This window comes from Paenibacillus dendrobii, assembly GCF_009807035.1.
GTDB lineage: Bacteria > Bacillota > Bacilli > Paenibacillales > Paenibacillaceae > Paenibacillus_AQ > Paenibacillus_AQ dendrobii.
Genome location: NZ_WUBI01000001.1, coordinates 2,132,574 through 2,190,244, shown reverse-complemented (window position 1 = coordinate 2,190,244; position 57,671 = coordinate 2,132,574). Strand labels below are relative to the sequence as shown.

The window sequence follows — 57,671 nt, the reverse complement described above, 5'->3', positions numbered from 1 at the left end:
TTTGTTTTTTATCACCTATCCAAAAATAGTGAACATTCCATCCTAAAAAAGTGAATGCGCGCGTCACTTTCATGTAAGCGTTTTAAAAATCTTGAATATAAAGCTGATAATTTTGTTCCTGTTGGATCGTTTTCTTCGCAGCTATACTTTTCCTATAAGCCTTTCACACAGAGGCAAGTCCTGAAAGGCTCTTGAATACAGCCGTAAGGAGGAATTCCACAGCATGATCATCGGATCTTTGAAGCATTGGGCAGCGCAGCGGGAGTGTGTACATCCGGTGCTGCGCAAGGCGGTAGATTTTCTGCAAGACACAGATTTTGGGCTTCTCGAAGAAGGGAAATATTCCATTTGGGGACAAGATATGTTTGCCATCATTTCGAGGATCCAAACCAAACCGGCTTCGATGCAGTCCGCAGAGAAACATGAATGCTTTCTCGATATTCACTACGTGATTGAGGGAGAGGAGCTGATCGGCTGGCAGCTGCAGAATGAACAGACGGCACCGTCTGAGAGCAATCCGGAAGAGGATTATTCCTTGTACACGGAGCTTGAACAGGAGTCCATGATCCGGCTTACGCAGGGAATGTACACGGTTCTGCTCCCTGAGGATATTCACCGGCCGGGCTTGACCGAGACGGAGCCATCCGAAGTGAGAAAGGTCGTCATCAAGATCAATCGGAACCTGTTTTAACATCTTTTACACACAACAAGATTTAAAGGGGGCATTATTCGATGTTTAAAAAACGTGTGTTTTCGGCTACTACCGCGCTTGTTCTCCTGATGTCGCTTCTGGCAGGATGCTCTGGCGGAAGTCAAAAGGATGCGGACGTAAGCAGCGGCGGGGATACAGCATCCGGCAAAAAAGATAAGGTGGAGCTGAACCTGTGGCTGACTCCGCAGTGGAAGGGCGTTATGGATGCTTCGGAGCAAAATGCGGATTATGACAGCTTTTTCAAATATGCCGCGGATAAATTTTCGAAGCAGTACGACAAGCATGACGTGAAAGTGAACGTGCAGGTGATCGCGGGCGATCAGCGCGACGAAATGCTGAACGTGAATCTGAATGGCGGCACGCCTCCGGATATTTTCTTTGAAAGCGTATTCGCCATGGGCGATTACGTGCATCGTGGAGCGCTGGAGCCGCTTGATGATATCGTCGACGACGCAGCGAAGAAAGATATTGACCAGAAGTACTGGGACAACGTAACCTTCGGCGACAAAGTGTATTTCTATCCGTTCGCCCATAACCCGGGCACGCTGGCTTACAATGCCGATATGTTCAAGGCTGCCGGCCTCGAAAGCTACGTAGGCGACGAGAATGCGATCAAGACGTGGACGATGGACGATTACGACAAGATCCTGAAGACTCTGAAAGAAAAGCTTCCGAAAGGCTCTTACCCAATGGGGCTGTACGCGCTGAATAATCAGGGCGATACCTGGAACCTGGCTTATCTTCGGATGTTCGGCAACAAATTCTTTGATGATCAAGGCAACATTACCGTGGACGACGCGAACGGCGTCAAAGCGGCTGAATGGCTGAAGAAAATCTACAGCGAAGGCTACACGAACCCGGGTGCCGAATCCGTATCTTCGAACGATGCCAACGCGATGTTCCAAAACCAGCAGCTCGCGATCAGCTTCACGAATCCGGTGCTGTTCAATAACTCGAAAGCAGACATGGAAGCAGGCAAAGCACCGAAATTCGATATCCGTTTGGCCAACATCCCATCCGCAAGCGGATCGCCGCTTTCCTTCACTTATGTGGTCGGCGCATCTGTATTCAAAACGGGCGATGCCGTGAAAACTCAGGTGGCAAAAGATTTCGTGAAATACTTCTCCACCGATCCGGAGCTTGTGAAAGCGTCCAAGAACAGCATTCCGGTAAGAAGTTCAGTAGCAGCCGAGTTCAAAGACAAATATCCTTTGTTCGCCGCTTACGACGCGAATGCATCGAACCTGTTCAACTTCACGGGCAACGTACCGGGCTACAGCGAGCTGAGACAAGTGCTGTATCCGGAGCTGCAAGCGATGTACATCGGCGAGAAGTCGCCTGCCCAAGCGATCAAGGATTACCAGACGAAGGGCAATGCGGTCATTCAGAAAGCCAAGGAAAGCTCGGTTATTTTCAAAAAGTAACATCGGCAGTGATCTAGAGGCAGCATAATCCAGACATATAAACAAGATTCGTTCCCTGCCGCTTACGGCCCGGCCCGCGGCGGCAGTGGAATCGGATTGGAAAGGTAACGGATAACCATGAAACTGAGAAACTATCACTGGAAAGAAAATGTGACCGGCTATCTGTTCATTTTGCCACAATTCTTGATGTTCCTGATTTTTATCGTCTATCCAATCATTGAAGGCATCAGGCTCAGTCTGTACAAGGTACAATTCAATCAGGAAACGTTCGTCGGTTTCGACAACTACGTGACGCTGTTCCATGATCCCGTTTTTTTCAAGTCGATTTACAACACGGTTATTTTTGTCGTATTCATAGTTCTTCTAACAGTCGCTTTCTCGATATTCGTCGCTTCCTCCGTATTTGATAAAAACGCGAAATACGTATCGTTTATCCGGGGGAGCTATTACATCCCTGTCATGGTTTCCATGGTCGTCATGAGTATGGTTTGGGGATTCCTGCTGAATCCGGCCAACGGTCTCATTTCGTATGCGGCAAGGGAAATGGATTTTTCGATCGTCAATTTGCTTGGCAATAAACACACGGTTCTGCCGGTGATCATATTTGTTACATTCGCAACCAACGTCGGTCAGGCGATCATTCTATACATTGCGGCGATGATCGGCGTGCCGAAGGATTTGTTCGAAGCGGCCGAGGTGGACGGGGCGAGCCGGGTTCGGATCATTTTCCAGATCCTGATTCCGCTGGTCAAGCCGACCACGATATACATCACGATCATCAACATCATTGCCGTATTGAAAATCTTCGTCGTCATCCAGCTGCTGACGGGCGGCGGTCCGAACAACGCTTCCGTCACCATGATGTATTATCTCTACAACAACGCGTTCAAGTATAACCAGCTGGGCGTTGCTTCGGCGGTGGGCGTCATCATGTTCCTGATTACGATGTTGCTCTCCATTCCGCAGCTCAGAGCAATGTTCAAGGAGAAGTGAGGGATAAATCATGCTTCAAACGAAAGAGAAGAAAAAGCGAGAGAAGTACGATATTGTCTCGAATATCATCATTATCGTCTTCGCCGTGTTGAATTTGTTTCCGCTCTACTGGCTGTTTACAAGCTCGCTCAAAAACAGCTCCGATGTCATCAAAATGCCGCCGGACTGGTGGCCGAGAACATTCACGTTCAGCAATTATACCGATGTTTTCAATAATCAGCCTGCCTTGCGCTGGACGTTCAACAGCTTGTATGTGGCCGGAGTCAGCACCATTCTGGTCGTTATTGCCAGCTCGATGGCTGCATATGCATTTTCCAAGCTGAATTTCTTCGGGAAAAACGTGCTGTTCGTCGTCTTTATCTCAAGCCTGATGGTCCCTAAAGAAGTCATGATCGTTCCTTTGTTCCGGATTACGCAGGACCTTGGCATGGTGAACTCGCTTTGGGGCATGATTTGGCCCAACGTCGCCACGGCCTTCGGCGTGTTCCTGCTCAAAGGCTTCTTCGACAGCGTGCCCGATGCGCTCCGGGAAGCGGCCCGTATCGACGGTGCCGGCGAAACGAGGACATTCCTGCAAATCCTGCTGCCGATCGTCAAACCGGGCATCGGCGCCCTGTTTATTTTGAACTTCGTTCAAGTATGGAACGATTATCTGTGGCAGCTCGTCATCGGGCAGGACAAAAACGTGAAAACGCTGATGGTCGGCATTGCCACGCTGATGCAGGATTTGAATCCGAACTTTGCATACAAAATGGCGGGTGCAACCGTAGCGGCTGTGCCGATGCTGTTGATCTTCCTTTTGTTCCAAAGATACTTTACAAGAGGGATTGCCGGCGGTGCCGTGAAGGAATAAGGACACAAGCGGGGTTAAAAGAATGGAGCATATCATAGGCATTGATGTGGGCGGTACGGAGATCAAGGCAGCCGTATTCGGCCCGGATGCGCAAATCGTTTTTCATCAGAAGGTTCCCACGCCTGCAGGGGAAGCCAACATTCGAATTCCAGAGGCCGTTTTCGGCATCATGAGAGCTCTAATTGAAGCTTATGGAAACAGCATTACAGGCGTTGGCATCAGTACGGCGGGGGTCGTGGATACGGAGAGCGGCGAGATTCTGTTTGCCGGCGGCACGATTCCTTCATATAAGGGTACGAACCTGAAAAAGATGATCGAAGAACGTTACGGGATTCCCGTTTCGATCGCGAATGACGTTAACGCCGCAGCCCGCGGAGAATGGTGGAAGGGAGCTGCCCAGGGCAGCGATCACTTCTTCTGCATGACGCTCGGCACGGGCATTGGCGGGTGCATGTTCAGCCGTGGCGAGACGGTGCTTGGTGCCCATTACCGGGCCGGGGAAATTGGCCACACCTTGTTCGACAAGGCTAGCGGCACGACGTATGAGCAGCGGGCTTCCATGTCGGCTTTAATGGCACGGGCCCCCAGGGAAATTGAAGGCTTTCACGGAGACGGCTTCGAGCTGTTCGGGCGTGCCCGTCAGGGCGAACCGGCATACTTGCGGCTGATTGACAGCTGGACAGAGGAGATCGCGAGAGGCATCGCGGAAATGATCCTGTATGCGGACCCGTCCATCATCGTCATCGGCGGGGGAGTCTCGGAGCAGAAGGGATTTTTGCTGGACAAGATCAACGCCCATGTGACGGACTACTTACCGGAGGGATTCTCCAAGACCGTACTTGTGACTGCGGAACTAGGCAATAAAGCCGCATTGTACGGTGCGGTGTATCCTTACTATAAATAAGACAGAGATGGAGATGCGTCAAACCATGAATTCAGACATCGTTTCTCAATATAAAGGCATTTATATCGCCATGTATTCGGCTTATGACGAAGCAGGCAACGTGGACCAGGACCGGGTGAAAAAACTGGCTAGATATTATGTAGGCAAAGGTGTCAAAGGACTATATGTCGGAGGCAGCTCCGGTGAAGGTATTTTGCAGAACGCAGAAGAGCGCAAGCAGGTGCTGGAAGCGGTCATGGAAGAAGTGAAAGGCGAGCTGACCATCATCGTGCATGTCGGAGCGAACTCGACACGGGAAGCCGTGGAGCTTTCGAAGCATGCCGAGAAGTGCGGCGCGGATATCATTTCGGCGGTTCCTTCGATCTATTACCGTCTGCCGGAAGCGGCGGTGGAAAACCACTGGCAGCATATGATCGACAGCACGGACCTGCCGTTCATCATCTACAATATTCCCCAGACGACGGGGTTTACGCTGAGCACAAGCCTTTTAGCCAAGCTGGCGAAACAAGACAAGGTCATCGGCGTGAAAATGTCCGGGGAAAGCACCTTTGAGCTGCAGCAGTACAAGGAAACCGGCGGCAATGAGTTCCTCGTGTTCAACGGACCAGATGAGCAGTTTCTTGCGGGCCGCATTATGGGTGCCGACGGCGGGATCGGCGGAACGTACGGCGTGATGCCGGAGCTTTTCGTCAAACTGAACCGTTTGTTCATAGAGAATAACATCGAAGAAGCCCAGGAACTTCAAACGCAAATCAACCGCATCATTAAGAAATTACTGAGCTACCCGTCCATGTATGGAGCTTGCAAATACATCCTGAGTCTCCGCGGTATTGAGACGGGCGCTCCGCGTCTTCCAATGCTTCCGGTCCTGCCGGAGCATCATGCTTCACTGGCTGAGCTGAACCGGGAGATTGAAGAAACGGTTACCCGGCATACGGGTGCGTAAAGGAGGCATGCAGCGATGATCGAACAGATTAAAGGCGGACTTGTGGTTTCTTGCCAGGCGCTTGATTATGAGCCTCTTCACAGCTCGTTTATCATGTCCAAGCTGGCTTTGGCGGCCATGGAAGGCGGCGCTGTTGGCATTCGGGCCAACAGCAAGGAAGATATTATCGCGATCAAGCAGGAGGTATCCTTGCCTGTGATTGGCATTGTGAAGCGCGATTACCAGGATAGCGAAGTGTTCATTACAGCCACGAAAAAGGAGATCGGTGAGCTGCTGGAAAGCGGCTGCGAAATGATCGCGATGGACTGCACGAAGCGCAGCCGTCCGAACGGGGAGACATTGGCTGAGCTGGTCGCCTACTGCCGGGAGCATAACCCGTCAGTGCAACTAATGGCGGATATTTCAACGCTAGACGAGGCCATCCTCGCGCAGGAGCTGGGATTTGACTGCGTGTCCACCACGCTTCACGGATACACGCCGTATACATCAACCACGAAGCTGTATGATAATGATTTTGAATTTTTGAAGTCCGTTTTGCGTGAGGTAGACCTTCCCGTCATTGCGGAGGGCAATGTTATGACGCCCGAAATGTATAACCGGTGCTTGGAACTGGGAGCCGTTTCTGCGGTGGTCGGCGGCGCCATTACAAGACCGAAGGAAATTACGGCCAGATTCGTACAGGCCGCGCAGAAATAAGGTTAACTTTCGAAGTCAGTCAAGTAATTGGAGCTTCCGAGGGGTCGAATCGGACTGGAATAATGATAAAGCCGTTGACACAGAGGATGTGTCGACGGCTTTTTTATCATGCATGCCATGTGGATAACTGTGATCTAAACCGACTGCAGTCTGAGCCTATACGTTCCGTTCCAAAGCCTCCACATATTCTTTCGCTTCCTTTAGGCCCAATGAACGGACTTCCCGAATCTCCTTGATCGCTTTGATCTTTTGTCCGGATTGAAGCAGGAAGAGGAGCCTTTCATCAAGAGCAGAGTCGGCTGTTTCCTGCCCTCCGGAAGGTGTAGGGGAGGTTGCTGCCGGGACGGGAACGGACTGTGAACCCGCCCGGTTCCGCATCCACTCCAAATCGGCTTTGATATTATTCATCTGGCTTTGCAGGCTGATGACTCTGATGAAAAGAAAAAGAGAAATGACAATGGCAATGACCGCTAGAATTTCGCTCGTTTCCAAAATGATCATACCCTCTCATATGTGGATCTTTAACTATATAAAACAAACTAAAGAATGGGAAAGCACTTCGCCAATAACCCCGATGACGAGTCACCTAATCATAGCATAGTCATGCTGGATCAGGTCTTTTTCAAGCAACCGTCTTCCTGGCAGGGCATGTAGATCGATGTTTTTCTTATGGAGGTTCTATGCTATTTCTCCGTCGTCCTGATCTGGATCAATTCCATAAAATGCTGCGCGGCTGCGGACAAATGATGGCCCTTGAGCGATATTAGCCCCATAGATCCCGATAAATGGTCATCCGTGATTGGAAAAGCGCGGATGCCTCTGCCCGGTAGTTGCGCGATGACCGTTTCAGGCACAATGGCCGAGCCGAAACCGGAGGATACCAATTGCAGCAGCAGAGGGATGTCGGAGCATTCGGCAATGATGTTCGGTTTGAGATGCTGCGCCGAAAAAGCCATCTGAATGGTATAGTATACCCCTAATCCCTCAGTGCTCGGAAGCATCAGCGGAATTTCTTGCAGATCGGATAAAGCCACAGCAGATCCCAATGCAGGCATCTGCTGCGAAGTAATGAAATAAAACGGCTCTGCCTGCAGATGGAGTACCGAAAAGTCGTCCAGCTCCAAAGGCAGGCGGATGATGGCAAGTTCCAGTACCCGATTTTTGACCAGTTCACACAGGCGGGAGGATTCGTTTTGCTGAATTTTATACGTGACGTGGGGGTATCGTGACCTAAACTGATGGAGCAGTCCCGGCAGCTCGACGGAGGACAAGGTGTTGATCCCGAGATTCAGACTTCCCTTCACGCCATCTCCGACCTCTTTGACCTCGGTAACTGCTTCTTCCATCAGCTGCGTTACTTGCAAAGCATAACGGTATAGTGCTTTTCCCGATTCGGTTAATTCCAGAAGCTTGCCCGTTCTCTCGAGCAACAGGGTCCCGAGCTCTTCTTCCATCGCTTTGAGCTGCTGGCTTAACGGGGGCTGGGACATATGTAGCCGCTGAGCGGCGGCGGAGATTTTCCGTTCTTCCGCTATGGCAATGAAATATCGCAGCTGGCGGATATCCATGGTCTCAATTTCCTCCTTATATATGATAAAACTTATTAAAAGAAACAATATTAATATTATTCATATAGTCATACCCATGTTAGCATATCCATACGGAGTCTCAAAGACTCAGCGTACCAGTATCCGAATTCGAGAGGAGACGAAGATAAGCCATGCAGGAAGCCCATTACTGGTTAACCGATGTCAGACTGGAAACCGGCTATAAATATGAAAACGGGGCCGTAACCGGAACGGAAACCGGCATCTTTCATGTCAGAATCGAAAATGGAAGGATTGCCGAACTCAAATCTGCCTCCGTCATGCTTGAGGATGCGCTGCCCAAATGGAATATGAACGGCGGGCTGCTGCTGCCCTCTTTCCGCGACATGCACATCCATTTGGATAAAACCTATTACGGAGGACCATGGAAGGCTCCGTCAATTCCCTCAAACGGCATTTTCACGAGGCTGGAAGAAGAACGGGAGCTGCTTCCTAGGCAGCTGCCTGTCGCAAGGGAAAGAGCGGGCAAGCTGATTGATTTATTGCTCCAGGCAGGTACGACGCGCATCCGCAGCCACGTCAATATTGACCCCGTCATCGGACTTCGGAATCTGGAGGAAACGCTGAAAGCGGTGGAAGACTATCAAGGGAAAGCTTCGATCGAGATTGTTGCCTTCCCGCAGCATGGATTGCTTCGCAGCCAGTCCGTTTCCCTGGTGAGGGATGCGTTGAGAAACGGCTCTTCATTGGTTGGGGGCGTCGATCCGGCTACGGTCGACGGCGATATCGAGAAATCGCTGCACACGATCATGGAGCTTGCGGTTGAAGCCGATGCGGATATTGATCTGCATATCCATGACGGAGGACAACTCGGCATGTTCACATTTGAACGGTTGGCGGATTTGACGGAAGCAGCCGGTTGGCAGGGCAGAGTCACCTTAAGCCATGCGCTGGCACTTGCCGACTGCACACCGGAAAAGGCAACCGCCATGGCTGAAAGGCTATCCAGCCTGAGCATTGCGATCGCTTCCTCCGTACCGCTGGGCCGGACTATTCCTATTCCGCTGCTGCAATCGCACGGGGTGCAGATATCCCTGGGAGATGACAGTATTATGGATCACTGGTCCCCCTTCGGAAAAGGAGACATGCTGGAAAAGGCGGGCATATTAGCGGAGCGCTTCGGGCTCGCGAATGAACGGGCGCTCGGACAAGCTCTTGGTTATATTACCGGAGGAATCACGCCGCTGAACCATGATGGTGAACAGATGTGGCCACGAATCGGAGACGAAGCAAGCGTGGTTGTGGTGGAAGCGAGCTGTTCCGCGGAAGCCGTTGCCAGAAGATCTAAACGTCAGGCAGTTTTATATAAAGGAAATCTCGTTTCAGGCAATCTGGGGCGTGAGCAATAATTAGAAAGGATGATGCATGATGGAACATCGGTTTTGGCTTGTAAACGCCCGTCTGGAAAGTAGTTACCAGGTTCAACAGAATGTGATCACCGGGACGGAAACGGAAATACGGCATCTGCTTATTGAAGATGGAAACATCACGAAAATCATTCCGGCAGATCAGCCGATTGCTGACCAGCTACCACAAATGGATGCGGGATTCCGTCTCGTGCTGCCTTCTTTTGTGGAGAAGCACTGTCATCTCGATAAAGCGCTGTTAGGCGGACGCTGGAGAGCAGTTACGCCGGCGAAATCTATTTTCGGCAGACTGGATGAGGAACGGGAATTTGATTCCAAGCGTTCCTTATCCATCAGGGAGAGTGCTGAGAATTACCTGGAAGCTTCCTTGAAATCAGGGGCTACACACATCCGCACCCATGTGGATATTTTTCCTGAGGTGGGGTTAACCCATTTGGAAGAGGTACAGGAAGCACTGCGCAAGTACGAAGATAAGCTGTCCTACGAAATCGTGGCTTTTCCGCAGCAGGGACTGCTTCGTTCCGGTTCGGAACAACTCGTGAGAGAAGCCATACGGAAGGGAGCCGGTCTGGTCGGCGGCGTCGATCCGGCAACCGTGGACGGCGATGTGGAGAAATCGCTGCAGACGATGGTGAAGATCGCCTCCGAAGAAAACGCAGGCATCGATCTGCATCTGCATGACCCGGACCGTCTGGGAATATTTACGATCAAGAGGCTCGCCGAATTGACCATAGAAGCGGGGCTTCAGGGCAGAGTGGCCGTCAGCCATGCATTTAGCCTGGGCGATATCCCAGCACAGCAAGCGGCGGAAATGGCAGAGTTGTTGGCTGCCGCTGATATGACTATTATCACGAGCGTTCCTATGGGACGGAAATTTCCGCCTGTACGACTGCTGCATGACCATGGCGTATCCGTTGCGGTGGGCTGTGACAATGTGTTTGATATTTGGTCGCCGTTCGGGAACGGGGATATCATGGAACGGGCAGGACGTCTTGCCGAAATTTCGCATTGGGTGGACGAATTGTCGCTGGGACAAACGCTGGGGTATATTACAGATGGAATTACGCCGCTGGATCAGACAGGTAAACAAGCTTGGCCCAAAGCTGGGGATGAAGCAAGCTTGGTCCTGGTTGAAGCATCCTGCTCCGCCGAAGCGGTTGCAAGAAGAGCGAAGAGAACCGCAACGCTGTATAAAGGAAACGTTGTCGCAGGTTCGCTGAATACGGTGGAAGTATAATTAATCTTGAGCAAATTCCAAAAGGCCGCAAAACACATACCGTGTTTGCGGCCTTTTGATGTTTGAGATCAGTCCTCCAGTTTGGAGAGACTGAGACCGATTTTGTCGAGGAGCTCGATTAGCTGATCTTCTTCCCCCGGACCTAAGTGTTGAACCAGCCTCCGGTTGTTCTCATCCAGAATCGATTGCAGTTTCGGCCTGAATGTCTTCGCTTTCTCGGTCGGATACAGAAGGAGTGAGCGGCGGTCTTCCGGATCCGTGATCCGCTCGACATAACCGGCCTGCTCCAGATGCTTTACGGCTCTTGCCGTGGTGGCTTTATCGAATTTAAGCTCCTGTGTCAGTCGATCCTGGGTGATTCCAGGGCTCCGCAGAACCAGCTTCAGGAAGCTGTGCTGCCCGCCGCTGCCTATGCCATAGGGAGCCAGACGCTTGAAAAGTATTTTTTGGTTGGAACGGTGAATGTATGAAATCAGTTTGCCGATCGGTTCCTTTTTCACGAGGGGCACCTCTTTTGGATAAGTAATAACGGAAACAGGGAGATTAACGATAGATGCATCCATTGTAGTCTAGATCCCTCTATTTCGCTATTTTTGCAGCGTTCTTCAATAAAATATTTTATCCCAATGTTGTTGCGCATGCAACTAATATGAGTTACACTGGTTACGATCAATTAGTTGCGCTTGCAACTAAATAAGGATAATCAGGAGGTTATGATGAGTTCAGCCTTTCAATCATACCAGGAAGACGCCGCCATTCAGAAGAAGCGCTGGCTGATTCTTGTCGTTCTTAATCTATTCACATTCATGTCCACGCTGGATGGAAGTATCGTGAATATTGCCTTGCCCATGTTGTCCAAAACGCTGGGATTGCCGATTGCTCAGATCGAATGGGTGACCACGGCATACCTGATGGCGATTTGCACGGTAATTCTGTTTTTCGGAAAGCTTGGGGATATGGTCGGCAAAATCCGTATTTATAAGCTTGGAACTTATATTTTTATTCTTGGCTCGCTATTATGCGGTTTTAGCGGATCTTTGCCGTTCCTGATCGTTTCGCGTGTCGTTCAGGCTTTGGGAGCATCGATGCTGATGGCCAACAGCCAAGGGATCGTTACCGATATTTTTCCGGCCAAAGAACGGGGGAAAGCGCTGGGGCTGATTGGTACCTTCGTTTCTCTCGGCAGTATAGCCGGACCAAGTCTGGGAGGAGTGATCATTTCCTCTCTGGGCTGGGAATATATTTTCTGGGTGAACGTTCCGATCGGCCTCATCGCCATCTTCATTGGATGGAAGGTGCTGCCTGCGGATCTGGTCAGAGTCAAGTCTAAGATCGATGTCCCGGGCAGTTTATTGTTTGCCGTATTTATTCTCGCTTTATTCGTGGGTCTTCTGCTTGGACAACAGGCCGGATACGGCAACATCTGGATTGTTCTCTCGCTGATTCTGGCAGCGGCGGTGCTGATCGTATTTTTGCGGGTGGAGCTTGTTCGCCGGGAGCCTCTGCTGGAGCTGTCGCTGTTCAAGAATCCGCTGTTTTCGGTCAGTATCCTGTGCGGATTTCTCGTCTTTTCAGCGAATTTTTGCTTCAATATCATCGCGCCGTTTTACGCCCAAAACATGCTGAATCTGTCTCCGTTTTCGGCAGGTTTCCTGCTGATGCTCTTCCCGATCTGCATGGTCGTTGTTGCTCCGCTCAGCGGTGCTCTTTCCGATAAAATAGGATCGGAACCTCTAACCTTTGCCGGACTGATCGTCATGGTCATCGCGCAGTTTGGTCTGGCTTCGCTTCATGATGGCAGCTTTTTGGCTATCGTAGGTACCTGGATCGCGATGCTGGGCATCGGCAGCGGACTGTTCCAATCACCGAATAATTCTCTGGTAATGTCGCAGGTTCCGCGAACCCAGCTGGGTTCGGCGGGGAGCGTCAATTCTCTGGTCCGCAATGTGGGGATGGTTGTGGGGATCACGATCGCGACAACGACGTTATTCCACGTCATGAGCAGCAAAGCGGGACACCGGGTCACCGGACTTATTCCGGATCGTCCGGACATTTTCCTTAGCGGCATGCATACCGTCTTCAGAGTATCCTCCTCCATTTGCCTGGTTGCAGCACTGCTGACAGGATGGAGAATGTACCATGCGTATACCACGAAACATAAACAAGCTGCTTCGAAGGGCTAAGATGCGCTGCCTTGGACAATTCCGACCGATAAGGTATACAATAAAAGGAATGAAAGCAGCAGAGGGGAGAATGCCGCATGAATTCCATCCAATCGGATCCGTTTGTAAGAAATGAGCGTGAAAGGAACATCGCTTCGAGGTCTGACCGGCTTGCCGCGATGATCGCCAAACGTGCTCCCGTGCATGACCGCGATGGATCGTTTCCTTTTGAGAGCTTTGACGATCTGCGGGAAGCCGGTTACCTGAAGCTGACCGTCCCGGCAGCCTTCGGAGGCGAGGAAGCCTCGCTCTATGAAATGCTGCTTGGGCAGGAACGACTGGCAAAAGGTGACGGCTCGACGGCGCTCGCTGTAGGCTGGCATGTCAGCCAGATGCTGCAGATGCGCATCAAACAGTCGTGGCCGCGGAAGCTGTACGAAGACTTTTGCAGGAGAGTCGCCGAGGAAGGCGCGATGATCAATCAGTTCGCAAGCGAGCCTTCTACAGGTAGCCCAAGCCGCGGCGGCCGGCCTCTGACGGCGGCGGTTAGGGCCGATGGCGGCTATCGGCTGACCGGGCGTAAAACGTTTAGCTCACTGATTCCCGTGCTGGATCAGTTTACGGTCACCGCCTTCGTAGAGGACGAGGACCGGATCGGTACATTCTTCGTGCGCAAAGGTCCCGGCGTAAGCATCGACGAGACCTGGGATACCTTAGGCATGCGGGGAACCGGCAGCCATGATCTGCTGCTGGACGATGTGTTCGTGCCGCATGATGAAAGGATCGATAGCTGCGAAGGTGGGGGAGGTACGGCAGTACCCGGCATGTCCGATCATGGCGGAGCTTTGCTGCACATTCCGGCGTGCTACCTCGGCATTGCCTGGGCGGCGCGCGACTTCGCGGTGAAGTTCGCTGCCGAATACCGGCCAAGCAGCTTACCGGGGCCGATCGCGGAACTGCCGCATATCCAGCAGAAAATCGGTGAGATGGAATCGGAGCTTATAACTGCGCGCACGCTGTTATACAGTGTTGCCGACCGGTGGGATCGGCTTCCCTCGGAGCGCCCATCCATGAAGCCGGAGCTTGGGCTTGCCAAAACGGTGGCGACGAACGCCGCGCTGCGGATCGTCGATCTGGCGATGCGGATCGTCGGTGGATCGAGCCTCTCGCGGAGCCTGCCTCTGGAGCGGATGTACCGCGACGTCCGCGCGGGACTGCATAACCCGCCGATGGAAGACACGGTGACTGCGATGTTGGCCCAGCGCGCGATTCGCGATGCGGGCTCGGGAGATGGATTGGATTCATAAGTTTTTGCATACAAGGAGAGCCGTCGGCATGGAGCCGGCGGCTTTTTCTTGAGGTCAACACTTAGAATGGTAAAAGGGATTTTTTGAGGGTTGTAAACAAGGAAACGGGTAGTACTTGTGTGGTCTTTTCTTTTTTAGATGTGCTGAAAGTGTTTGATAAATCCAAATCGAGATATTCTTGAGTAAGGAAGCAGATGCATTAAGCACAGCAATACGATATCAGATGAGCAAATCCCATTCATAAAGTATATCGCGAGCAATCAGCTGTCTACGATTCATTGAGCCATTCCGTTCGGACAGGCAGAAGTGGATATTATGCTGGAACGGGCTGCGAACGTGCTGGAATGGTATGATTCTTTTCGTACAGATGTGCCAAGTTGGTATGTTTCCAAGTCCCCTTAACAAGAGGTCTAGAAATCCATGAAAATTTTACTTACTTTTATAAAGTGAGTGTGATAAAATAACCTGTGTACCGATCATTTTGGAATATTATACATAGGAAGAAGAGATACCATGAGCGAGTTTAAGGAGCTTGTCCAAACGAGAAGATCAGCGAACAAGTTTATGATAGATGTACCCATCAGCGAGCAGGAGCTTCAAGAGATGTTCAATCTTGTGAAATTCGCCCCGTCCGCATTTAATTTGCAGCACACCCACTATTTGGCGGTGACGGATAAAGAACTCAAGGATAAAGTATACGAGGCAGCATTCAAGCAGTACAAAGTGTTGACGAGCTCTGCCGCCATCGTGGTACTTGGGGATCTCGAAGCTTATCACAATGTCGGACCGATCAATGAAGGACTGCTCAACCTGGGCGTCATTGATCAGCGGGAATTTGATGAAACCGTCAGCAGCGTCATCGGCATGTATGAGGATGGCGGTGACCGGTTCAAGAGAGATGAAGCCATCCGTAACGCCAGCCTGTCCGCCATGCTGTTCATGTTGATCGCCAAGGACAAAGGCTGGGATACCTGTCCGATGATCGGTTTTGATCCGGAACAATTGCGGCGGGAGTTGAACATCCCAGATCGATATGTTCCCGCCATGCTGATCACCCTTGGGAAAGAAGACACAGGCAAGAAGAGACCGCGCGGCTATCGGAAGCCAGTGGGAGAGTTTGTGACTTTTAACAGCTTCTAAGCTTGATGGTTTCGCCAAAACAGCTTGAGCGGATAAAATAAAAGAGCGCCCGTTGCGGGCGCTTTTTTGCATTTCTATATGAATCGCATAATCGGAGACCGATTCTGATCAGGTTTAGAAAAACATGCGTTCGACAAGCCAAAAGGCTCCCATAGCTGTAATGGCAAAGGACCCGTACATCACCGCCGGCCTGAAGAAGTTTTTCTTTTGAATAAACATCAGTACAGGCAGCAGAATCAGGACGATACATAGCTGTATGCATTCAATCCCGACATTGAAGCTGATCAGATCCACGACCAAGTGGCTCTTAGGCAGTCCCATTTCCCTCAGTATATCCGAGAATCCAATCCCGTGAATCAGCCCGAATAAAAATGTGATGACCGCGCGGTAACGAATTTCTTTTCGGAAAATGTTCTCCAGAGCAACATAGCAAATGCTGAGGGCGATAACGGATTCCACAATCCGTGACGGCAGGGAAATCCAGCCTAACACCGCAAGCGTCAATGTAATGCTGTGGGCCAAAGTAAAGGCCGTAATAATCGAAGCGTATTGTTTGAAGCTTTGTTTTCTGAGAAGAAGGGCAAATAAAAATAGCAGATGATCATAACCCGTCAGAATATGGTTCATCCCCAGCTTGAAGAAGGAAAACCAGCCCGAGGATGCATTGCCCGTTGTCTGATGTGTTACGGAAGGTTGGCTTGGCGGTGCCTGATCCGGAGGAACAGTTGCAGTATTCGGAAGCTGCTGCTCTTGCTGCTGCTCGGTGAGCAGCATGGACCAAGTCCGGTCATTACCTTGCAGCACCGTTTCGCTGACCTGATCCCCGTTATGGGAGGTAATCAAATTCACATAAGCTGAATCTGACGGGCCGGAATACAGGCCGTCATTTATGCTGATGGTTTGTCCGGTCTCAAAGGCAGGATAGACAAAATGCCATGTGACGACTTCCTTGTCCCCTTTTTTGCCTAACTCGAGAGACAACAGTTCTCCGGATTGCTCCCGGTCATTCATCTCCAGCACGACACTATCGCTGATCCACTCTTCAAGCTTGTGCTGGTTGGTTGTTAGCTCATCAGGTTCAATGATCCCGTTTTTATTTGTATCGACGTCCATATTTTCCAATACGGAAATCACATCGAGCGAAAAAGCGAAATCGGTCTTGTCCTTTTCAAAGACAACGTTGGTATAGCTGGCACTGAGCGCGTGGGCTGAGGCCTTGTACCCGGGAAAATTCAGACAAAGCAAAAAAATGGCCAAGCAGGTCAAAACTTTCGAAGCATGAAAATAAGCGCGGTGAATGAACAACGGAGTTCCTCCTTGATGTTGTATAACTGTAGTTCGAGTTTATGTATCTGAACATGATATGACTCTTTTATATCTTAAAAAAGGACTGTTAACAGAGTATTAAAGGAATGTAAATGTTAAGTCAAAAATTACATAATATTAACGCTCGGAAAACATTCCGCTTACAAAAGTTTCTTATTATTTAATAGGAATGCATGTTATGCCGTGATTGCATTTATGCTTGTAGACACGAGGAGGAATACGGTTGAGAAGTTTAAGCTTCAACAAAATGAAAAAAAGGACGAGCATAGGATTAATGGTCCTGCTGCTTGCGTCCATGTTTCCGCAGGGAGGGTTCACGTCTAAAGCATCTGCAGCTGCTGCGCATCTGGTGATCAGCCAGGTATATGGCGGTGGCGGGAATTCGGGTTCAACGTATTTATATGATTTTGTAGAGCTCTATAATCCGACGGATTCGGAAGTGAATTTGGATGGTTACGCGATTCAATACGCATCCAAAGCGAGCTCATTTACTGCGCTCCAGACCGGGACAAGCGCATCGCTGACCCCACTGGACGGGAAGGTCATCAAGGCGCATGGCTTTCTGTTGATACAGGAGGCAAACGGTAAAACCTCGGCTCCCGATTTGCCAGTCGAGGCGGATGTTACAGGTGTAATCAATCTTAGTGCAACCGATGGTAAAGTCGCACTGACACGAACGCAAACTGCAATAAGCGGAAGTTCGGATCCGGCTGTTGTGGATTTTTTAGGTTATGGCGGAGCTAATGATTTTGAAGGCGCGCCGTTGTCAGTCTTGAGCAACTCCAAAAGCGCTCAGCGCAAAGCAGAAGACGGAAGCCAATCCGGACCCGGAAAAGGAGCGGGGCTTGATACAGACAACAACAGCATGGATTTTGTGTCTGCGTCCGTCTTGGAGCCGAGAAATTCGGAGACTCCGGCGGTAGCGGTAACGAAGAGCGCCCAGCCGCTGGGACAGCTCATCCAGTTTACGAATGAAGGCTCTTTGGGGATAGTTACCGGTGAACCTTCTTCCGTTACGGCCGCTACCTATGTGTCTGTATACTTAAATGATCCTAGTAACGGCTCCGTGCCAGTGACAACCGCTGTATATGCGGATGCAAATGGGGAGATCGGCAATCTGTCCTTCGATAACAGCCTTCAGGCGAACAAAGTCTACATCACGGCAAAGGATGCAGACAAGACCGAGAGCAGCCCTGTCATCATTGATTTGGCCGTGCCGAGCGCGCCGCTGAATGATGGCAAATTGAACTATTACCTGGATACGAACGGAGGGGGCAGAATTATTGGCGGCGCCGGTGCGGCTGCTCCGAATTCGAAGATATACGCCTACAATGGTCTTTCGGGAGGAAGCCGCTTTACCAGTACAGCTGATGGTAAGGATTATGTGACAGCCGATATCAACGGCTCGTTCACGTTTAATTTTGACGGAGGGGCAGACGATGTTTACATATCCCAGTTAACATCCACGGTCCGGGGCATCCAATTGGAAGGGCCGCGCTCGCGCGTAACCAAGGGAAATACGGAAATCATTACGCCAATCGGCTCGATTCATACGAATGACAGCAGCGGCAAATCGGATAAGATCGATCAGATCTTCACGATCCAGGGTGTTGTGCTTGGAAGTGGTGGACTGACTGCAGCCAATACTTTTTACGTACAGGATGCGACTGGGGGAATCGCCGTATTTGGCACTGTTCCAGCAGGAATTACCGTCGCGGAAGGTGATCTGGTCACCATTACTGGAGCCATTCAGTTTTACAATGGCTTGACTGAGATTACACCTGCAAAAGTCGTGAAGAACGGGACGGCACCGATCCCGGCTCCGGCTCAATCGACCTTGCTTGATCTCATCAATTATACAAAAGCTGAGCCGCTTGAAGGTTCATTAGTGCAATTCACAGGCAAGATCACGAATATTCCGGCTATGGCAGGCAATGGTTACAATCTCACGGTATCGGAGCCAGTGACCAATAAATCCATTACGGTGCGCGTGACTACCGGAAGCGGAATCGATATTTCAACGCTCAAAAAGGATGCCACCTATACGATAACGGGAATTTTTAGCCAATATGTGTCTGGTACGACCTATAAGAGCGGCTACCAAGTGTTCCCGAGATACAATGCGGACATGGTGGAGATCAAAGAGCTTTCCGTTACGCATCAGCCTATTACGCAGGCCTACACCCATACCGATATCACCTTTACGGCTAAAGCGGATAACGCTGATTCGGTAGTTGTGTATTACCGGACTGTAGAAGGTGCCTACCAGGCATTGCCAATGACTAAAGCGGATGGAAGCAATTATTCGGCAGTACTGAACTCCAGTTTCGCGGCAGCGGGAAGCTTCGAATATTATATTGAAGCGAAAATGGGAAGCGTGACGAAGCAATCCGGTTCCGCGGATAAACCTTATAAAGTAACCGTGGTGGACGATACCTTCGCACCGACGTTCTATGAGGAAACTCCGATGGCAGGGGCCAAAATCGAAGACCGTCAGCCTGTTATTTCCGTGAAATACGACGAGCCGAGCGGTCTGGATGCTTCGACGCTGGCGGTGACTTTGGACGGGAAAGCCATTAGTGCCACGATCAGCGGGGACACGATTCTGATCAACAACGATGCGGAATTGTCTATCGCGGATCACGCCGTCAATCTGCGCGTGAGTGATACGAAACATAACGAAGGGACCTATACTTGGACCTTTACCGTTACGCCGGTCTTTTCCGGAGGGAATCATTACCGCGGTACGACCCATAACCATACGAATATTTCGCATGATGCCGCAGGTACGCCAGAAGATGCACTGAAAGCAGCGGAAGCGCATCATTATGATTTCTTTGCCTTCTCGGATCATTCGCATGACATCGATGCGGCTTTGTCCGGTCAAGATACCGTGGATCATAAAGGATCCCCGGAGCGCACAGGTGGTGCAGACTGGCAGCTGACCAAGGATTTGGCGAAGAAGTATACGAAGAACGACGATTTTGTGGTTTTCCCGGCTTTTGAAATGACTTCAACCACTTGGGGACACTCCAACGTGTTCGGGACAGATAATTTTATCGACCGCAAGCAAAATTCGGGACAATATCAGGATTTGAGCAAATATTATGCATGGGTTCTGACCTACGACGATATTGTGGCCCAGTTTAATCATCCCGATATGTCGGCGAACGCTTTTAACAATTTCACGCCTTACGACAGCAAGGTAGACAAGCTGTTCACAATGTTCGAAGTGGGTAACGGTTCCGGCCATTACGGCTATGCGAACTCTGAGGCCAAATTCTTCAAAGCACTGGATCTCGGATGGCATGTAGCACCTACGTACGGGGAAGACAACCATGACGGCACATGGGGACAGACCAACGCAAGAACGGTTATCGTAGCAGATGATCTCTCCCAGGAATCACTGTTGCAATCCATGCGCAATATGCGTGTTTACATGAGCGAAGATCCGAATTTCACTCTGGACTTCTTGGCTAACGGCAGCTACATGGGGGCAACTGTGAAGGGCAGCACGCTTAACTTTTCCGTCACCGGTAAGGACGACGTGGCTGAAAGCAAAAGTATGCCGGAATTCAGCTATTTGAGCAATTCTTATAAATCGGATGACCGGGTGGCTAAAGTAGAAATCCTCTCCAATGGCGGCAAGGTGCTTGATTCTTACTCGCCAATGACCAAGGATTTCACGTGGAATCCTACGGTACAAGTGACCGGCGGACAACAATGGTACGTGGTCAAAGTCACGCAAATGGACGGGGAACGCGTCTATTCGGCGCCGATTTGGTCTCAGGATGTCACGACGGACGTCAAGGTCAGCGGCATTAATGTCGTAGGAAACAGCCTTGTTTCCGGGAGCCCATCCACGCTGGAAGCGGGACTGACGAATCTGGGTTCGAAAGACCTGACGAACCTGAACGTTCATTTTTATGTCGATGAGGTTAACGATTCTCACCTCATTCAAAGTGTAACGGTTCCATCCATTCAATCGAAAGGAACGGCAACGGCGAGAGTGACGTGGGCGAATCCACTGCAGGGCAATCATACGATCATAGCCGTACTGGATGCGCCGCCGGGCGATTCTCCTGACGATAATCAGTTCCGTCTGGATGTTCATATTAAAGCATCCTTAGGCATGAAAGTAATGATTGACGCATCGCATAAAAATGAGAATACAACCTTGGATACCAGCAGCTACAAGGACAATTTGAAGAGCATTACCGAGCAGCTGCGTCAGGAAGGGTACACGGTTGCGGAGAATAACAATGCCATTACGGAATCAACCTTGGCAGATGTGAAAGTGCTGATGTTCACTCATCCATCGATCGCCGTAACCGACGAGGAAGCAGGAGCGATCGCGGATTTCGTGCGCAATGGCGGTTCATTATTGTTAACGGAAAAGAGCAATAACAGCACGAACCCTGCAATCAGCAACAACCTGCTCGAAAAAATCGGATCCGAGATCAGGGTCAGTAACGACGGCATTTTTGATACCAGCCCTGACGGCAATTTCTGGTCTCAACCCATCGGTAATAACACGTATACGGTAAGGCTGCACCCGGCACCCGTTCGCAATTATATAACGGACCGGTCACTGACGCTTGAGTATTACAGCGGCGCAAGCCTTGAAAAAGCGGGGCATCTTCCTCTCGTGGATACTGATCATGTGACCGTTCTGGTTCACGGCAATGAAACCACGTTCCAGGATAAAGTTGCCGGTGGCGGATATGTATATGATAACTCGAACGACGGCGTTGGAGGCTCTGCTATACCGGCTATCGCTTCGGAAGAATTGGGGAAAGGACGCATTATCGTTTCAGGGATGAACTTCGTCAACGACAAGCAAATGGACGAATCCTATAATGCAAAAGGCAACAATGAACTGGGAATCAATGCGGTGAACTGGCTTGCCCATCGCGATACCCAAATTGACACGATCGAAAAGGTCAGAACCGAGCCGGAAGGAACTCCTGCGGTCATCGAAGGGACGGTCGTGACAGGCTCTAACATATTCTTCGATGCATTCTATGTTCAGGATGCCACAGGCGGAATCATGGCCTTTAAAGAGGTTCCTGAAAATAGTCTGATTGAGGGTGACACCGTGCGGGTGTACGGCGAAACCAAGACATTCGAAAACAATCAGGAGCTGGAGTTCGGCTCATTCGCCATGGATGTCATCAAAACAGGGCATACCGATCCGGTGCAACCGCGCATCATGACAACCGGAGCAGCCAAGCTTGATCAAAACCAGGGACTGCTGGTTCAAGTGAAAGGCAAGGTTGTTTCCCAATTCGATGAGAATTCATACGTTATCGATGACGGAACAGGACCGATTCTAATCTTTACCGACGGATATATTGCCAAACAAAGCGGTCCGGTTCCAAGCATGGCAACCGGAGATACTTTGGAGGCCGTTGGACTTATCGGTAAAAATACGGAAGGAACAAGAATCCGTGTACGTAATACGAAAGAGCTGATTAAAACGGAAAGCAGCACGGACCCAACGGACCCGACGGACCCAACGACACCGACCACACCATCCACGCCGGATGGATCGGGATCGACGAGTTCGGGAAATCAGGGTCAAACCGGATCAAGCTCGGATCAGAATCGTTATGCCAATCTGGACAACATGAAGATTCAAGTGAAATCGGAGCATGGAATCGACGGGTTGATTTACAACAAGGTAACCGTTGATGCGGACTCCTTGAACAAAGCATTCCTGAATCATACGCAGGCGACATTGGACGTTCAAAACATCGCATTGCCTGTGAAAATCGAGCTGCCGCTTGAAGCATTCGCTCCGGCTGACGGTTCGAGAAGCGATGCCAGCCTGAAAATTCAAAATCATGATTTCTTCTATGATTTGCCGGCCAAGATCATTGCCGCGAAGGCGCTGGCTGCAGAATTAGGACTTGATCTTAAAGATCTGAAGCTGGAGCTGGTCATTACCAAAGCAGACGAAGAACTGTCAGTTAAGTTGAACGAAGCGGCGAAACGCCAAAACGTTCAGCTCGTGTCCTCTGGATGGCAGTTCAGTTTAGCGGCAGTAGGTAATGGGAAGAAAAAAGAGATCGATACGTTCGGAACGAATTTCGTTTCAAGAGGAATCGTTGTATCCTCTGTACTTGATCCGAAAACAAGCACCGGTGTCCGGTATGATGAAGGCAGCGGAGAGCTTGTGTTTGTACCGACATATTTTAATGCGGCCGGGAATGAAACGACCGCAGCCATGAAACGCAATGGCAACAGCATTTACGCGGTTGTCCATTCTGATGCAAGCTTTGGTGATATCAAGGGTCATTGGGCACAACAGGATATTCAACTTCTGGCTTCGAAGCTGATCGTGAAGGGCCAGAACGCGAATGCTTTTGCTCCAAACGCGCAGGTCACACGCGCCGAGTTTGCTGCGATGCTGGTTCGTTCACTCGGATTAAGCCAGGCAGCTGGAACGGATATTCATTTCAAGGACGTGAAGGCATCCGATTGGTTCTATGGTGCTGTTGCTACGGCAGCCGATGCGAAGATGATTAACGGATTCGAGGATCAGAGCTTCCGTCCTTCGGCTCCGATCAGCCGCGAAGAAATGGCGGTCATGATCCAGCGGGCATTGGCTTATACCGGACATTCAAGCCCGGTGGATCCGGAATCCATCTTGGCTAGCTTCAAGGATAACGGCACGATCAGCAGCTGGGCAAGAAGCGCTGTTGCGGAATTGACGGCAAGTCATATCATCAGCGGAATGAGCGCTAATCTGTTCGTTCCTAAGGGTGTGGCAACCCGTGCGCAAGCGGTGAAAATGCTGAAAGAAGCTTTGCAATCCATTCAATTCATCAACTAAGTTCTGCTAGAAGAGCTGCCCGATTTCGGGCAGCTCTTTTTTCATGCACCAGATCCGGCGGCAAATCATAGCATCAGCCCCCAATTGGAGAACTCACACTATTTTTGCTACGATATTACATAATAACGTTACGGCCGTATTTCTAAGGAGGGACAACCTTTGTCTATAATGAAACAGATCTTTAGCATCGCCTTGCTGAGTATGGTTGTTACCGGCTGCACGGCGGATAAGCAAGAAATCAAACCGGCTAATCCGTCATCCAATGACCAAACTTCAGCTGTTCAAGAGCCTTCCAATTCATCTACTCAGCATGCTTCCGCGGCAGCATCCGACGTTCAGGCGAAGTTCACCCAGGAAGGGGATCATCCGGAACAGGCCGTCATTCAACTGATGAACGACACGAAAAGTACATTGGATATTGCGATTTACAGCCTGGATTACAAGCCGATCATTGATGCTATCGTGGATGCTGCCGGTAGAGGAGTCAGTGTTCGGTTAATCACCGATCAGGAGCATGCGGCAGAGAAGAGCAAACAGAAAGATGCTATCCAGCGGATGATGACAGCAGGAATTCCGGTCAAAGTAAACAGCCACAGCGGTAAAATGCATCTGAAAATGCTGGTTGCCGACGGCAGCAGTGTGGAGGCGGGTTCCTTTAATTATTTGAAATCCTCTGTAGAAGAAAATGACGATGTGGCACTGATTATTCATGATGCAGCGGTCGGCCGACAGTTCGAGAATGCGTTTAATAACATGTGGAATGACAAGGAGCGTTTTAGTGATTATTCGAAATGATCCAGGACTGAAGGCTATCTTTCAGTGGTGTCATTGGCCCCCCGATCAGTTTTTCCAGATCAGGTGACGTTGAAGAAGTATCTATTTTTCTGAGAAACCCATAGAGCCAATGCTGCACCTGAATGTCCTGTCTTAAGGAAATGGGTTTGCCTGCAATAGCGGACAGAGCATGAGTTAATTCATGGAAGGACCAGGCGTGAGGCGAAGTCAATTCGTATATTGTGTTCTGATGGCCTTCTTCCAAAAGAACCGTTGCGATTCCCAAGGCCAGGTCGTCACGCGCAACGGAATTAAACAGCCAATCCCCTGGAGGAATGAGCAGTTCGCCTGCGGATACAGCCGCATCCAGTCCCAAAGCTCCTACAAAATCGGTGTATAAGGCGTTCCGTAGAAACGTAAAAGGAATCCCGGTTGTATGAATAGCATGCTCCGTAGCCAAATGCAAATGGGTAAGCGAAGTTGAACCGGCTTCAGGAAAAGCGAAGCTGGTATAGAGAAGATGTTCGACTTTGGCACGTTTTGCCGCCTCAATGACATGAGCGTGCTGACGCAATCGCGTCGTATCATCCGGATGAGAGCTTGATATGAATAACAGCTTGGAGGCACCCGCGAATGCGGTCTCTAGGGATTCCACTTGATCATAATCGCAGATCCTTACTTCGATACCCAGATCATGATATGGCTTTGCTATTTCCGGATGGCGTACGCAAGCAGCGATCGGACCCGGGGAACCCTTTTGAAGCAGCTGCTTGATGATTAGAGAGCCAAGTTTCCCGCTTGCTCCCGTTATGACGATGGTCATCAAAAATCACCCTTCTCATCAAATTATGGTTAAGCGCTTAACTACTTAGCTAAATAAACGTCAAAAAACCTGCTAATCCCTTCTTAATTTATGAAGCAAAAATAAGAGCTGATGTAATTCCTGTTCATCCAGCGACTTCATTTTTTCAGCGATACCCTCGCGATTTGCAGGCAAATGAGTGAAAAGAAGCTGCTGCCCTTCGCTTGTCACCGATATGACGGATTTACGGCCGTCCACGGGATGGCTTTCCCGGCGAATAAATCCATCTTGCTCCAAGGGGATAAGAAGCAGACTGATATTCGCTTTTGTCACGCCAATTCTCTTGGCCAGTATGGAAGGGAGCAGAGATCCTCCTTCTTTCATGAGTTCAACCAAGACCCGAATTCTGGCCCCGTTTAGACCCTTGGATTGCCAATATTTTTCCGATACGTCAACCAGTTTGGCCGTGGTTTCAACCAAAGAGAAAAAAGCCTGCGTATGCAGGGGCTGATCAAGCACGAATTCCTGCAAATTTGGATGCTGCAATGCAATCACCACCTTTAGATAGTTAAGCGCTTAACTTTAATAATAAACGATATTCTGTTTGATGCATAGCGAAACCTGAATTTGCATTTAATTCTTTGCCGGCGAATCGCTGGATATACAAAACCGGACAAGCAAGACAAGCGATACCAGGTACCTCCTGTCATTCGTCAAAATTAGATATGCGATAATCGTTTGACATCTATCACGAGTTTTGTTTTAACTATATTAAATAGGTTTCAACATCATAATTAGTGCTTGATAAAAAGCGAATGCAGCGGATGGAACGGAATCGATCTAAAGAAGCGGCACCGACCGGAAGAACGATCCGTAACCGCAGAGCGGTTGCCCCTACAATGTCAACAACTAATTTCAGCATTGAGCCTTAAATAGCCTCTTATTATAGCAGCGATCAGCTGAGCAAACTCTCATGGGAGATTGGAGTCAAACCATTGTATCGGAACTTAGAAGAATGCATAACAGACCTTGAAAAGCATGGACATTTGATTCGCATAAAAGAAGAAGTCGATCCCTATCTGGAGATGGCAGCCATTCATCTGAAAGTTTATGAAGCAGGCGGCCCTGCCCTATTGTTTGAAAATGTGAAAGGCTCGAAGTTCAAGGCGGTCTCCAACCTTTTTGGAGATATCGAGCGCAGCAAGTTTATTTTCAGGGATACCTGGGACCGCACACAAAGCATTATAGCCCTGCGCGACGATCCGATGAGTGCGGTCAAGCATCCTTTTCAGAATATCGGAAACGGGTTTGGGGCCATTAAAGCCCTGCCTATGAAAAAATCGGGGGGCGTGCCCGGCGCCTTTCACGAGATTCAGATTTCGGATCTTCCTCAAATTCAGCACTGGCCGATGGACGGGGGCGCTTTTATTACCTTGCCGCAGGTCTATTCCGAAGATCCGGATAAGCCGGGACTGATGAATTCCAATCTGGGAATGTATCGCATTCAACTCAGCGGCAATGAGTATGAGATGAACAAAGAAATCGGCCTGCATTACCAGATCCACCGCGGTATTGGCGTGCATCAGGCGAAGGCCAGCAAAAAAGGGGAGCCGTTAAAAGTCAGTATCTTTATCGGCGGTCCTCCGGCCCATACGCTCTCAGCCATTATGCCGCTGCCGGAGGGACTAAGCGAAATGCTGTTTGCCGGTTTGCTGTCCGGCCGCCGCTTCCGTTACAGCTACGTGGATGGATACTGTATCAGCCATGATGCGGACTTCGTGATTACGGGGGAAATCCATCCTGAGGACACCAAGCCCGAAGGACCTTTCGGGGATCATTTGGGCTATTATAGCCTGACGCATCCTTTTCCGGTCATGAAGGTTCATAAAGTGTATGCAAAGGATCATGCGATTTGGCCGTTTACCGTTGTTGGTCGACCGCCGCAAGAGGATACCTCGTTTGGGGAGCTCATCCACGAGCTGACCGGAGATGCCATCAAGCAGGAGATTCCAGGCGTCAAGGAAGTCCATGCGGTGGATGCCGCGGGAGTGCATCCCTTGCTGTTTGCCATCGGAAGTGAACGCTACACGCCTTATCAGCGGGTGAAGCAGCCGACGGAGATTCTGACGCTTGCGAACCGCATCTTGGGGACGGGACAGCTGAGCCTTGCCAAATACCTGTTCATCACGGCCGAAGAAGACCGGAAGCTGGATTCTCATGATATCATCGGATTTATGACCTATATTCTGGAGCGGATGGATTTGCGCCGGGATATTCATTTTTATACGAATACGACAATCGACACCCTGGATTATTCAGGCACGGGATTAAACAGCGGCAGTAAAGTCGTCTTTGCGGCTTACGGGGACAAGAAGCGGGAATTATGCCTCGAGGTGCCGGAAGTGCTGAAGGAATTGCACGGAATTGAAAATGCCCGCCTGGTGATGCCGGGAATCGTAGCGATTCAAGGTTCTGCATTTACAGATTACGGAGCAGCGCAGCAGGAGTTAAAGGACTTAAGTGAAGCCATTGCAAAAAAAGGTATGCTCGAGACTTGCCCGATGATCATCCTGTGCGATGACAGCTCATTCCTTAGCGAAACGATCCATAATTTCCTGTGGGCAACATTTACGCGGAGCAATCCGTCACATGATATTTATGGCGTAAACAGCGGTTACGAGAACAAGCATTGGGCTTGCGACAACATGATCATCGATGCCCGGATCAAGCCTCACCAAGCTCCGCCTCTGATTCCCGATCCGACAGTGGAAAAGAATATCGAGCGGTTATTTAGTAAGGACGGAAGTTTGGCCGGAGTGAAATTGAAGTGATTTCCTAGTGCAGGCGAAGAATTCATGTAGGTTAACCTCAGTTGTTTCTTACAGAGCCACATATAAAAACGCAGTCTTAGGGCTGCGTTTTTTGCTGCTTGGATTAGACTTCGTTAAGGTTCGATTAAGCTTGGTGGTGTAACTTGGAAATTCAATGATTGCCGGTTAACCGCTCTTAGGCGGATCGGACAATCGAATTTCTTTACAGGAGGTATACATACATGAAATGGAGGATGTCACTTCAAAAAGTGAAAGTTGCGGCGTTGTCACTGACGCTGGCCGTATCCTTAACTGGGGTCGCCGGAACGGGGACGAGCGTTTACGCAGCGGAAAAAGGGACTGCGCAGCCGTATGAGTCTCTTTTCGCTGGAGATCGTATCATCGACGTGAAGGTAACGATTGCGGATGAGGATTGGCAGAGCATACTGAAGAGTCCATTGGACAAGGAGTATAAAAAAGTATCCGTCGAAGTCGACGGAAATAAGATGGACAACGTAGGCTTTTCAACGAAAGGCAATATGACGCTCAAATCCGTTGCCGGGATGACGGATTCCGACCGATACAGCTTCCGATTGAAGTTCGACAAGTATGATAAGGAACAAACCCTGCTCGGGCTGGATAAAATGGTGCTCAACAATAATTACACCGATCCGTCCTATTTAAGAGAATATTTGCATTATGAGGCACTGAGAGCGATCGGCGAGGATGCGCCGCTTACGGTATTCGTCAATCTGTACATTAACGGAAAATTATCCGGTTTCTACACAGGCGTCGAATCTGTGGATGACAGTTATCTTGAACGCAATTATGGCGATGAGGCCAAAGATGGCGTACTCTATGATACGGATGAAAAGAGTTACTTAAAGTATGAGGAAGGCAGCGATTACCCAACGATTACGAAAGATTCAGGTTCGGATAAGGATAAAACAATGCTGAAAAATTTCATCCGTGTCCTGAACGAGATGCCTGAGGGCCAAAAGGGGAACATTGAAAGTGTTCTGGATGTGGATTCCGCTCTTCAATATATAGCAGCCAATGCCGTATTTGGAAACTACGACAGCTATAACGGTGATAAGGGCCACAATTATATGTTATACGGCAATGCCAACGGTAAATTTACGGTCGTTCCTTGGGATCTGAATATGTCATTCAACGGATATTCAGGCGGCGGGAGGAACGCTTCGAGCGGGACATCGGCTGCCGTGAACACCAATGCAACGACCGCCTCAGTTGATATTCCGGTTCTCGGGATCAGCATGGACAGCGTGCCCATGATTAACAACTTGTTAAAGGTACCGGAATATAAGGCCAAATACATGGAATATGTGAATCAGCTCGTCAAATATATGGAGGGGATCGATCAACGGATTGATACTCTCGCCTCTCTCATCCGGCCTTATGTGAAGGCGGATCCTACCAAATTCTACACGATGGAGCAATTCGAAGCTAACGTTGCGTATTCAGCGACAGAGCAGGACAAAGGACAAGGCGGGTTTGGCGGAATGACACCGCCGGATGGACAGTTCCCTGAAGGCATGCAGCTTCCAGATGGCGCGCTGCCGCCGACGGGTGAGCCTCCGCAGCGTCCGGGAGGGGATGCTGCGGCACCCGGACAAAATGGAGAACAAGGCAAAGGACCAGGACAAAATGCTAATCAAGGCAAAGGTCAGGGTATGGGCATGGGTCCTGGCATGGGCATGATGGCGTCGGGCTCATTGAAGACTTTTGCGCTTAACAGACTCGCTAATCTTCAGAAGCAGTTGGGAATGGAGCCGATAACGCTGCCGACAGCCGATGCGTCTGCATCTGTACCTGCAGCAGGCGGCATTCAAGTAACGCTTAACGGTACGTCACTGGTGTTCGCAGATCAACAGCCCGTCAACAAGGGTGGCTTGGTCATGGTGCCGGCTTCCGTTATCATGGACGCATTGGGAGCCGACATGACCTGGGATCAAGCTTCTGGGACTTTTACGGCTGTGAAAGACAATGTTACCGTGAAGCTGAAGCTAGGAAGCAAATCCGCTTCCGTAAACGGCCAAAGCGTTCAACTACAGTCTCCGGTCATAAGTGTAGGGAACCGCACGATGATTCCTGTACGCTTGATCGCGGAAGCCTTTAACATGAAGGTGGACTGGAATGCAGCCACGACAACGGTAAAGGTCACTAACAAGTAGAATAATACGGAACAGGGCTGTCCTTGCAGGTTGATTCAAACCTGAAGGGACAGCCCTTATTCTGTAATAAAAGGTTCATGCTGCAGATCATGATTGTGTATCGGGATACTTCACGACAGGCCATTTTTCTTTGCGCAACGCATTCAGCAGAGTTGGACTCGCATGCAGATTATCGCGTACCAGTTCGCGCGGAGTGAGTGCCATCCATTGGTTCAACGATACATCGGCAAAGCGATCGCTTTTAAACATTTCCAGAAACCATAAAGTCTCCGTACCAGTATTCTGAATGTAATGACCCATGGCAAAAGGGACATAACCGACATCTCCGGCTCTGTAATTGAAGGTACGCGCCGTTCCATTGCCGGCGAAAACAGTCATGCGGCCCTGACCGGTCAAATAATATTGCCATTCGTCCTGATTAGGATGCCAGTGCATTTCCCGCATGCCGCCGGGTTTGATCTCCACCAAAGCGGCAGCGATGGTCCTTGAAATCGGAAAGTTCGAGGAATCGACGATCCGCACGCTCCCGCCAGGCGTTACGATAGGCGTCTGCGCCAGTAGCCGATGTTTGAAGTTCAGTGGCACGGAGCCATACGGGGACTCAACGCGCTGGCTGTCCAAAGAACCGGGGACGGAGGCTTGAAACATGTACACCTGCTCATCCGGGAGGCTCCCCATCTCCTCCGCCGGAATGCCAAAATTTGCGGAGAGCACTTCTTTAGGCGTGTGGGCAAACCAGTCGGAGATGGAAAGTGTATTCATTTCAGAAAAGCTTCCGTCATCGAAAACGAGCAGGAATTCACAGCCTTCCGCTAGCCCTTGAATGGAATGCGGCAGCCCGGCAGGAAAATACCACAGATCTCCCGGACCGATATCAGCGATGAAATTGCGGCCGTTTTGATCCACAGAAGTGATCCGGGCCTCGCCGCGGATCATATAAGACCACTCCGACTGCTGATGCCAATGCATTTCGCGGACTCCTCCCGGTGAAAGGTACATATTGACGCCGGCGAGTGTCTTTGCAATCGGCAGTTCCAGCTCAGTGACTTCTCTGGACCACCCGCCTTGATTAAGCTTCATATGGGTATCGGAGAAGGAAAATTTGAGATTCGGCAGCAGTCCCGAATCGGTGGCGGGCGGCACGAACATATCCGGATTTTCCAAGTCTCTTAATACATCGCGCGGCCCCCAGTCCGGACCTCCTGCGCCATCGCTTCTGATGGGCTGAGGGATGTCTAACGGTGTGCTGTTGGCATCGCGTGGTTTATTCTTCATGGACACATTCCTCCAGATCTATGATGGAAATCAACGGTGTGCATCTAAAAGATGTGTATGAATTCAGGCCTGGCTATTATGAACAAAGCGTGGACTTGTGGTTCATTTGAGGAAGATTTCGTTTATTTCTTCGGTTTCCTTTGCAAAATCCGGCATTCAATGGCATCATTACGGTAATCGCATTTGTACTTGCCGGCTTCACGCCAGGCTGAACCACAAAACCATGTAAAGGAAGTGCTGCCGAATGTTCCCGAAGATCGAGACCGAAAGATTAGTGTTAAGAGAGATTACGCAGGAAGATACGGATAGCATTTTTGCTTGTTTCTCGAATCATGAGGCGATGCGTTATTACGGCCAGGAGGCGTTCGAGAATTTGGAGCAGGCCGAGAAACTGGTTGCCTTTTTTACGGACTGCTATCGTGAGAACCGCGGAATCCGGTGGGGAATCGAGCGGAAAGGGGAGCCTGGATTGATTGGCACGATAGGCTTCAATGCCTGGTCGCCCAAGCATCAACGCGCGGAAATCGGATATGAGATCCATCCGGATCATTGGCGGAAGGGATATGCCTCTGAAGCAGCGGCGAGCATTCTGACCTATGGTTTTGAGTTCATGAATCTGGCCCGGATCGGTGCAATTGTATTTACGGAAAATGATGCCTCAAATGAGATGCTTACCAAGCTTGGCTTTCAGAGGGAAGGCATCCTGAGAAATTATATGATGCAAGCCGGTATATCGCACCATACGCATATGTATTCCATCCTAAAAATGCGAAACGGCTAAGCGGACGTTATACGATAAAAGCACCCGACGGATATCCGGCGCTGCAAATTGCATTCGCAAGTTCCGAAAGGGTCGAACCAAAATGGTCTATTACCAACATGAAAATCAGGTTCTGAAAAAAATCGAGTCTTTCGGGCATGGTGCATGTTCTTGGGTCAATTCCGAGGGCGTCTGCTTGTTACCGAGGACTCGTGGCATTTTCTTACCAGCAATTATTTCGCGATTTATCTAAAACACTTTGAACGAGTGATAAAGAAAAAGCATACAAGAGTAGCGAGTGTGAATTATGATTTTATAGAAAATCAAATTGATGAGATCATCTCGTTTGGAACAATAGAAGATGAATGGGAAGAGAAGGTAGTCGAACACTTGGAGAACTTACCAAGAGAATAACAATGGCAGCATACTTCCTTTTCTCCATGCTTCCAGAAGACATTTTGAAGTGGATTTATATAATCAGTACTGACAGAGTCACTAATTCGACCCCGTTTTTATAAGTGGTCGGGAAATTGGCTATCGTGGCAATGTACGATGTCCCGGATGTTATCTCTGTATCTGACGCGACAACAGAGGCAGCAAATATTGATCAATCGCTGGTTTATGTAACACATCCCGAATTACAAGAAGCTATTAATGGGGTTAAGATCGAGGTGCCGGATGCTTCACTTACCAAAAAGGATATTGTGCAACTATCAAATGCTACGGACGGAACACGCGCGAATGTAGCTACGACGGAAAAGGCGGTAAAGACAGCGGCAGAAACTGCACAGACAAACCTTACCAATCATATAACTGATTTCGTCAAGCACCCATTTGATAATATCTGACGGACCCGGTGTGACTGTCTGCGCTGTCGTAGCCTGCGTAATGAGCGTCCCTTGTACAAGCCCGTTATCTGTACCAGTTTTTTTGATACTTCTTACGTCTCCTGCACCTGCTGCTCCATACTCACTTTCCTCACCCTGTAAGATAAAAGCCGCTGCTGCTGTACAGTACCTAATGGTATAGATGCTGTTCTTTTTAAGTCTACTGCAAATGTTCAGAGCTTTTTTCTAAGGAATGAATTCTCATTACCGTATATGGCACCATGCACCATTGATCACTATCTTGATCTTTATTTTTCTGTTCTCTACTGTACTTGAAATCCCAGTCATCTGGTCAGCAATATGTACAATCACTGAATATGTATTCTTTGCACTAATCCAAACGGTATACGTCAAATTCCTGTTTGGGACAGTTCATGAAGCTCAATCATCAGACTGGAACGGCTATCACTACAACTCCTTTCAGCGTTGACAGTCCTGCTTATATCTTGGGTGCTCTATCAACTTGGATTAGGATTTTCGTTTGATATGAAGCAAGAGGGGGAAACATAACGGTTGATAAAACGGGGGAATTTTAATTTGGTGAAAAACTAAACAAGATACCAATTTGGAATGAAAAAACAGAGGCGGGTTATCTTGCGGCCTTAACTACCAAATCAAGATACACTAATATTGACGGGTAATAGTTTAAAGAGGTTATACTTTCAACGGGCACCACACTACAAGTGAACTCTTTTTAAAACCAGATGGGAAGTACCAAACTTTAAGCATAGATTTAAAGGCAATTGATAAAGAGGGAAAAGTTACTTTTAGAAATGAAGATACTCGAGAAGAAATAAAATCTATATTTGTAGGAACTGAAGGAATTACACATACAGAAATGAATATTAACGGTGTAAAAAAGGTAAGAGCGCTCTTTTCAAACGGCACCAATGAATCAAGCATCGTAATTCTACCTACATAATTCTATAAGTAAAATAAATGCCCTCAACAATCACTTATTGAGGGCTGTTTTAAATTAGCTGATAATGAAGTTTTTGAAAACTGGACTACGGAAAAGCCCGATTTGGTCCAGTTTCTCATTTTAACTTGTGCCTTTATTCTCGGCTCTAAATAGACAAAATTCTTATCCTCTCCAGATACAATCCCCTTGCTCACTTCGTAAAAGTCTCTCTTTTCCTTTGGCTCTGGTCCATGCTCAATGATGCCTGTCGGCCACATTCTGCCGGAACATCCACAACAGCAGTAAGCCAGCTTACGGTACCCAGTAATAAAAACATCCGCATAAGACCAGTTAATGACCTTTCGCCAGGCATCAGATCGGCGGCTGACGTATTATTAACCATGCAAATGCAGTATTAATGCATACATTAACTAAACAGAACCAAGGTAGTGACTCATTAATCACTACTGTGGGTTACTCGCCGCTTCGTATTGCACGTCGGATATTTTACATTATCAATTTTAAGGATCAGTTCCGGAAAATTGAAGATTTTCGGATAGAACTATTACGTCCGTATAACTTTAATAAACATAAGAAAGAAAACTTCTCTGCTACATCCTTAGTAACAGCCTCTGAACTACGGATAATCCAATATGAAAAAATATACATACAACGTTTATCACATTAAAATGTTATAAAAAGAACAAAAATAAAATTACAAATATTTACTTTGAATATATTTACAATATTGGATTATTAATGGTACATTACAAACTATATACAAATGCTTACACATTAAAATTAGAAGGGAACGTGCTCATTTATGGAAAAAAAAGTTGTTTCTAAATCTTCTAAATTGTTATTGGCAAGCGCTCTATTGTTCGGAGCTTTCTCATTGCCTGCTTTTGCTTCAGCAGACTCTGCCGAATCCACGGATGCTATTTCGTCGGTTGCTACTTCTGAAACAGTATCTGTAGCAGATATTGTTCCAAAAGAATACCTTGATAAGTTTGCAGGAAAGTACTCAACTGTTGAAAAGCTGCTAAATGACACAGGGTTTAAATCGAGTGCAACCTCAAAGAAATTGACCTCTACTGCTGAACAAAGTGGCTACATAAAAGTAAATAATATTGACGAATATGCTGCATTGTTAAATTATTTTAATGATCTTGGAAACAATAACAATCTAGTTTTATCTAATCAAAATAATATTATTTCCCCTATGGCTACTACTCCTTATTGGTATACAGCAGAAAAGACCTTATATTCTGATGGACTAATGTGGATTAAAGGTTATGTAACCTCTCATTACACTGCAGCTGATGTTATTGATAACACTCCCGCAGTTGAAAGCTCTATACACGGGTATCATATAGGTATTTCTTGGACACATAGCCTAACGAGAACAACTGTTACTCTTTATGCGAATAAAAAAGGCGGTTATACCAATATTGTAGGCAATTTAGCAATGAATATTATTTGGGAGGGTATTGGAACAATCGTGGACAAAGACCAAGAGTATTACATGTCGTTCTAACTAAAAACAAAGAATGGTTAACCACAATTAGGTTAACCATTCTTTGTTTAAATTAGGTAAAATGTAGAAGAGACCTTTATTATTGTTAATTTATTTGATAGAATATTTGTTATATTTAGGAATTATAAATTTCAAAATTCGGAGGGATTACTTTGGCAAACTATAATAACAATAAGATTTCCCCCCCAAAAAAAAGAAAGAAAAAATCAAAAGTTATAATAGGTATAGTTAGCATAGTTATTTTAGTGATATTAATTTCAGTTATTCAATTTACCTTATTTTACTTTAGCAGTTAATAGATCGTAACAACATAAATAAAAATCAATTTACTTCATGTTATTTTTGCTCACTTATATTGCGAATAAATGCAACAACATTACTATTCAAAAGTCCTAAATTATAAAGCATTTGTAAAGTTACAAGCTCAGGCAAACATTTGTCTGTCGAAGTCGTAATAACTCTTGAGAGCATGCCAGCTTTTATAGCTGGCTCAGCCCATTTAGGTAAGGGTTTTTTTTCGGTTATATTCAGTTTTTTTCTATGCCTTCAATTCTATTCTCTAAATCTACGATTTTTTTTCAATTCCATCGTATCCACTCCTATCTGCTGCCTTTTTCCAAATTGGGTTCTTAGTTGTACCACGCTACCGTCAAATTCATTAAGATCAACAGGCCCGGGTATACCTGCCACTTTACGGTTACCTTCAGGAAGCGTTCCGCCCAAGCTGCCATCACTGTAGTGCCAAAATTGCCATGGCCTCCATCCAGAGGCGTCCGCTGGCGCCTCATTGCCATACCGCGCGATCCATAATGGTACTGATTTAGCCCGGAAAAATTACCTATAAATGCCGGATACGTGTATAGCATCGGCACGCGGTCAGTGTAGCGTTGGAGTTCTTCCATAAATGCTTTCGCAATGGCTGTGATGGTCTGAGCCGAGAGCTTATTTTTGTTGCTCTCATAATCCAGCACAAACTGCAGCTCAAACACGTCGCCCCTCCGACGGCCACGATCGCTCTGAAAAACGTCTACGCTGCACTCCGGGCCATATTTTTTCATTTGTTAGGCTATTTGTTATTCTGCGCTCTCCGCACAGATTGCGCAGATAGGAGTCGGTATTCAGTGGGTTCAGGAATTCCAAGGCTTTGTCCGGATATTTGGACTTGGCGGAAATGGCCTGCATGGAGCCGGGGTGTTTTTACAGGCAGTTCAAGAAATACGCAGGCGTATCGCCGACTGAATTTCGAAATATGTTAAAGACGGCGGGCTACCGGGACGAAGTCTTAGATGTGGTTGCTTATTAATAAGGATTCTTTCGAATCAACTCTATTAAATTCCAGGCGGCTGCGCTCAGCGGCTCCTCTTTTCGAGTGCAGACGGCAATCACATTCCGCAGCTCGATGTCCTCAACCTGAACGCGGCATAGCTCGCCGCGGGCAACATAATCACGTACGACCAGCGAAGATACGAAGTTAGCTCCATACCCCGCAATGACGGCTGTGATAGCTTCATGAAGCCCGTTGAACTGCAGGGCAATCTTCGGAGCGGGCGTGCTGAAGGTTCGGCAAAGCGCCAGCAGACGTTCCCTGGTGGAGCTGCCTTCCTCACGCATGACAAATGGCTCCCTCATCATTTCTTCCAGCGAAACGCGCTGATTTGCAAATTTGTGATTCGGTGCAACCACAAACCACAGCTCATCTTGAAACAACTCCTCGGTATGGACTGTATCCGGATGTTCCTCCGGCAGTCCGCCATAAATGGCCAAATCCACATCCACATTCAGAAGCTGCTTCAAAGCGCCGCTCGAGTTGGTCGTTGTGATCGACATTTCGACCTGTTCATACTGTTGTTTGAATTTGGCGAGCCAGGACGGAAGCAGAAAATGGGAAGGCAGATAGGTTGCGGCGAGCCGGATATGTCCATAGGTTCCGAGGCCATAATGTTCTGCAAACTGTTCAATTTGCTGCTCGACCGCAAACAAACGCTTGGCCATTACGGCGATTTGCTGACCTGCATCGGTCAATGCGATTCCCCGGCCTTGCGGCATGAACAGCGGCATCGCAATCTCTTTTTCGAATTTCTTGATTTGCGCGGTGATTGCCGGCTGGCTGATATTTAGCAGCTCTGAAGCGCGGGTTACACTGCCGCAGGTAGCGATGACATGGAATAAACGCAGGGCATGCAAATTCATGATGATTCTCCTTTATTGAATGAATTATATATTTTATATATGAATTTTGGTTAAAGATATATTATTCATATCATTATAAACCAAATATAATAGAACCAGAAGCTGTTCCATATGAAAAAGGAGTGATCACAATGCAACAAACTTGGGAAATCGTCGATGAGTATATTACGGATCTTCTTTGCCCGAACGACCATGTACTGGATAACGTGCTGACAGCAAACCGGAAGGCCGATTTGCCGGAGATCGATGTCACGGCGAATCAGGGCAAGCTGCTGCAGCTGTTGGTTCAAATGAAAGGAGCCAAGCGTATTCTGGAAATCGGAACGCTTGGTGCATACAGTACGATCTGGATGGCAAGAGGGCTGCCTGCAGACGGGAAAGTCGTTACACTGGAACTTGAGCCGCTGCATGCGGAAGTGGCTAAAGTCAACATTACAAATGCCGGGCTGGAGCATCAAATCGAGGTTCGGACCGGCAATGCCTTGGAGCTGCTGGCGAAAATGGAGAAGGAAGGAATGGAGCCCTTCGATTTGATATTTATCGATGCCGACAAACCCAATAACCCTGAATATCTGAACTGGGCATTACGTTTTTCACGCCCCGGTACGGTCATCATCGGAGACAATGTCATCCGCGAAGGCGAGATCACGAACAAACATAGTACAGACCCACGCATACAGGGAGTAAGAAAGTTCTATGACATGATCGCGGGGAACCCGAGAATTTCCGCTACGGCGATTCAAACGGTCGGAAGCAAGGGATATGACGGTTTTATGATTGGGATCGTAAATGAATAAAATCTTAAGCTGGCCGAATGTCCAAAATCCGACTTCTGGAAATCCTAGAAGTCGGATTTTTTAGATTGAAATGGTAAGTGTTTCAGAAACTTCATATGACCTTTTGCAGACAAATTTCTTTTTTTTAAAGCTTCTTTTATTCGTGAGATATGCAGTCAGATCAAGCTTTTTCAGCGTTTTCTGGTTGCGATGAGGATAATTATGCATGTTTCTTGCCCATAAGTTTCGCAAATGGTGCAACATTCCATATCCTCGTCCCGTCAAGAACTATGTAAGCAAGATGAATCCAGCACCTGATAGGGCATGATGCAGCATCATGCAGCATTTCAATAGAAATGCTGGAAAGAACACACACATATACAATTTGGAGGTAGTACACATGAAAAAAATGTACAAAGTTCTGGCAACAGCATCCCTTCTGGCCATGGCAGCCGTTCCGGCAGCAGCCAGCGCGCAAGATATTCCACCGGCTACAACACCGCATCCCGATGCTATCATTTTGAATCAAGCTAAAGTTGTTCCCGCTACCATGGGGCAAATTACGGATTTCGTGAACGATAAAACAGGTAAATTCATTACAGTAACCGGACGCGGTCTTGCTCCGACAGATCAGAGCGAAATCATTCTGGAAATTACCAAGAACACCAAGATCGTGGACGCCAAAGGCAAAACGGTAGCTCTGAAAACCATCATGGATGAGCATAAGGTTGTCAAAGCTTTCTATGGTGCGAACATCACGAAAAGCCTTCCTGCGCACGGTACAGCGTTGACGCTGGTCGTTCAGGATCAAAGCTTTACTGGCGTGAACGGCACCGTTAGCGAAGTACGCGATAACGGAATCCTTGTTACAGGTAAGAACATCTATACTGGATATGAGGATACCATTGTTCTACATTTTGCCGAAAAGGCCCAAATTCTGGACCAAAACGGTAAAGCGATCGAAGCTGGAGCCATTCAGAAAGGCATGAGCGTCAAAGCGTTTTACGGCCCTGCCGTTGCGATGAGCATGCCTCCTCAATCCTCTACCAATTATGTCGTAGTGAATACAGAGGATGCAGAGCAGCCTCAAGAGCAAGCTCCCGGTACAACTGGAGTGATCACGAATGCAGCTGACAATAAAATCACGGTCATCGGTCAGCCTATGGAAAAAGGCGGCATCAATTACGTGATTCTGTCCGTCGATGATAAAACGCAAATCGTGGACGAAAACGGCAAAGAGCTGACGAAAGAAGCACTGAAGGAAGCCGCTCACGTGGATGCTTATTATCCTGAAGTCATGACCATGATCTACCCTGCGCAAACCCATGCCGACAAACTGGTTGTTAAAGCGGCTGAGAGCGTTAAAATCGAAGGAACCGTTGCCCCATCTGAATTGACATCGAAAGATCAGGTGTATGTGAACGTGGGTTCCGACCAATCCAAGGACAATGATGTGATCTTGAACATCTCCAAGGATACGACTGTCATTCCATTGATGGGCGGAGAAACAGCTCTAAGAGCAGGTACTAAAATTATTGCTTTCCATTCGCCAATCATGACAAGATCCCTGCCAGGCATGACCAATGCCGAAGTCGTGATCGTTACTTCGGATGAGGATGCTGTCAAACCTAGATCCTAAACGGTCGGCAGAGCTCCTCGCAGCTTGATTATAGGCATCAGACATAACCGAGCAAAGATACATTCCGTGAATGTATCTTTGCTTTTTTATTGGAGCAAAAAGCAAATGGAATTTACAGTCGGAATGAAGTTAGCTGCATCAAACAACGAAATTTTAATGGGAAAAGGCTATGACCTGCGTAATGAGACGGGGGACTAGCCTTTTTTTATTTTGGGTTCTTACAAACAGGCGAATAGGAATTGACAACAAAATAAATATAGAATATAGTGTGGTTAGTTACTTGAGTAATTAACCAGTTGGGTGGTGAAGATATGGGGCCTATTATGGATGACGGCCGTCCAATATTTATACAGATTGCGGAGAAGATTGAAGATGACATCATAGGCGAAGGGCTGCCTGAGGAGTCGCAGGTCCCTTCGACGAACCAGTTTGCATCCTTTTATCAAATTAACCCTGCGACCGCTGCGAAGGGAGTTAACCTTTTGGTGGATCAAGGCATCCTGTACAAGAAGAGGGGAATCGGCATGTTTGTGACATCGGGGGCAAGAGAGAAACTGATCGAGAAACGGAAGGAACAATTTTACGAGCAATATGTCATCACGATGATCCACGAGGCGAAGAAGCTTGGCATTACGATTGATCAATTAACCGACATGGTTAAGAGAGGGGATGATGTGTAATGACCGCTATTATCGAAGTGAATCGGCTGAATAAAACATATGGCAAGGATTCGGTTCTGAAAGATGTCAGCTTTGTGGTGGAGCAGGATAAAATTTATGGCCTGCTTGGAAGAAACGGTGCCGGTAAAACGACCATCATGCATTTGATTACGGCACAGTTGTTTCCTACCAGCGGCGAGCTGAAAGTGTTCGGAGAGAATCCATACGAAAATAACCGCGTGCTGAGTCGGCTGTGTTTTATCAAAGAGAGTCAGAAATATCCGGAGAGCTTTAGAATTGTAGACGTGATGGATGTGGCATCAGCCATCTACCCGAACTGGGATTCGGATTTTGCGGGGCAGCTCATCCAGGATTTTCGGCTTCCAGTGAAAAGAAGAATGAAAAAGCTGTCCAGAGGCATGCTTTCGTCCGTGGGCATCATCGTCGGGTTGGCCAGCCGGGCACCACTTACGATTTTTGACGAGCCTTATCTCGGTCTGGACGCGGTGGCAAGAAACCTGTTTTATGAAAGATTGATCGAAGATTATGCGGAGCATCCGCGGACCGTTATTTTATCTACGCATTTGATCGACGAGGTAAGCAATATGCTGGAACATGTATTTGTGATCGATAACGGAAAGATCCTGGTCGACGAAGAGGCGGATGACCTTAGGGGGAAAGCCTACAGGGCTGTTGGTCCGGCTGCGAATGTGAACGCCTTTACGGCAGGCAAAAATATCGTTCAGCGGGAGTCGGTTGGAGGGTTCATGTCCGTAACGGTGTTAGGGCCATTGGACGGTTCGGAGAGAAGACAGGCGGAAACGCAGGGGATCGAGATCTCGCCGGTATCGTTGCAGCAGCTGATTGTTCATTTAACCAATGACCAAATGAATCGAGAGGTGGCGAATATCTGATGAACCGGACAGCAGGCGTATTGAAAATGCATTGGCGTGACAAGTGGATCTGGATCTACACTCCATGGATCATTTTACTGTTCAGCTTTGCGGTTAACCTGATCATCGGCGTGTTGACGGGCGGCCAGGAGAATATCAATTCAGGAGGAATTGCCTCCATTTATGTGTTTATGCTCATAGTCATTCTGATCGTGCAGAGGCAGACCTTTCCATTTGCGCTTGGGATGAACGTGAGGAGAACGGATTTCTTTGTGGGCACGAGCATCATGGGGATGTTTGTCAGTGCTGCTTCCTCGATTGTATTATTTCTACTTTCGATCCTGGAGAAGCTGTCGGATGGCTGGGGCGTTCACTTGTTTTATTTTAACATTCCGTTTATGAACCATACTTCCCTGTTGGCCCGTTTTGGAATCTACTTTATCGTGATGATACACATGTTTTTCCTGGGATTCATTATCTCAAGCATTTACCTCCGGTACAAGAAGCCGGGATTGATGGTATTTTTTCTCGCTCTATTCTTAATATTCAGCCTCACGTCATTTGCATTAACTTACTATAGCCGTTGGCTTGATCTGTTCCATTGGATTGCACATCACTACATGGATCTGTTCGTTTGGATGGTACCCGTCAGCATCCTGTATGCGGTGCTATCTTATATCCTGCTTCGCAGAGCGACGGTATCTTAAAACGCAATAAAATACCTGCAAGGACCCCGAGAGGGGTCCTTTTTTGAACCCTCATATGCAGAGCTGCAGAGCTTAAGAGACGACCAAAACCGATAAAACGGTTATTGAAAAACGATGGAATCTGGGGCATATGCCATTTATGAAAGCGCTTTATAAAAAGTTCTTGCTAATTGAATATCGCCTTGTTATAATCGCTTTGAAAAGGTTTTCTTCGAAAAGGAAGTTTTAACTATGAAGCCAACAATTAGAGATGTTGCCAAAATGGCGGAGGTATCCATCAGCACCGTTTCCCGGGTGATGAACTCCCCCGAATCAGTCATCGAGAGCAAGAGAGCACGCGTTTTGGAGGCGATTGAGAAGCTTCAATACCAGCCCAACTCGTTTGCGCGGGGGCTGATCTACAAGAAATCCTTTACGCTGGGTCTGTTGATTCCGGATATTGAGAACTTTTATTACACCGGCATCATCCGCGGCATGCAAGATGCCTGCATCAAGCTGGGCTACAGCCTGATGATTTGCAATACGGACAGGGACAAGAACAGGCTTCTCGCGTACATCGACGCTTTTCATGAGAAGCAGGTGGACGGCATTGTGTTCGCAAGCGATGTCATGTTTCCGGAATATTACGAGAAGCTGGTCCGCTGCAAAATTCCATTCGTTCTGCTATCGACGCATTCCGATGAATTTGAGGTTCCATGCGTCGAGATCGATGATGAGGAAGCGGCTTACGATGCCGTGAAGTTCTTGATTGATCTGGGCCACCGGGACATTGGCATGATCGGTTTCAATCATGAGAATTCCATCTCCGGACCGCCGCGCTATCAAGGATTCATCCGGGCATTGGAAGAAGCCGGGCTTGAACACAACAGGGAGAAAATCAGGTATGCCACCCACCGATTTGAACATGCATACCATGCTGCACATGAATTGTTTACGGATTATCCCGACACTACCGCTGTATTTTGTGTTGCAGACGAGTTTGCGATGGGGGTGATCTCCTACCTGAAGGACCGCAACATTTTGGTACCCGGTCAGGTATCGGTCGTCGGATTCGATAACCTTCGGATCGCCAACATGTTCATTCCGAAGCTGACGACGATTGCCCAGCCGATGTATGAGATGGGTTGCCGCGCCGCTGAGAAGCTGCATGAATTGGTGACGACGGGTTCTGTAGAGGTTCTAAGGGAGAAAATGGAGCATAAATTGATTGTCAGGGAGTCCTCACGGCAAAGATGAGGGGTCCAATCCCCGGCATTTTGAAAAGCTTTTCAGAAGTGTTCGGCCGTTTTCGAAAAGTCGAAAACGGGTAATGAGAATAATTCATATAACAACCTGAATGTGAATTATGTTGAGGTTTCGCAATAAGATGAAAGCGCTATATTTAGATCGGAAGTTGATTCCGGTAAGGAGGTGATCCGCAGGCTGCAGAAACGGTTGATTGGAACTGCAATTAGGCTCGGCATCAGGTACCGCAAGAAAAACCTCCGCTACAAGCGGTTTGTCTTCTATGAGAGTGCACCGATTTCTTAATCATTATATAAAAAGGGGATGTATGTTGTATGACCAAAGCACGGAAAGCCAGAACATCTATACTGCTCTCGTTGTGCCTATCCTTTACCATGATGCTCAGCGCCTGCGGCGGATCGGGGGATGCAGGTCCAACGACAGATCCGGCTCCCTCCGGCGGCGATAATAAGGAAACCACCACGCCTGCGACCACGCCTTCCGATAACGCCTCCGGATCACCGCTGGAACTGGCTATGCAGGGTAAGTATAAAGGCACGAAAGTCACCATGTTCGGACCGTTCGTGGATGCCGACCAGAAGAAATTCGAGGACAGCATTAAGGAATTTGAAGACAAAACGGGAATCGACATTCAGTATGAGGGCTCCAAAGAATTTGAAGCTACGATCAACGTGCGCGTAGACGGCGGCAGTGCGCCGGATATTGCCGACTTCCCGCAGCCGGGCCTGCTCGCTTCCATCGCGAAAACCGGCAAAGTGGTGGATCTGAACAACATCCTCGACCAGGATAAGCTGAAGAAAAACTACAACCAAAGCTGGCTCGACATGGGCACCATGGACGGCAAGGACGGTAAAATCATGGCCGGGATCTGGAACCGCAGCAACGTGAAAAGTATGGTGTGGTATCCGAAGAAGCAGTTTGACGAAGCCGGTTATAAAGTGCCTCAGACCTGGGATGAAATGATGGCTCTGACCGATCAAATCGCCAAGGACGGAGACCCTGCATGGGCCATCGGCATTGAGAGCGGCGCGGCTACAGGCTGGCCTGCAACGGACTGGATCGAAAACATCATGCTGCGTACCACGACGCCTGAGAACTATGACAAATGGGTTAAAGGCGAGCTTCCTTTCACATCGCCTGAAGTGAAAAATGCTTTTGAAGTCATGTCCAAAATCTGGTTGAACAAAGATTATGTATATGGCGGTACGAAATCGATCGTAACGACTGCCTTTGGCGATGCGCCGAAGCCGATGTTTACGAATCCTCCGAAGGCATGGTTTAACCTGACGGGCAACTTCATCACCAGCTTCTTCCCTGAAACCGCGAAAGTGGATCAGGACTACGACTGGTTCTATCTGCCGCCGATCGACGAGCAGTATGGCAAGCCTGTACTGGTAGCCGGCGACATTTATGCCATGTTCAACGACCGTCCCGAAGTTCGCGCAGTTATGGAATTCTTCACTACGGGTGAATCCATTAAGAAATGGGTACAATCCGGCGGCGTCATCGCTCCTATGAATGATGCATCCCTCGACTGGTACAACTCCGAATCCGACAAACGGATGGCGAAGCTGGTACAGGATGCAACAACGCTCCGTTTCGACGGTTCCGACCTGATGCCGGGCAAAGTCGGCGCAGGCTCCTTCTGGAAAGGCATGACCGACTATGTCAGCGGAACGGTGAATTTGGATGAAGCGCTGAAGCAGATTCAAAAAGGCTGGGATAACTAACCGGAAGCATCGATTGATGAATGATTTATAGGCTGCAAAAAAGGGGCAGTTTCAGCAGAATGAGCTGCCCTTTTTTTCAGATATAGGAGGATAGGATTACCTATGGATACTCAAGCCAAAAACAAATTCAGCTTGAAAGCGGTACTGATTTTTCTCGTTGTGCTGCTGGTTAACGTTCTCCTTCATGGAGTAATCTTCATGTTCTTCCGGGATTCCACTCTTAATCCGCTGTTGACGGCGCTGGCTGCGGTCCTGTGGGGAGTAGCGGGCGTGTATTTTCTGTATCTTTCATTCTCCTGGGCCGTGGAACAGTTTCCGGAACAGATCAGCCGGAAAATTCTGCCGTATGTGTTTATCGGGCCGGCGGTTCTTTTGCTGGGCTGGCTGCTGGTGCTGCCGGCGCTGCGGACGCTGTACCTGAGCTTTTTTAATGCATCTTCTGATAAGTTCGTCGGTCTGGGCAACTATCTGGCAATTTTCAGCGACCGGCTGCTCGCGACCGCTCTGCGTAACAACCTGCTGTGGGTGTTCGTCGGTACACTGGCTTGCGTGGCTTTCGGGCTGCTGATTGCCATTCTTGCAGACCGGAGCAGTTATGAGCGGATCGCAAAGTCCATCATCTTCATGCCGATGGCCATCTCGTTTGTAGCCGCCGGGGTCATCTGGAAGTTCGTGTATTACTATCAGCCCGGTACCGAGCAGATCGGCCTGCTGAATGCGATCGTGATCGCGCTCGGCGGCGAACCGCAGGCTTGGGTGACGATGCTGCAGCCTTGGAATAACTTCTTCCTCATATTAATCCTGATTTGGATGCAGACAGGATTTGCCATGGTGATATTCTCCGCAGCCATCAAGGGTGTTCCGGAGGATATTCTGGAGGCAGCGCGCGTGGATGGTGCGGGGGAAATCCGCATCTTTTTCCGGATCATCATTCCCTTCATCTCAACGACGCTGCTGACCGTTACGACGACCATTATTGTTTTCACGCTGAAAATATTCGACGTCGTGATGGTCATGACCGGAGGCCAGTACGACACCGAGGTTGTTGCGACGCAGTTTTACCGCCAGTTCTTCATGTACCGGAACTTCGGATACGGCTCTACGCTGGCTATTGTACTGCTGATCGCGGTCCTGCCTGTCATCTATTTCAATCTTCGTCAAATGCGCAAGCAGGGGGGATTCTAAAATGGCCGGAAGAAAAAGAAAAAAGGGCAAAAAGTGGATCGTTAATCTGGTACTTGGCGTCATTTGCTTTATCTGGCTGATTCCGACGATCGGGCTGCTGATTTCATCGTTCAGACCGGCTGCGGATATTCTGGAAACGGGCTGGTGGAAGGTATTCCCGCACCAGGAATGGAAATCAGCGGATACCATTAAGCTCTCCAAGGACGTGGATTTGCGCGAACCGATCGAGGTGAACGGCAAAACCTATACCGACGATCAGCTCAAGGCCGGCGTAAAGGCAGGTGAGGATCGGTTGATATGGGAGAACCGCAGAACCCGCGAAATCAGCGTGCAAAAGGAAGGCTGGGTCGCAAGCTCCACGCTGACGCTGGACAACTACAAGAACGTCATTTCCGGTAAGGAATACACGCTGAAGGGAGCAGACGGCAGCGAAACGAAGGAGAAGGGCACCGGTCTTTCGCAGGCCTACTGGAACACGTTGACCATTGCCATTCCGGCGACCGTTATTCCGATCCTGATTGCTTCATTCGCCGCTTATGCGTTTGCATGGCTGCGTTTTCCGGGAAGAAAAACGATGTTCGTCGTCATTATTGCCATGCTGGTCGTCCCGATTCAGGTGGCGCTGATTCCGGTGCTCAAGCATTATACGACACTCGGCCTGAACGGCAGCTATCTTGGCATTTGGCTGGCACACGCAGCTTTTGGCCTGCCGCTGGTTACGTATTTCATGTATAACTTTATCAGCCAGCTGCCGAAGGATTTGTTCGAATCGGCCTTTATGGACGGGGCCAGCCATTTCACGATTTTCAGCAAACTGATTCTGCCGTTGTCCGTTCCGGCGCTGGCATCGATCGGGATCTTCCAGTTCCTGTGGGTGTGGAACGATTACCTGGTATCGCTCATTTTCATCGGCAACCAGCCGAACGTACAGGTGATGTCCATGAAGATTGCCGATCTTGTCGGTTCACGCGGAAACGACTGGCATCTGCTGACATCGGCCGCATTTATTTCCATGCTGATGCCGCTCGCGATATTCTTCCTGCTGCAAAAGTATTTTGTCAGAGGTTTGATGGGCGGTTCGGTCAAAGGTTAGACACCATACTCAATATATAAAGTGCCCTAAGTGGATAGGAGGACATCAACAGATGAAAATGAAAACTTACGTGCGTCCAGAGGCACTATATCCTTACCGGGCGTGGAGCCTGGCAGAGGAAGCCTATGATGATGAAAACAATCAAAGAAGCGAGAGCGTATTTGCGCTGGGCAATGGATACATCGGAATGCGAGGCAATTTTGAGGAGGGTTATCACGGCGTAAAAGGCAAATCCGTCACAGGCAACTATGTGAACGGATTCTACGATGCCAAACCGATCGTGTATCCCGAAGGAGCTTACGGTTACCCTTCCCGAAATCAATCCATGCTGAATGTAACGAACGCCCAGTGCGTCCATATCTCCGTAGGAGACGACCCCTTCCATCTGAATGCTGGCAAAGTGATCTCGTATAAGCGGGAGTTGGATATGAAGCGGGGCTTCCTGCAGCGGCACGTGGAATGGGAGTCTCCTTCCGGAGGACATGTGCGGTTAAGCTTCCGCAGGCTTGTCTCCTTATCACGCCAGCATCTCGCAGCGATTCAAGTCGAGATCGAATCTGTCCAATATTCAGGTGCCATTCGGCTTCACTCGTTCATGGACGGGAAGATCGAGGAGGCCGAGGTGACGGATGATCCCCGCCTGGGTTCCGGAGGCGGCGAACCGAGCCTGATGCATGAATATATGAAACGCAGCGGTGAAGAATTGCTGCTGAAGCAGCGTACCCGGCATACCGATTTTGAACTGGTTACCGCTATCAGTCACCAAGTAACGGGTCCGTTGGTATGGGAATCGGAGGATATTCAGGATGACGAGCATATCGGAACGGCCTTTACCGTTCGACTGGCTCCGGGCGAGAAAGTGTCCTTGACCAAATATATCTCGTACCATTCCTCCAAGGATGAAGCCGGTCAAGAACTGGAAATACAGGCCACCGAGACGCATCATGCGGCATCCGGCCTGAGTTTTGAGAAGCTGCTAGGAGAACAGGAAGCTTATTTGGAGTCCTTCTGGCAGCATGCGGATGTGGAGATCGAGGGTGACCCTGCGCTTCAGCAGGGGATACGCTTTAACGCTTACCAGCTGCTGCAGTCGGTAGGGCGGGATGGCAAAACGAATATTGGAGCCAAAGGCTTAACCGGGGAAGGGTACGAGGGGCATTATTTCTGGGATACGGAAATGTATATGATGCCGTTCTTCACCTATACTCAGCCGGACATCGCCCGGGCGCTTATGGACTTCCGATATGCGACTCTGGATAAGGCGCGCAGCCGTGCAGAAGTCATGTCTCAAAAAGGGGCACTGTATCCGTGGCGTACGATCGACGGCGAAGAGAATTCGGCTTACTTCCCTGCGGGAACGGCGCAGATGCATATCAACGCGGATATCGCCTATGCGGTCAGACAATATGTACAGGCCACGGGAGACGAGGAGTTTCTGGTTCGGAAGGGGGCCGAAATCCTGTTTGAAACCTCCCGATTCTGGACGGATCTTGGTTATTTTAATGCAGCAAGGGACGGCGCCTTCTGCATCGATGCTGTCACCGGCCCGGACGAATATACAGCGATCGTCAACAACAATACGTATACGAATCTCATGGTGCAAAGCCAGCTCAGCTACGCCTACGAAACGGCGCACCTGCTGCGCCGGGATTATCCGGCAGAGTATGACCGGATTGCGCAGGCAATTGGTCTGACTGAAGCGGAAACGGAAGGCTGGAAAGAAGCGGCCATCCGGATGTATGTGCCTTATGATGAGAAACTTGGCATTTACGCGCAGGATGATACTTTTTTATCCAAGAAAAAATGGGATTTCGAAAATACGCCGGAAGACAAGTATCCGCTGCTGCTTCACTTCCACCCGCTGGTCATATACCGGCATCAGGTGCTGAAGCAGGCGGATACCGTGATGGCACTGTTCCTTCTCGGCGAGAAGTTTACCATTGAAGAGAAAGTCCGCAATTACCAGTATTATGAGCCGTTAACCACTCATGATTCGTCGCTGTCACCATGCATTCACAGCATCGTGTCTGCAGAGATCGGGGATCTGGAGGGGGCATACGCCTATTTCGACCGGACGGTGCGCATGGATCTGGATGATATTAACCGCAACGCCAAAGATGGTCTGCACACCGCAGCGATGGCAGGCTCGTGGATGTCTATCGTCAATGGTTTTGCCGGTATGCGTCTGACGAACGGCTCTCTTAGTTTTAATCCCGCGCTTCCGGCGCAGTGGGAGAGCTGCAGCTTCCGTGTGACGTATCAGGGACAGCTGCTGAAAGTCCGTATGAGCCGCCGGGAAACAAGCTATACGCTGCTCGCAGGGGATAGGGTATCCTTTAAGCATCAGGGCAAAGATATCTCGTTAACGGCGGGTGAAACGGTAGTCATGTAAAATAGCTTCCAAAATGATAGAGAGAGAACGGACAGTACGGTAATAGCTTGCCTTAAAACGCAGTCATGACTTTGCCTGGGCCGTTCTTTTTTTGGTTAAAGTAGAGAGGATTTTAAATCTCTGAATTTTTTTTGGGAAAATGCTTGACGCTAACTGGCTTGCCATGGTAAGATCTATCTTGTCGCCGCGAAAGAAACAATCGCGAAAGACATTGACCAATATGCGGTCGTGGCGGAATTGGCAGACGCGCACGGTTCAGGTCCGTGTGGGCTAACCCCCGTGGAGGTTCGAGTCCTCTCGACCGCATTATATGTTAACAAAACAGGTTCTTGTATGGCAATGATGCCATCAGGAACCTGTTTTTGTATGTCTACCAAAATAGGATTGAAAAAAATGGAAGGGGCGAGGTCATAAGGGCGGAAAAAACAAAACAAGGGGATCTCCACGATCTATAGGGGATGCCCTTTCTGCTTTTTACTCAACGGTTACAAATCCCCTCACATAATCCTTGAACTGATCCCGTAGCGGGGTCAGCGGCTGGTCCGCGGCATAAGCAAGCACGCCATACACAGCCGTATCTATTTGTCCCGGCAGCGGCAGGGACTTCAATTCGCCGGAAGCCAGCTCCTTTTGGATACCCGACAGCGGGAAGATGCTGATGAAATCTCCGGCCTGCACCATGCTTTTGATCATCTCCGGGGAATTCGTCACGGTTCGCTCCCATAGATGAATGTTGCAAGCCGCAGCATAAGAGCGTGAGTAATCCATCATGTACGAGCCTTCGCCGTGCTGGACGAAAAACTGCTGGGTGATGAGCTGATGAGTCAGCGACTTCAAGCCGGCAAAAGCATGCGATCCTGAAAAAATGAAGGCGACATCCTCTTTGAGCATTTTTTCTTCTTTTACAGTCTTCATCATTTCCGATGAGGTTTGTCCCGTATAATAGAACGCCAGATCAATCTCCTGGTTCAGCAGCTGCTCCCGGATCACCTTCGTGGGCTTGATGTCCAGTTCGATTTGGATTCCCGGAAAACGGCTGCAGAAGCCGCTGATCAGGGGAGGAAGAATATACGTACCCATCATGGTGTCGGCTCCGATCTGCAGATGTCCTTTGTTCAAATTCGCGTAATCCTGAACTGCTTTTCTGGCTTCCTGGGCCATGCCCGTCATTTTCACCGCATAAGGAAACAGCGCCTTACCGGCCTCCGTCAACAAAATCCTGCCTCTCCTGGACTCGAAAAGAGCAACGCCCAGATCTTCTTCCAGGCTCTTCATATGGAAAGTGACTGTAGGCTGCTTCATGTCCATTTCCCTTGCCACATCCGTAACTTTCTTTAACTTCTCTATCAGCACAAGAATTTGCAATTTTAACAAATTCATGGATCATCCCTCCAGAAAACACTTCTCCACATCTGATTATAGAATTAATCTATGGAATAATAAATAATTTATATAGATTTTTATTTTTCTTTTTACAAAACACGTCATTTTACAAAATGATAGAGAACTACAATGAATTTGTCGGCAGCGTCATAGAGTTGCCATGACAAACACAGAACAGGGGGAAACAAAAGATTATGAAACTCAAGAAACCATTACTTATGATTTGTACGTTGGCACTGGTCGTTATGCTGGCAGCCTGTGGTAGCAAGGATACCCAAGGAGACAGCAGCGCTTCGGGAACGGCGAATAATGATAAATCTTCTTCTACTGAACTGAGCGGTTCCGTATTGGCAGTCGGATCCACGGCGCTTCAACCATTGGTTGAGCAAGCAGCTCAAAAATTCATGGCTGAATCCCAGTATTCCAAAATTCAGGTGCAAGTGCAAGGCGGCGGCAGCGGCACCGGCTTGACGCAAGTATCCGGCGGTCAAGCAGATATCGGTAACTCTGACGTATTTGCAGAAGAAAAGCTGAAAGACGAAGCCAAAGATCTGGTTGACCATCAAGTGGCTGTTGTAGCTATGGCTGCAGTAACCAATCCGGATGTAGGCTTAGACAACCTGACCAAACAACAGCTGGTGGATATTTTCACAGGCAAAGTAACGAACTGGAAAGAAGTTGGCGGCAAAGACGAAGCGATCGTGATCGTAAACCGTCCATCCAGCTCCGGTACCCGCAAAACTTTTGAAAAATATGCACTGGGCACTTCGACGGAAGACCTGAAGGGATCTATTCAAGAAGAATCTTCAGGTACGGTTAAGAAAATCGTTTCTGAAAGTCCTGGCGCGATCGGATACCTGGCTCTTTCTTACCTCGATGACAAAGTCAAAGTTGTTAAATACGAAGGTGTAGAAGCGACTGTTGAGAACGTGGCATCCGGCACATATCCGGTATGGGCTTACGAGCACATGTACACCAAAGGTGAACCAAAACCTGAAGTTAAAGCATTCCTCGACTACATCGCATCCGACGCAGTACAAAACGGCGACGTGGTAGAGCTCGGATACATCCCGGTTTCCAAAATGGAAGTTAAACGTGACGTAGACGGCAACATCTCGAAATAATCACCAGCACGGATTGGACTTTTACAAGCTTGAAAGAGGCGGAAGGAGCATTCTGCCTCTATTTTCACTTTAGAAAGAAGGACAACGATGAAAGCTATGGATGAAAGGCCTGTTCAGGTAGGATCAGCACGTTCTGCCCGCTTTAAAAAACATCACGCTGAAGATCTTGCGGGCCGAAGCTATACGTTTATTTGTGTGGCTTTGCTCATTGTCATCATCATTTCTATCATATATTTTGTCGCATCAAAAGGACTTGCGACATTCTTTCGCGATGGCGTCAGTCTTGGCGACTTTCTGTTTGGCACCACATGGGACCCGGAAGGCAATCAGGGAGAACCGATGTACGGCGTGCTTCCGTTTATCTTCGGTTCATTTGCGACATCGCTGCTTGCTGCTTTGATCGCAAGTCCGCTCAGCATTTGTGCTTCTCTGTTTATGACCGAAATCGTTCCCGGTTGGGGCAAAAAGTTGCTGCAACCCGTAATTGAACTGCTTGCAGGCATTCCGTCGGTTGTATACGGCTTTATCGGATTGACGGTCGTTGTGCCGTTTATGCGGAATGTATTTCCCGGACAGGGGATCGGGATTGCCGCAGGCGCGCTGGTGCTGTCGGTGATGATTCTGCCGACGATCACAAGCGTGGCCTCTGACGCGCTCTCATCGCTGCCACGCGGACTTAAGGAATCCTCGTTCGCTCTTGGGGCAACACGCTGGCAGACGATCTCCAGAGTTATTCTCCCAACCGTGCTGCCTTCTATACTTACCGGCGTGGTACTGGGGATGGCTCGTGCGTTTGGCGAGGCATTGGCCGTGCAAATGGTCATCGGGAATGCGCCGCATATTCCGCGGTCATTGTTCGAATCCGCATCCACTTTGACCAGTGTGATCACTCTTGACATGGGTAACACCGTCATGGGCTCCACACACAGTAATGCATTGTGGAGCATGGCGCTCGCACTGATGTTCATGACCTTTATCTTCGTACTCATCGTTAGGCTCTTGGAAAGGAGACATCGGATTTGAAAGCGAAACTGACCGACAAAATTGCAACCTTCTTCATCGTGGTGTTTTCTTTACTCATCGTAGCCGTGCTTGTAGGGTTGATCGCATTTATTCTGGTGCGTGGGCTAAGCCATATCAACTGGCATTTCCTGACCTCGGTTCCTCAGACCATCCGTGCGGGAGGCGGTATTGGACCGCAGCTGTTCAACTCCTTGTTCTTGCTGGTTCTGACGCTGATCATTACCATTCCGCTGGGCCTTGGCGCCGGTATCTATATGGCTGAATACGCGAAGCCCGGGAAAATCACCGGCACGATCCGGCTTGTGGTCGAAGTGCTGTCTTCATTTCCGTCGATCGTCGTCGGTTTGTTCGGCCTTCTTCTTATCGTTAACACATTCGGCTTTGGCTTCTCACTATTCTCCGGTGCACTCGTTCTGACGATTTTCAACCTGCCTCTGATGGTACGGATTACGGAGCAGGCGTTCCGCAGCGTGCCAAAAGAGCAGAAGGAAGCAGGGCTTGCGCTTGGCCTGTCCAAATGGAAGATCATTTCCTCCGTCCTGTTCCCGGTGGCGCTGCCAAGCATTGTTACAGGTACGGTTCTGGCAGCGGGCAGAGTGTTCGGGGAAGCGGCTGCGTTGCTCTTTACGGCAGGGATGTCCACGCCAAGGCTGGACTTTACCAACTGGAATCCGCTCAGTCCGACATCGCCGATCAATCCATTCCGTCCGGCAGAAACGCTGGCAGTGCATATTTGGAAAATCAACAGCGAAGGTCTGGCACCGGATGCCGCTCAAATCGCCGCAGGCGCTTCAGCGGTGCTCGTGATTCTGGTGCTGCTGTTCAACCTGTTTGCCAGATGGATCGGCGGCGTGTTGTACAAAGCCATGACAGCTTCCAAACGTATGGGATAAGGGGGACATCAATATGCAAACCACATCGTTTCGTACCGAGCATCTCAGCGTATTTTACGGTCAATATGAAGCGGTTAAAAATATCAGCCTGAACTTTCCCGAACAGAGCGTAACGGCCCTGATCGGACCGTCCGGATGCGGCAAATCGACGTTTCTGCGCTCGTTGAACCGGATGAATGACGAAATCTCCCAAGCCAAAATCAAGGGACGCATCTGGATCGAAGGGGAGGACATCAATGATCCGGCCACGGACGTGATTCAGCTCCGCCAAAAAATCGGCATGGTATGGCAGAAGCCAAATCCGTTCTACAAATCCATTTACGAAAATATTGCTTTCGGTCCCAAATACCATGGCATTAAGGACAAGAAGCAGCTCGATGAAATCGTAGAGTCCAGCCTTCGCAAAGCGGCGCTTTGGGATGAAGTCAAAGACCGGCTGAAACAGTCTGCACTGTCACTCTCCGGCGGTCAGCAGCAGCGGCTATGTATTGCGCGGGCATTGTCCGTACAGCCGCGCATTCTGCTCCTGGATGAGCCTGCATCGGCGCTGGACCCGGTATCGACGTCGAAGGTAGAGGAACTGATCGTCGAGCTGAAAAAGGAACTGAGCATCGTCATCGTAACCCATAATATGCAGCAGGCGGCGCGGATTTCCGATTACACTGCTTACTTCTATTTGGGCACCTTGATGGAACATAATGAAACGGAAATTATTTTCACCAACCCAGAGAACGCCATGACGCAGGAGTACATTTCCGGACGGTTTGGTTGAATCATGATTCGAACATGGGATCTCACCAATGTTTTTTCATGCGGCGGACAAGAAAAAAGGGTATCCTCAAGGTTTATTCAACCTATAGGATACCCTTTTTGACGTTCTTGATAAGTTTTTAACGAACAATCATGACAGGACAGTGCGCATGCTGAACGACGCTGTGGCTGACGCTGCCGATGAGCAGCTCGGACATGAGTCCGATGCCGCGGCTGCCCATGATGATGAGATCGGCATGCTGTTCTTCAGCGGTATTGCAGATGACTGTCGAAGGATCTCCGGTCTTGCTGAAGGTCTCATAGGAGACACCGAGCTTGGTGAGAGATGCCGTGGCTGGAGCCAGGATCTTCTCGCCCTCTTCACGGATACGTTCTTCGAGGTCTACTCCGACAGGAGGCTCGTTAATCGTGATAGAGGGGTTAACATGCAGCACCGCAAGCTCCGGTTGATTCTTCAGGCATTGGATCAATGATACAGCGGCTTCCAGAGCACGATCAGCGTGGCTCGAGCCATCAACGGGTACAAGAATACGGTTATACATAATGTTTCCTCCTTAGTGGCCTTCCGCTCTGTCTACATGAGTCAGATGGCGGCGGCGGACAAGTAATGTGACTACACCTAGAAATACCATCACGGCGCCAAAATAAAACGGTGTTTCAGGATGATACCATTCAGACAGCTTGCCTGCGAGCCATGGGGATACGGCACCGCCAAGGAAACGGACAAAGCTGTATGATGCTGAAGCGACGGAACGTTCGACAGGTGCAGCCTGCATAACGGCCGTGGTGATCAGCGTGTTATTGATGCCAAGGAAGATACCGGCCACGATAACGCTGATGATAACAGTTTTCGGAGAATGGTTATAAGTTCCGATACCCATGATAATCAGTACAATGGTAAACAGCGTAAGCACGGTACAGATCGATTTTACGACACTGAAGCGCTTCTGCAGTCTTGGAGCGACGAAGACGGACGTAAAGGCAAGCAGAATGCCCCAGCCGAAGAAGACATACCCTAATCCATGTTCATCCAAATCCATGACGTATGGGGAATAAGCCATCAGGGTGAAGAAGCCGAAGTTGTAGAGGAAAGCTGTGATGCCGAGCGTTAGCAGTGCCGGGTAAGACAAGGCTTTGAACGGATCGGCGAGCGTACTGGCTTTCTTGGGTTTCGGGACATTCGGCAGCATGAAGATAACGAAGATAAAGCCGACGAGCATCAGTCCGGCAACACCGAAGAAAGGACCGCGCCAGCTGATGGACCCGAGCTCGCCGCCCAAAAGAGGTCCGACGGAAATACCAAGGCCGAGTGCGGCTTCGTACAGGATAATGGCTTTGGCAGTGCCGGAAGTGGACAGACCAACGATGGCAGACAATGCGGTTGCGATGAACAGGGCGTTACCCAAGCCCCAGCCGCCGCGGAAGCCTACAATTTGGCCGATCGTATCGGAAAATCCGCCAAGCGCGGAGAAAACGATAATCAGAAAAATACCGGTAAGCAGCGTCTTCTTAATACCGATGCGGCTCGAGATGACGCCTGTAATCAGCATGGCTATGCCTGTTACCAAGTTATAGCTTGTGAAGAGAAGAGATACCTGGCTTTTGCTGGCATGCAGCTGCTGGGCAATGGCCGGCAGAATCGGGTCAACGAGTCCGAGACCCATGAAGGAAATGACGCAGGCAAAGGCGATCGCCCATACCGCTTTAGGCTGGGATAACAGCCCGGCTTTCCTTTGTTCAAGTTCTAGGGGTTGTGAAGCTGGGGATTTCATAAAATTAATTACCTCCGCTTTTGTAAGATTATTTTCATTTTTCAAGAGTACCCATCACAAAAAAACACTGTCATATCTGCTTTGCAGCATTATGAACAGTTGCTTGGGTGCCTTTGATCTTTAGTCCTTCGGGGCGGATTCTTCATCGAATCTTTGAACGAAGGCATTCAAGCGAACCTGGGTTTGTTCAAGCTCACTTTGCATGTTTTTCATTTTTTCGATCTTGGTACGAAGCATTTCGATTTGCTCATCCAGCATCTGCTGCATATGCGTAAGCTTGCTTTTTTGTTCTTCCCGGCTTTTTACATCGTGATAGGTTCTATGGTGGTTCTTATACGCATCTGACACGGACAGATACTGTACGAGCTCCTGCAGGCCGAAGCCGAGAATGTCCTTGGCGTTTACGATTTTCTTCAGATAATCGATATGCTCCCGTGTGTAGATCCGGATACCGCCTTCACTCCGATCAGGGGCAGGAAAGACGCCCAGCTCTTCATAATACCTTATCGTTCGCTTGGTTAAGCCGCATTCCCGGGCTACGTCATCGATTTTGTATTCATCCATGTCTTTCCTCCCTTGCGATATGTTCTACTAGACATTCATCATTTTAATCCTCTTTAACGTTAACGTCAACGTTAACTTTGTTGGATGAATAGATTTTTTTATGGAAAAATGTTTCGGCTATTTTTCACGAAGCTTCCTTCGGTGCTTGAGCAGAACAGGGACAGCTGTTCCGATTATTG

General features: G+C 48.9%; 48 protein-coding genes and 1 tRNA gene (1 of these 49 only partly in view). 35 read left to right on the top strand and 14 right to left on the bottom strand.

Annotation, left to right across the window (positions count from 1 at the left end; translation table 11 throughout):
- Positions 1 to 223 precede the first annotated feature (223 nt).
- The 7 genes from GRF59_RS09605 to GRF59_RS09575 all read left to right on the top strand — a co-directional run bounded on the left by GRF59_RS09605 (position 224) and on the right by GRF59_RS09575 (position 6,528).
- On the top strand, positions 224 to 691 hold the full coding sequence (locus tag GRF59_RS09605) for a NanQ anomerase/TabA/YiaL family protein (protein WP_160497351.1): 468 nt from the start codon (positions 224 to 226) through the stop codon (positions 689 to 691).
- Positions 692 to 732: 41 nt separating this feature from the next.
- Entirely contained in the window at positions 733 to 2,136 is a 1,404-nt protein-coding gene (locus tag GRF59_RS09600) for an ABC transporter substrate-binding protein (RefSeq protein WP_160497350.1), read from the top strand.
- Between the two features lie 117 nt (positions 2,137 to 2,253).
- On the top strand, positions 2,254 to 3,129 hold the full coding sequence (locus GRF59_RS09595) for a carbohydrate ABC transporter permease (protein ID WP_160497349.1): 876 nt from the start codon (positions 2,254 to 2,256) through the stop codon (positions 3,127 to 3,129).
- A 10-nt stretch (positions 3,130 to 3,139) separates the two neighbouring features.
- Positions 3,140 to 3,982 (top strand): carbohydrate ABC transporter permease, encoded by an 843-nt coding sequence (locus tag GRF59_RS09590; protein ID WP_160497348.1) that lies wholly within the window; start codon positions 3,140 to 3,142, stop codon positions 3,980 to 3,982.
- 22 nt (positions 3,983 to 4,004) lie between these two features.
- The gene (locus tag GRF59_RS09585; protein WP_160497347.1) at positions 4,005 to 4,886 is read left to right on the top strand and encodes an ROK family protein; all 882 of its coding nucleotides are present in this window, start codon (positions 4,005 to 4,007) and stop codon (positions 4,884 to 4,886) included.
- A gap of 25 nt (positions 4,887 to 4,911) precedes the next feature.
- Entirely contained in the window at positions 4,912 to 5,832 is a 921-nt protein-coding gene (locus GRF59_RS09580; RefSeq protein ID WP_160497346.1) for a dihydrodipicolinate synthase family protein, read from the top strand.
- A gap of 15 nt (positions 5,833 to 5,847) precedes the next feature.
- On the top strand, positions 5,848 to 6,528 hold the full coding sequence (locus GRF59_RS09575; protein WP_160497345.1) for an N-acetylmannosamine-6-phosphate 2-epimerase: 681 nt from the start codon (positions 5,848 to 5,850) through the stop codon (positions 6,526 to 6,528).
- Between the two features lie 156 nt (positions 6,529 to 6,684).
- Here GRF59_RS09575 and GRF59_RS09570 read toward each other — a convergent pair whose 3' ends face one another.
- Together GRF59_RS09570 and GRF59_RS09565 are read right to left on the bottom strand one after the other, a co-directional pair.
- On the bottom strand, positions 6,685 to 7,020 hold the full coding sequence (locus GRF59_RS09570; RefSeq protein WP_160497344.1) for a ribosomal protein L7/L12: 336 nt from the start codon (positions 7,018 to 7,020) through the stop codon (positions 6,685 to 6,687).
- A 191-nt stretch (positions 7,021 to 7,211) separates the two neighbouring features.
- A complete protein-coding gene (locus GRF59_RS09565) occupies positions 7,212 to 8,096 on the bottom strand; it encodes a LysR family transcriptional regulator (protein WP_160497343.1) in 885 nt (294 codons plus the stop codon).
- A gap of 152 nt (positions 8,097 to 8,248) precedes the next feature.
- Between GRF59_RS09565 and GRF59_RS09560 the strand changes: the two genes are divergently transcribed.
- Both GRF59_RS09560 and GRF59_RS09555 read left to right on the top strand, forming a co-directional pair.
- Positions 8,249 to 9,484, top strand: coding sequence for an amidohydrolase (locus GRF59_RS09560; RefSeq protein ID WP_160497342.1), 1,236 nt, complete (start codon positions 8,249 to 8,251; stop codon positions 9,482 to 9,484).
- 19 nt (positions 9,485 to 9,503) lie between these two features.
- A complete protein-coding gene (locus GRF59_RS09555; RefSeq protein WP_160497341.1) occupies positions 9,504 to 10,739 on the top strand; it encodes an amidohydrolase in 1,236 nt (411 codons plus the stop codon).
- 68 nt (positions 10,740 to 10,807) lie between these two features.
- On the opposite strand, the gene GRF59_RS09550 is transcribed toward GRF59_RS09555, so the two are convergent.
- The gene (locus GRF59_RS09550) at positions 10,808 to 11,239 is read right to left on the bottom strand and encodes a MarR family transcriptional regulator (protein WP_160497340.1); all 432 of its coding nucleotides are present in this window, start codon (positions 11,237 to 11,239) and stop codon (positions 10,808 to 10,810) included.
- Positions 11,240 to 11,455: 216 nt separating this feature from the next.
- Between GRF59_RS09550 and GRF59_RS09545 the strand changes: the two genes are divergently transcribed.
- The 3 genes from GRF59_RS09545 to GRF59_RS09535 all read left to right on the top strand — a co-directional run bounded on the left by GRF59_RS09545 (position 11,456) and on the right by GRF59_RS09535 (position 15,348).
- Positions 11,456 to 12,922 (top strand): MFS transporter, encoded by a 1,467-nt coding sequence (locus GRF59_RS09545; protein WP_160497339.1) that lies wholly within the window; start codon positions 11,456 to 11,458, stop codon positions 12,920 to 12,922.
- 77 nt (positions 12,923 to 12,999) lie between these two features.
- Entirely contained in the window at positions 13,000 to 14,208 is a 1,209-nt protein-coding gene (locus GRF59_RS09540) for an acyl-CoA dehydrogenase family protein (protein ID WP_160497338.1), read from the top strand.
- Positions 14,209 to 14,721: 513 nt separating this feature from the next.
- Positions 14,722 to 15,348: a nitroreductase family protein gene (locus GRF59_RS09535; protein WP_160497337.1), complete on the top strand. Its 627-nt coding sequence runs from the start codon at positions 14,722 to 14,724 to the stop codon at positions 15,346 to 15,348.
- Positions 15,349 to 15,462: 114 nt separating this feature from the next.
- On the opposite strand, the gene GRF59_RS09530 is transcribed toward GRF59_RS09535, so the two are convergent.
- Positions 15,463 to 16,653 carry a HupE/UreJ family protein gene (locus GRF59_RS09530; RefSeq protein ID WP_160497336.1) on the bottom strand — a complete coding sequence of 397 codons (1,191 nt, stop codon included), beginning with the start codon at positions 16,651 to 16,653 and terminating at the stop codon, positions 15,463 to 15,465.
- 244 nt (positions 16,654 to 16,897) lie between these two features.
- Between GRF59_RS09530 and GRF59_RS09525 the strand changes: the two genes are divergently transcribed.
- Entirely contained in the window at positions 16,898 to 23,512 is a 6,615-nt protein-coding gene (locus GRF59_RS09525) for an S-layer homology domain-containing protein (RefSeq protein WP_237391692.1), read from the top strand.
- A 168-nt stretch (positions 23,513 to 23,680) separates the two neighbouring features.
- Complete coding sequence (locus GRF59_RS09520; protein WP_237391794.1) at positions 23,681 to 24,307, top strand: phospholipase D-like domain-containing protein; 627 nt, start codon at positions 23,681 to 23,683, stop codon at positions 24,305 to 24,307.
- Here GRF59_RS09520 and GRF59_RS09515 read toward each other — a convergent pair.
- Both GRF59_RS09515 and GRF59_RS09510 read right to left on the bottom strand, forming a co-directional pair.
- Positions 24,288 to 25,109 (bottom strand): NAD(P)H-binding protein, encoded by an 822-nt coding sequence (locus tag GRF59_RS09515; RefSeq protein WP_160497334.1) that lies wholly within the window; start codon positions 25,107 to 25,109, stop codon positions 24,288 to 24,290. The two genes, GRF59_RS09520 and GRF59_RS09515, sit on opposite strands and share 20 nt — an antisense overlap.
- 72 nt (positions 25,110 to 25,181) lie before the next feature.
- The gene (locus tag GRF59_RS09510) at positions 25,182 to 25,634 is read right to left on the bottom strand and encodes a MarR family winged helix-turn-helix transcriptional regulator (protein ID WP_160497333.1); all 453 of its coding nucleotides are present in this window, start codon (positions 25,632 to 25,634) and stop codon (positions 25,182 to 25,184) included.
- A 449-nt stretch (positions 25,635 to 26,083) separates the two neighbouring features.
- On the opposite strand from GRF59_RS09510, the gene GRF59_RS09505 reads away from it, so the two are divergent.
- Entirely contained in the window at positions 26,084 to 27,919 is a 1,836-nt protein-coding gene (locus GRF59_RS09505) for a UbiD family decarboxylase (RefSeq protein ID WP_160497332.1), read from the top strand.
- Positions 27,920 to 28,140: 221 nt separating this feature from the next.
- Positions 28,141 to 30,093, top strand: a complete 1,953-nt coding sequence (locus tag GRF59_RS09500; RefSeq protein ID WP_237391691.1) for a CotH kinase family protein — start codon at positions 28,141 to 28,143, stop codon at positions 30,091 to 30,093.
- Positions 30,094 to 30,180: 87 nt separating this feature from the next.
- On the opposite strand, the gene GRF59_RS09495 is transcribed toward GRF59_RS09500, so the two are convergent.
- Positions 30,181 to 31,368: an oxalate decarboxylase family bicupin gene (locus tag GRF59_RS09495; protein ID WP_160497331.1), complete on the bottom strand. Its 1,188-nt coding sequence runs from the start codon at positions 31,366 to 31,368 to the stop codon at positions 30,181 to 30,183.
- 244 nt (positions 31,369 to 31,612) lie between these two features.
- Here GRF59_RS09495 and GRF59_RS09490 point away from each other — a divergent pair, with 244 nt between their 5' ends.
- The 3 genes from GRF59_RS09490 (at position 31,613) to GRF59_RS09480 (ending at position 35,453) form a co-directional block, all read left to right on the top strand.
- Complete coding sequence (locus GRF59_RS09490; protein WP_160497330.1) at positions 31,613 to 32,149, top strand: GNAT family N-acetyltransferase; 537 nt, start codon at positions 31,613 to 31,615, stop codon at positions 32,147 to 32,149.
- 518 nt (positions 32,150 to 32,667) lie between these two features.
- The gene (locus tag GRF59_RS09485) at positions 32,668 to 32,976 is read left to right on the top strand and encodes a tail fiber protein (RefSeq protein ID WP_341480064.1); all 309 of its coding nucleotides are present in this window, start codon (positions 32,668 to 32,670) and stop codon (positions 32,974 to 32,976) included.
- 1,763 nt (positions 32,977 to 34,739) lie between these two features.
- A complete protein-coding gene (locus tag GRF59_RS09480) occupies positions 34,740 to 35,453 on the top strand; it encodes a hypothetical protein (RefSeq protein WP_160497328.1) in 714 nt (237 codons plus the stop codon).
- 629 nt (positions 35,454 to 36,082) lie between these two features.
- On the opposite strand, the gene GRF59_RS09475 is transcribed toward GRF59_RS09480, so the two are convergent.
- Positions 36,083 to 36,511, bottom strand: coding sequence for a glycoside hydrolase family 25 domain-containing protein (locus GRF59_RS09475; RefSeq protein ID WP_160497327.1), 429 nt, complete (start codon positions 36,509 to 36,511; stop codon positions 36,083 to 36,085).
- An 86-nt stretch (positions 36,512 to 36,597) separates the two neighbouring features.
- On the opposite strand from GRF59_RS09475, the gene GRF59_RS09470 reads away from it, so the two are divergent.
- The gene (locus GRF59_RS09470; protein ID WP_160497326.1) at positions 36,598 to 36,756 is read left to right on the top strand and encodes a helix-turn-helix transcriptional regulator; all 159 of its coding nucleotides are present in this window, start codon (positions 36,598 to 36,600) and stop codon (positions 36,754 to 36,756) included.
- Here GRF59_RS09470 and GRF59_RS09465 read toward each other — a convergent pair.
- Positions 36,753 to 37,643: a LysR family transcriptional regulator gene (locus tag GRF59_RS09465; protein WP_160497325.1), complete on the bottom strand. Its 891-nt coding sequence runs from the start codon at positions 37,641 to 37,643 to the stop codon at positions 36,753 to 36,755. The two genes, GRF59_RS09470 and GRF59_RS09465, sit on opposite strands and share 4 nt — an antisense overlap.
- Before the next feature lie 131 nt (positions 37,644 to 37,774).
- Here GRF59_RS09465 and GRF59_RS09460 point away from each other — a divergent pair, with 131 nt between their 5' ends.
- From GRF59_RS09460 to GRF59_RS09410, 11 genes are all read left to right on the top strand, one after another.
- A complete protein-coding gene (locus GRF59_RS09460; RefSeq protein ID WP_160497324.1) occupies positions 37,775 to 38,440 on the top strand; it encodes an O-methyltransferase in 666 nt (221 codons plus the stop codon).
- Between the two features lie 379 nt (positions 38,441 to 38,819).
- Positions 38,820 to 40,058: a peptidase gene (locus GRF59_RS09455; RefSeq protein WP_160497323.1), complete on the top strand. Its 1,239-nt coding sequence runs from the start codon at positions 38,820 to 38,822 to the stop codon at positions 40,056 to 40,058.
- Between the two features lie 311 nt (positions 40,059 to 40,369).
- A complete protein-coding gene (locus GRF59_RS09450; protein ID WP_160497322.1) occupies positions 40,370 to 40,738 on the top strand; it encodes a GntR family transcriptional regulator in 369 nt (122 codons plus the stop codon).
- Positions 40,738 to 41,631 (top strand): ABC transporter ATP-binding protein, encoded by an 894-nt coding sequence (locus GRF59_RS09445; protein WP_160497321.1) that lies wholly within the window; start codon positions 40,738 to 40,740, stop codon positions 41,629 to 41,631. The genes GRF59_RS09450 and GRF59_RS09445 overlap by 1 nt, the downstream gene beginning before the upstream one ends.
- A complete protein-coding gene (locus GRF59_RS09440) occupies positions 41,631 to 42,317 on the top strand; it encodes a hypothetical protein (RefSeq protein WP_160497320.1) in 687 nt (228 codons plus the stop codon). The genes GRF59_RS09445 and GRF59_RS09440 overlap by 1 nt, the downstream gene beginning before the upstream one ends.
- Positions 42,318 to 42,548: 231 nt before the next feature.
- Positions 42,549 to 43,553 carry a LacI family DNA-binding transcriptional regulator gene (locus GRF59_RS09435; RefSeq protein WP_160497319.1) on the top strand — a complete coding sequence of 335 codons (1,005 nt, stop codon included), beginning with the start codon at positions 42,549 to 42,551 and terminating at the stop codon, positions 43,551 to 43,553.
- Between the two features lie 323 nt (positions 43,554 to 43,876).
- The gene (locus GRF59_RS09430; RefSeq protein ID WP_160497318.1) at positions 43,877 to 45,292 is read left to right on the top strand and encodes an ABC transporter substrate-binding protein; all 1,416 of its coding nucleotides are present in this window, start codon (positions 43,877 to 43,879) and stop codon (positions 45,290 to 45,292) included.
- A 102-nt stretch (positions 45,293 to 45,394) separates the two neighbouring features.
- Positions 45,395 to 46,477, top strand: coding sequence for a carbohydrate ABC transporter permease (locus GRF59_RS09425; RefSeq protein WP_160497317.1), 1,083 nt, complete (start codon positions 45,395 to 45,397; stop codon positions 46,475 to 46,477).
- Position 46,478: 1 nt separating this feature from the next.
- Complete coding sequence (locus GRF59_RS09420) at positions 46,479 to 47,570, top strand: carbohydrate ABC transporter permease (protein WP_160497316.1); 1,092 nt, start codon at positions 46,479 to 46,481, stop codon at positions 47,568 to 47,570.
- A gap of 52 nt (positions 47,571 to 47,622) precedes the next feature.
- On the top strand, positions 47,623 to 49,962 hold the full coding sequence (locus GRF59_RS09415; RefSeq protein ID WP_160497315.1) for a glycoside hydrolase family 65 protein: 2,340 nt from the start codon (positions 47,623 to 47,625) through the stop codon (positions 49,960 to 49,962).
- A 222-nt stretch (positions 49,963 to 50,184) separates the two neighbouring features.
- Positions 50,185 to 50,268 (top strand) — tRNA-Leu (locus GRF59_RS09410).
- 168 nt (positions 50,269 to 50,436) lie between these two features.
- Here GRF59_RS09410 and GRF59_RS09405 read toward each other — a convergent pair.
- Positions 50,437 to 51,342 carry a LysR family transcriptional regulator gene (locus GRF59_RS09405; RefSeq protein WP_160497314.1) on the bottom strand — a complete coding sequence of 302 codons (906 nt, stop codon included), beginning with the start codon at positions 51,340 to 51,342 and terminating at the stop codon, positions 50,437 to 50,439.
- Between the two features lie 197 nt (positions 51,343 to 51,539).
- On the opposite strand from GRF59_RS09405, the gene GRF59_RS09400 reads away from it, so the two are divergent.
- The 4 genes from GRF59_RS09400 (at position 51,540) to pstB (ending at position 55,157) form a co-directional block, all read left to right on the top strand.
- On the top strand, positions 51,540 to 52,469 hold the full coding sequence (locus tag GRF59_RS09400) for a phosphate ABC transporter substrate-binding protein (protein ID WP_160497313.1): 930 nt from the start codon (positions 51,540 to 51,542) through the stop codon (positions 52,467 to 52,469).
- 87 nt (positions 52,470 to 52,556) lie between these two features.
- On the top strand, positions 52,557 to 53,492 hold the full coding sequence (gene pstC / locus GRF59_RS09395; protein WP_160497312.1) for a phosphate ABC transporter permease subunit PstC: 936 nt from the start codon (positions 52,557 to 52,559) through the stop codon (positions 53,490 to 53,492).
- Complete coding sequence (gene pstA / locus GRF59_RS09390; protein WP_160497311.1) at positions 53,489 to 54,385, top strand: phosphate ABC transporter permease PstA; 897 nt, start codon at positions 53,489 to 53,491, stop codon at positions 54,383 to 54,385. The genes pstC and pstA overlap by 4 nt, the downstream gene beginning before the upstream one ends.
- A 13-nt stretch (positions 54,386 to 54,398) precedes the next feature.
- Positions 54,399 to 55,157 carry a phosphate ABC transporter ATP-binding protein PstB gene (pstB, locus tag GRF59_RS09385; RefSeq protein WP_160497310.1) on the top strand — a complete coding sequence of 253 codons (759 nt, stop codon included), beginning with the start codon at positions 54,399 to 54,401 and terminating at the stop codon, positions 55,155 to 55,157.
- A gap of 118 nt (positions 55,158 to 55,275) precedes the next feature.
- Here pstB and GRF59_RS09380 read toward each other — a convergent pair whose 3' ends face one another.
- The 4 genes from GRF59_RS09380 to GRF59_RS09365 form a co-directional block, all read right to left on the bottom strand.
- Entirely contained in the window at positions 55,276 to 55,698 is a 423-nt protein-coding gene (locus GRF59_RS09380; protein ID WP_160497309.1) for a universal stress protein, read from the bottom strand.
- A gap of 12 nt (positions 55,699 to 55,710) precedes the next feature.
- Entirely contained in the window at positions 55,711 to 56,928 is a 1,218-nt protein-coding gene (locus tag GRF59_RS09375; RefSeq protein WP_160497308.1) for an MFS transporter, read from the bottom strand.
- Between the two features lie 120 nt (positions 56,929 to 57,048).
- Positions 57,049 to 57,492 carry a MerR family transcriptional regulator gene (locus GRF59_RS09370; RefSeq protein WP_160497307.1) on the bottom strand — a complete coding sequence of 148 codons (444 nt, stop codon included), beginning with the start codon at positions 57,490 to 57,492 and terminating at the stop codon, positions 57,049 to 57,051.
- Positions 57,493 to 57,609: 117 nt separating this feature from the next.
- A protein-coding gene (locus tag GRF59_RS09365) for a hypothetical protein (protein ID WP_160497306.1) crosses the window boundary here: on the bottom strand, positions 57,610 to 57,671 show its final stretch. The gene runs 136 nt beyond the window's last position; the window shows 62 of its 198 coding nt (coding positions 137-198); its start codon lies beyond the right edge, outside the window — the gene reads right to left on this strand; the stop codon is at positions 57,610 to 57,612.

Excerpts from the sequence above, each read along its gene's own strand:
- GRF59_RS09480 (WP_160497328.1), top strand. The coding sequence starts at position 34,740 with ATGGAAAAAAAAGTTGTTTCTAAATCTTCTAAATTGTTATTGGCAAGC.
- GRF59_RS09565 (WP_160497343.1), bottom strand. The coding sequence starts at position 8,096 with ATGGATATCCGCCAGCTGCGATATTTCATTGCCATAGCGGAAGAACGG.
- GRF59_RS09400 (WP_160497313.1), top strand. The coding sequence starts at position 51,540 with ATGAAACTCAAGAAACCATTACTTATGATTTGTACGTTGGCACTGGTC.
- GRF59_RS09375 (WP_160497308.1), bottom strand. The coding sequence starts at position 56,928 with ATGAAATCCCCAGCTTCACAACCCCTAGAACTTGAACAAAGGAAAGCC.
- GRF59_RS09605 (WP_160497351.1), top strand. The coding sequence starts at position 224 with ATGATCATCGGATCTTTGAAGCATTGGGCAGCGCAGCGGGAGTGTGTA.
- GRF59_RS09465 (WP_160497325.1), bottom strand. The coding sequence starts at position 37,643 with ATGAATTTGCATGCCCTGCGTTTATTCCATGTCATCGCTACCTGCGGC.
- GRF59_RS09475 (WP_160497327.1), bottom strand. The coding sequence starts at position 36,511 with ATGAAAAAATATGGCCCGGAGTGCAGCGTAGACGTTTTTCAGAGCGAT.
- GRF59_RS09500 (WP_237391691.1), top strand. The coding sequence starts at position 28,141 with ATGAAATGGAGGATGTCACTTCAAAAAGTGAAAGTTGCGGCGTTGTCA.
- GRF59_RS09440 (WP_160497320.1), top strand. The coding sequence starts at position 41,631 with ATGAACCGGACAGCAGGCGTATTGAAAATGCATTGGCGTGACAAGTGG.
- GRF59_RS09590 (WP_160497348.1), top strand. The coding sequence starts at position 3,140 with ATGCTTCAAACGAAAGAGAAGAAAAAGCGAGAGAAGTACGATATTGTC.
- GRF59_RS09420 (WP_160497316.1), top strand. The coding sequence starts at position 46,479 with ATGGCCGGAAGAAAAAGAAAAAAGGGCAAAAAGTGGATCGTTAATCTG.
- GRF59_RS09600 (WP_160497350.1), top strand. The coding sequence starts at position 733 with ATGTTTAAAAAACGTGTGTTTTCGGCTACTACCGCGCTTGTTCTCCTG.
- GRF59_RS09580 (WP_160497346.1), top strand. The coding sequence starts at position 4,912 with ATGAATTCAGACATCGTTTCTCAATATAAAGGCATTTATATCGCCATG.
- GRF59_RS09490 (WP_160497330.1), top strand. The coding sequence starts at position 31,613 with ATGTTCCCGAAGATCGAGACCGAAAGATTAGTGTTAAGAGAGATTACG.
- GRF59_RS09495 (WP_160497331.1), bottom strand. The coding sequence starts at position 31,368 with ATGAAGAATAAACCACGCGATGCCAACAGCACACCGTTAGACATCCCT.
- pstC (WP_160497312.1), top strand. The coding sequence starts at position 52,557 with ATGAAAGCTATGGATGAAAGGCCTGTTCAGGTAGGATCAGCACGTTCT.
- GRF59_RS09560 (WP_160497342.1), top strand. The coding sequence starts at position 8,249 with ATGCAGGAAGCCCATTACTGGTTAACCGATGTCAGACTGGAAACCGGC.
- GRF59_RS09445 (WP_160497321.1), top strand. The coding sequence starts at position 40,738 with ATGACCGCTATTATCGAAGTGAATCGGCTGAATAAAACATATGGCAAG.
- GRF59_RS09460 (WP_160497324.1), top strand. The coding sequence starts at position 37,775 with ATGCAACAAACTTGGGAAATCGTCGATGAGTATATTACGGATCTTCTT.
- GRF59_RS09455 (WP_160497323.1), top strand. The coding sequence starts at position 38,820 with ATGAAAAAAATGTACAAAGTTCTGGCAACAGCATCCCTTCTGGCCATG.
- GRF59_RS09405 (WP_160497314.1), bottom strand. The coding sequence starts at position 51,342 with ATGAATTTGTTAAAATTGCAAATTCTTGTGCTGATAGAGAAGTTAAAG.
- GRF59_RS09520 (WP_237391794.1), top strand. The coding sequence starts at position 23,681 with ATGAAACAGATCTTTAGCATCGCCTTGCTGAGTATGGTTGTTACCGGC.
- GRF59_RS09555 (WP_160497341.1), top strand. The coding sequence starts at position 9,504 with ATGGAACATCGGTTTTGGCTTGTAAACGCCCGTCTGGAAAGTAGTTAC.
- pstB (WP_160497310.1), top strand. The coding sequence starts at position 54,399 with ATGCAAACCACATCGTTTCGTACCGAGCATCTCAGCGTATTTTACGGT.
- GRF59_RS09595 (WP_160497349.1), top strand. The coding sequence starts at position 2,254 with ATGAAACTGAGAAACTATCACTGGAAAGAAAATGTGACCGGCTATCTG.
- GRF59_RS09435 (WP_160497319.1), top strand. The coding sequence starts at position 42,549 with ATGAAGCCAACAATTAGAGATGTTGCCAAAATGGCGGAGGTATCCATC.
- GRF59_RS09535 (WP_160497337.1), top strand. The coding sequence starts at position 14,722 with ATGAGCGAGTTTAAGGAGCTTGTCCAAACGAGAAGATCAGCGAACAAG.
- GRF59_RS09415 (WP_160497315.1), top strand. The coding sequence starts at position 47,623 with ATGAAAATGAAAACTTACGTGCGTCCAGAGGCACTATATCCTTACCGG.
- GRF59_RS09585 (WP_160497347.1), top strand. The coding sequence starts at position 4,005 with ATGGAGCATATCATAGGCATTGATGTGGGCGGTACGGAGATCAAGGCA.
- GRF59_RS09450 (WP_160497322.1), top strand. The coding sequence starts at position 40,370 with ATGGGGCCTATTATGGATGACGGCCGTCCAATATTTATACAGATTGCG.
- GRF59_RS09380 (WP_160497309.1), bottom strand. The coding sequence starts at position 55,698 with ATGTATAACCGTATTCTTGTACCCGTTGATGGCTCGAGCCACGCTGAT.
- GRF59_RS09425 (WP_160497317.1), top strand. The coding sequence starts at position 45,395 with ATGGATACTCAAGCCAAAAACAAATTCAGCTTGAAAGCGGTACTGATT.
- GRF59_RS09370 (WP_160497307.1), bottom strand. The coding sequence starts at position 57,492 with ATGGATGAATACAAAATCGATGACGTAGCCCGGGAATGCGGCTTAACC.
- GRF59_RS09575 (WP_160497345.1), top strand. The coding sequence starts at position 5,848 with ATGATCGAACAGATTAAAGGCGGACTTGTGGTTTCTTGCCAGGCGCTT.
- GRF59_RS09545 (WP_160497339.1), top strand. The coding sequence starts at position 11,456 with ATGAGTTCAGCCTTTCAATCATACCAGGAAGACGCCGCCATTCAGAAG.
- GRF59_RS09515 (WP_160497334.1), bottom strand. The coding sequence starts at position 25,109 with ATGACCATCGTCATAACGGGAGCAAGCGGGAAACTTGGCTCTCTAATC.
- GRF59_RS09540 (WP_160497338.1), top strand. The coding sequence starts at position 13,000 with ATGAATTCCATCCAATCGGATCCGTTTGTAAGAAATGAGCGTGAAAGG.
- GRF59_RS09430 (WP_160497318.1), top strand. The coding sequence starts at position 43,877 with ATGACCAAAGCACGGAAAGCCAGAACATCTATACTGCTCTCGTTGTGC.